The 57,671-nt window shown below is 71.1% G+C and carries 48 protein-coding genes and 1 pseudogene (2 of these 49 cut by a window edge); 22 read left to right on the plus strand and 27 right to left on the minus strand.

Annotation, left to right across the window (positions count from 1 at the left end; genetic code table 11):
- Positions 1-485: pseudogene (locus MQN93_RS03410) on the plus strand (lipase family protein) (its annotated part extends 49 nt beyond the left edge of the window); the annotation flags it as partial.
- Between the two features lie 184 nt (positions 486-669).
- On the opposite strand, the gene MQN93_RS03415 reads toward MQN93_RS03410, so the two are convergent.
- From MQN93_RS03415 to tkt, 7 genes are read right to left on the minus strand one after another with little or no spacing between them, the layout of a single operon-like run.
- Positions 670-1,251 carry a histidine phosphatase family protein gene (locus MQN93_RS03415; RefSeq protein ID WP_242708213.1) on the minus strand — a complete coding sequence of 194 codons (582 nt, stop codon included), beginning with the start codon at positions 1,249-1,251 and terminating at the stop codon, positions 670-672.
- Between the two features lie 7 nt (positions 1,252-1,258).
- Positions 1,259-2,137 carry a phosphogluconate dehydrogenase (NAD(+)-dependent, decarboxylating) gene (gene gnd / locus MQN93_RS03420; RefSeq protein WP_016431561.1) on the minus strand — a complete coding sequence of 293 codons (879 nt, stop codon included), beginning with the start codon at positions 2,135-2,137 and terminating at the stop codon, positions 1,259-1,261.
- Positions 2,138-2,139: 2 nt separating this feature from the next.
- On the minus strand, positions 2,140-3,810 hold the full coding sequence (gene pgi / locus MQN93_RS03425; RefSeq protein WP_242708214.1) for a glucose-6-phosphate isomerase: 1,671 nt from the start codon (positions 3,808-3,810) through the stop codon (positions 2,140-2,142).
- 1 nt (position 3,811) lies between these two features.
- Complete coding sequence (gene opcA / locus MQN93_RS03430; protein WP_016431559.1) at positions 3,812-4,738, minus strand: glucose-6-phosphate dehydrogenase assembly protein OpcA; 927 nt, start codon at positions 4,736-4,738, stop codon at positions 3,812-3,814.
- Entirely contained in the window at positions 4,735-6,288 is a 1,554-nt protein-coding gene (zwf, locus tag MQN93_RS03435; RefSeq protein ID WP_242708215.1) for a glucose-6-phosphate dehydrogenase, read from the minus strand. Before zwf ends, opcA begins: the two co-directional genes overlap by 4 nt.
- A complete protein-coding gene (tal, locus tag MQN93_RS03440) occupies positions 6,285-7,454 on the minus strand; it encodes a transaldolase (RefSeq protein WP_242708216.1) in 1,170 nt (389 codons plus the stop codon). Before tal ends, zwf begins: the two co-directional genes overlap by 4 nt.
- A gap of 19 nt (positions 7,455-7,473) precedes the next feature.
- Positions 7,474-9,549 (minus strand): transketolase, encoded by a 2,076-nt coding sequence (tkt, locus tag MQN93_RS03445; protein ID WP_242708217.1) that lies wholly within the window; start codon positions 9,547-9,549, stop codon positions 7,474-7,476.
- A 146-nt stretch (positions 9,550-9,695) separates the two neighbouring features.
- Between tkt and MQN93_RS03450 the strand changes: the two genes are divergently transcribed.
- On the plus strand, positions 9,696-10,601 hold the full coding sequence (locus tag MQN93_RS03450; RefSeq protein WP_242708218.1) for a helix-turn-helix domain-containing protein: 906 nt from the start codon (positions 9,696-9,698) through the stop codon (positions 10,599-10,601).
- Between the two features lie 94 nt (positions 10,602-10,695).
- Here the strand turns inward: MQN93_RS03450 and MQN93_RS03455 are convergent, their stop codons facing one another.
- Entirely contained in the window at positions 10,696-12,090 is a 1,395-nt protein-coding gene (locus MQN93_RS03455; protein WP_242708219.1) for a glycoside hydrolase family 16 protein, read from the minus strand.
- Between the two features lie 174 nt (positions 12,091-12,264).
- The gene (locus tag MQN93_RS03460; protein ID WP_242708220.1) at positions 12,265-13,503 is read right to left on the minus strand and encodes a L,D-transpeptidase; all 1,239 of its coding nucleotides are present in this window, start codon (positions 13,501-13,503) and stop codon (positions 12,265-12,267) included.
- 284 nt (positions 13,504-13,787) lie between these two features.
- On the opposite strand from MQN93_RS03460, the gene MQN93_RS03465 reads away from it, so the two are divergent.
- Positions 13,788-16,469 (plus strand): FAD/NAD(P)-binding protein, encoded by a 2,682-nt coding sequence (locus tag MQN93_RS03465; protein ID WP_242708221.1) that lies wholly within the window; start codon positions 13,788-13,790, stop codon positions 16,467-16,469.
- A gap of 67 nt (positions 16,470-16,536) precedes the next feature.
- On the opposite strand, the gene MQN93_RS03470 is transcribed toward MQN93_RS03465, so the two are convergent.
- Complete coding sequence (locus MQN93_RS03470) at positions 16,537-18,639, minus strand: MMPL family transporter (protein ID WP_242708222.1); 2,103 nt, start codon at positions 18,637-18,639, stop codon at positions 16,537-16,539.
- A gap of 266 nt (positions 18,640-18,905) precedes the next feature.
- Between MQN93_RS03470 and MQN93_RS03475 the strand changes: the two genes are divergently transcribed.
- Complete coding sequence (locus tag MQN93_RS03475) at positions 18,906-19,319, plus strand: VOC family protein (RefSeq protein WP_242708223.1); 414 nt, start codon at positions 18,906-18,908, stop codon at positions 19,317-19,319.
- Here the strand turns inward: MQN93_RS03475 and MQN93_RS03480 are convergent.
- The 4 genes from MQN93_RS03480 to MQN93_RS03495 all read right to left on the minus strand — a co-directional run bounded on the left by MQN93_RS03480 (position 19,316) and on the right by MQN93_RS03495 (position 22,639).
- The gene (locus tag MQN93_RS03480) at positions 19,316-19,984 is read right to left on the minus strand and encodes a response regulator (protein ID WP_242708224.1); all 669 of its coding nucleotides are present in this window, start codon (positions 19,982-19,984) and stop codon (positions 19,316-19,318) included. The two genes, MQN93_RS03475 and MQN93_RS03480, sit on opposite strands and share 4 nt — an antisense overlap.
- Positions 19,981-21,165 (minus strand): sensor histidine kinase, encoded by a 1,185-nt coding sequence (locus tag MQN93_RS03485; RefSeq protein WP_242708225.1) that lies wholly within the window; start codon positions 21,163-21,165, stop codon positions 19,981-19,983. The genes MQN93_RS03480 and MQN93_RS03485 overlap by 4 nt, the downstream gene beginning before the upstream one ends.
- A gap of 222 nt (positions 21,166-21,387) precedes the next feature.
- Positions 21,388-22,143: an IclR family transcriptional regulator gene (locus MQN93_RS03490; RefSeq protein ID WP_242708226.1), complete on the minus strand. Its 756-nt coding sequence runs from the start codon at positions 22,141-22,143 to the stop codon at positions 21,388-21,390.
- Positions 22,144-22,213: 70 nt separating this feature from the next.
- Positions 22,214-22,639, minus strand: coding sequence for a MarR family winged helix-turn-helix transcriptional regulator (locus MQN93_RS03495; protein ID WP_037780902.1), 426 nt, complete (start codon positions 22,637-22,639; stop codon positions 22,214-22,216).
- 217 nt (positions 22,640-22,856) lie between these two features.
- Between MQN93_RS03495 and MQN93_RS03500 the strand changes: the two genes are divergently transcribed.
- Genes MQN93_RS03500 through MQN93_RS03515 form a run of 4 tightly spaced genes read left to right on the plus strand, consistent with a single transcriptional unit; the run spans position 22,857 to position 26,647 of the window.
- Positions 22,857-23,777, plus strand: coding sequence for an SDR family NAD(P)-dependent oxidoreductase (locus MQN93_RS03500; protein ID WP_308404240.1), 921 nt, complete (start codon positions 22,857-22,859; stop codon positions 23,775-23,777).
- Positions 23,774-24,649, plus strand: a complete 876-nt coding sequence (locus MQN93_RS03505; RefSeq protein WP_242708227.1) for an amidohydrolase family protein — start codon at positions 23,774-23,776, stop codon at positions 24,647-24,649. The genes MQN93_RS03500 and MQN93_RS03505 overlap by 4 nt, the downstream gene beginning before the upstream one ends.
- 10 nt (positions 24,650-24,659) lie before the next feature.
- Positions 24,660-26,195, plus strand: a complete 1,536-nt coding sequence (locus tag MQN93_RS03510; RefSeq protein ID WP_242708228.1) for an acyl-CoA synthetase — start codon at positions 24,660-24,662, stop codon at positions 26,193-26,195.
- Positions 26,192-26,647 carry a MaoC family dehydratase gene (locus MQN93_RS03515; protein ID WP_242708229.1) on the plus strand — a complete coding sequence of 152 codons (456 nt, stop codon included), beginning with the start codon at positions 26,192-26,194 and terminating at the stop codon, positions 26,645-26,647. The genes MQN93_RS03510 and MQN93_RS03515 overlap by 4 nt, the downstream gene beginning before the upstream one ends.
- On the opposite strand, the gene MQN93_RS03520 is transcribed toward MQN93_RS03515, so the two are convergent.
- From MQN93_RS03520 to MQN93_RS03545, 6 genes are all read right to left on the minus strand, one after another.
- The gene (locus MQN93_RS03520) at positions 26,638-27,483 is read right to left on the minus strand and encodes a hypothetical protein (protein ID WP_242708230.1); all 846 of its coding nucleotides are present in this window, start codon (positions 27,481-27,483) and stop codon (positions 26,638-26,640) included. The two genes, MQN93_RS03515 and MQN93_RS03520, sit on opposite strands and share 10 nt — an antisense overlap.
- A gap of 133 nt (positions 27,484-27,616) precedes the next feature.
- Positions 27,617-30,541, minus strand: a complete 2,925-nt coding sequence (locus tag MQN93_RS03525; protein ID WP_242708231.1) for a glycoside hydrolase family 2 TIM barrel-domain containing protein — start codon at positions 30,539-30,541, stop codon at positions 27,617-27,619.
- Entirely contained in the window at positions 30,538-31,374 is an 837-nt protein-coding gene (locus MQN93_RS03530) for a carbohydrate ABC transporter permease (protein WP_016431536.1), read from the minus strand. The genes MQN93_RS03525 and MQN93_RS03530 overlap by 4 nt, the downstream gene beginning before the upstream one ends.
- A 14-nt stretch (positions 31,375-31,388) precedes the next feature.
- Positions 31,389-32,345 carry a carbohydrate ABC transporter permease gene (locus MQN93_RS03535; RefSeq protein WP_242708232.1) on the minus strand — a complete coding sequence of 319 codons (957 nt, stop codon included), beginning with the start codon at positions 32,343-32,345 and terminating at the stop codon, positions 31,389-31,391.
- Positions 32,345-33,631 carry an ABC transporter substrate-binding protein gene (locus MQN93_RS03540; RefSeq protein ID WP_016431534.1) on the minus strand — a complete coding sequence of 429 codons (1,287 nt, stop codon included), beginning with the start codon at positions 33,629-33,631 and terminating at the stop codon, positions 32,345-32,347. The genes MQN93_RS03535 and MQN93_RS03540 overlap by 1 nt, the downstream gene beginning before the upstream one ends.
- A 59-nt stretch (positions 33,632-33,690) precedes the next feature.
- Positions 33,691-34,710, minus strand: a complete 1,020-nt coding sequence (locus MQN93_RS03545; protein ID WP_242708233.1) for a carbohydrate kinase family protein — start codon at positions 34,708-34,710, stop codon at positions 33,691-33,693.
- Positions 34,711-34,838: 128 nt separating this feature from the next.
- Between MQN93_RS03545 and MQN93_RS03550 the strand changes: the two genes are divergently transcribed.
- The 5 genes from MQN93_RS03550 (at position 34,839) to MQN93_RS03570 (ending at position 42,340) form a co-directional block, all read left to right on the plus strand.
- On the plus strand, positions 34,839-35,603 hold the full coding sequence (locus MQN93_RS03550; protein WP_242708513.1) for a DeoR/GlpR family DNA-binding transcription regulator: 765 nt from the start codon (positions 34,839-34,841) through the stop codon (positions 35,601-35,603).
- Positions 35,600-36,937 (plus strand): 6-phospho-beta-glucosidase, encoded by a 1,338-nt coding sequence (locus MQN93_RS03555; RefSeq protein WP_242708234.1) that lies wholly within the window; start codon positions 35,600-35,602, stop codon positions 36,935-36,937. The genes MQN93_RS03550 and MQN93_RS03555 overlap by 4 nt, the downstream gene beginning before the upstream one ends.
- 68 nt (positions 36,938-37,005) lie before the next feature.
- On the plus strand, positions 37,006-40,050 hold the full coding sequence (locus MQN93_RS03560) for an alpha-mannosidase (protein ID WP_242708235.1): 3,045 nt from the start codon (positions 37,006-37,008) through the stop codon (positions 40,048-40,050).
- A 4-nt stretch (positions 40,051-40,054) separates the two neighbouring features.
- Positions 40,055-41,305, plus strand: a complete 1,251-nt coding sequence (locus tag MQN93_RS03565) for an alpha-L-fucosidase (RefSeq protein ID WP_242708236.1) — start codon at positions 40,055-40,057, stop codon at positions 41,303-41,305.
- Positions 41,306-41,509: 204 nt separating this feature from the next.
- Complete coding sequence (locus MQN93_RS03570; protein WP_242708237.1) at positions 41,510-42,340, plus strand: sulfotransferase family protein; 831 nt, start codon at positions 41,510-41,512, stop codon at positions 42,338-42,340.
- Positions 42,341-42,379: 39 nt separating this feature from the next.
- On the opposite strand, the gene MQN93_RS03575 is transcribed toward MQN93_RS03570, so the two are convergent.
- Together MQN93_RS03575 and MQN93_RS03580 are read right to left on the minus strand one after the other, a co-directional pair.
- On the minus strand, positions 42,380-44,065 hold the full coding sequence (locus tag MQN93_RS03575) for a carbohydrate binding domain-containing protein (protein ID WP_242708238.1): 1,686 nt from the start codon (positions 44,063-44,065) through the stop codon (positions 42,380-42,382).
- Between the two features lie 151 nt (positions 44,066-44,216).
- Positions 44,217-45,371 carry an ATP-grasp domain-containing protein gene (locus MQN93_RS03580; protein ID WP_242708239.1) on the minus strand — a complete coding sequence of 385 codons (1,155 nt, stop codon included), beginning with the start codon at positions 45,369-45,371 and terminating at the stop codon, positions 44,217-44,219.
- 281 nt (positions 45,372-45,652) lie between these two features.
- Between MQN93_RS03580 and MQN93_RS03585 the strand changes: the two genes are divergently transcribed.
- On the plus strand, positions 45,653-46,513 hold the full coding sequence (locus MQN93_RS03585) for a metallophosphoesterase family protein (protein ID WP_242708240.1): 861 nt from the start codon (positions 45,653-45,655) through the stop codon (positions 46,511-46,513).
- Positions 46,510-47,199: a 4'-phosphopantetheinyl transferase family protein gene (locus MQN93_RS03590; RefSeq protein WP_242708241.1), complete on the plus strand. Its 690-nt coding sequence runs from the start codon at positions 46,510-46,512 to the stop codon at positions 47,197-47,199. The genes MQN93_RS03585 and MQN93_RS03590 overlap by 4 nt, the downstream gene beginning before the upstream one ends.
- 246 nt (positions 47,200-47,445) lie before the next feature.
- Here the strand turns inward: MQN93_RS03590 and MQN93_RS03600 are convergent, their stop codons facing one another.
- On the minus strand, positions 47,446-47,673 hold the full coding sequence (locus MQN93_RS03600; protein WP_016431523.1) for a hypothetical protein: 228 nt from the start codon (positions 47,671-47,673) through the stop codon (positions 47,446-47,448).
- 255 nt (positions 47,674-47,928) lie between these two features.
- Between MQN93_RS03600 and MQN93_RS03605 the strand changes: the two genes are divergently transcribed.
- On the plus strand, positions 47,929-48,972 hold the full coding sequence (locus tag MQN93_RS03605) for an alpha/beta fold hydrolase (protein ID WP_242708242.1): 1,044 nt from the start codon (positions 47,929-47,931) through the stop codon (positions 48,970-48,972).
- A gap of 6 nt (positions 48,973-48,978) precedes the next feature.
- Here the strand turns inward: MQN93_RS03605 and MQN93_RS03610 are convergent, their stop codons facing one another.
- Both MQN93_RS03610 and MQN93_RS03615 read right to left on the minus strand, forming a co-directional pair.
- Positions 48,979-49,527 (minus strand): toxin-antitoxin system, toxin component, encoded by a 549-nt coding sequence (locus MQN93_RS03610; RefSeq protein ID WP_242708243.1) that lies wholly within the window; start codon positions 49,525-49,527, stop codon positions 48,979-48,981.
- A gap of 14 nt (positions 49,528-49,541) precedes the next feature.
- Positions 49,542-50,192 (minus strand): helix-turn-helix domain-containing protein, encoded by a 651-nt coding sequence (locus MQN93_RS03615; protein ID WP_242708244.1) that lies wholly within the window; start codon positions 50,190-50,192, stop codon positions 49,542-49,544.
- A 223-nt stretch (positions 50,193-50,415) separates the two neighbouring features.
- Between MQN93_RS03615 and MQN93_RS03620 the strand changes: the two genes are divergently transcribed.
- The gene (locus MQN93_RS03620; protein ID WP_016431519.1) at positions 50,416-51,078 is read left to right on the plus strand and encodes an MmyB family transcriptional regulator; all 663 of its coding nucleotides are present in this window, start codon (positions 50,416-50,418) and stop codon (positions 51,076-51,078) included.
- Between the two features lie 56 nt (positions 51,079-51,134).
- Here MQN93_RS03620 and MQN93_RS03625 read toward each other — a convergent pair whose 3' ends face one another.
- Positions 51,135-51,902 (minus strand): cache domain-containing protein, encoded by a 768-nt coding sequence (locus tag MQN93_RS03625; RefSeq protein WP_016431518.1) that lies wholly within the window; start codon positions 51,900-51,902, stop codon positions 51,135-51,137.
- A 52-nt stretch (positions 51,903-51,954) separates the two neighbouring features.
- Positions 51,955-52,680, minus strand: a complete 726-nt coding sequence (locus MQN93_RS03630) for a FadR/GntR family transcriptional regulator (RefSeq protein ID WP_078516531.1) — start codon at positions 52,678-52,680, stop codon at positions 51,955-51,957.
- Between the two features lie 127 nt (positions 52,681-52,807).
- Here MQN93_RS03630 and MQN93_RS03635 point away from each other — a divergent pair, with 127 nt between their 5' ends.
- The 5 genes from MQN93_RS03635 to MQN93_RS03655 all read left to right on the plus strand — a co-directional run.
- Positions 52,808-53,845, plus strand: coding sequence for an ABC transporter ATP-binding protein (locus MQN93_RS03635; protein WP_242708245.1), 1,038 nt, complete (start codon positions 52,808-52,810; stop codon positions 53,843-53,845).
- 47 nt (positions 53,846-53,892) lie between these two features.
- Positions 53,893-55,095: an ABC transporter substrate-binding protein gene (locus MQN93_RS03640; protein WP_242708246.1), complete on the plus strand. Its 1,203-nt coding sequence runs from the start codon at positions 53,893-53,895 to the stop codon at positions 55,093-55,095.
- 4 nt (positions 55,096-55,099) lie between these two features.
- Complete coding sequence (locus MQN93_RS03645) at positions 55,100-55,993, plus strand: ABC transporter permease (RefSeq protein ID WP_016431514.1); 894 nt, start codon at positions 55,100-55,102, stop codon at positions 55,991-55,993.
- A 17-nt stretch (positions 55,994-56,010) separates the two neighbouring features.
- Positions 56,011-56,826, plus strand: coding sequence for an ABC transporter permease (locus tag MQN93_RS03650; RefSeq protein WP_016431513.1), 816 nt, complete (start codon positions 56,011-56,013; stop codon positions 56,824-56,826).
- Between the two features lie 118 nt (positions 56,827-56,944).
- Positions 56,945-57,671 carry the 5' portion of an NAD(P)/FAD-dependent oxidoreductase gene (locus MQN93_RS03655; RefSeq protein WP_242708247.1) on the plus strand. The gene runs 425 nt beyond the window's last position, so the window shows 727 of its 1,152 coding nt (coding positions 1-727); it begins with the start codon at positions 56,945-56,947; its stop codon lies off the right edge, out of view.

Below are 57,671 nucleotides of genomic sequence, written 5' to 3' on the forward strand. Positions count from 1 at the left end.
TCGCGATCCTGTGCTACCGCGGCACCCAGCCCGAGGACATCATCAGCATCCTCACCGACGCCGACGTACGGCCGGAAATGCTGGCCGTCGAACTGGAGGGCAGGCGGTACGAGGTCCACGCCGGCTTCTACCGCAACGTCCGCGCCACCCGCCATCTGATCGTCGAGGCCCTGGAACGCGCCGTGCGCGGCCACTCCCTGGACCCGACGGAGCAGGGCACGCGCGGCGGCGGCCTGGAGGCGCTGTACATCACCGGGCACAGCCTCGGCGCGGCCATGGCCGCGATCATGGCGATCACGCTGGTGCACGAGCCGCGCTACCGGCACATCGCCGAACGCCTCAAGGGCGTCTACACCTTCGGCCAGCCCATGGTCGGCGGCCCCGACCTGGCCCGCGCCTGCGAGGAGACCCCCGGCCCGCTCGACACGCATCTGCTGCGCGACCGGCTGATCCGCTACATCTTCGACCGGGACATCGTCCCCGCCCTGCCGCCGCGGCCCGTCGGCCCCTACGCCCCCTTCGGCCGGGAGTTCCACTACCGCAGGCGGCACGGGTCCCTCGACGCGGCGCTCGGCTTCGCCGCCGACTCGGCGATTCAGGCGCTGACCCTGCCGGGCGACGTCCTGCGCACGCTCGGCGACCGCGACTGGGGCGGCCTGCTGCTGCGGGTCACCGAAGGGGTACGGCGCTCCGCGCGGCCCCTGCTGCGCGCCGGTGACGGCGGCAGCTGGCCGTGGCCAGCTGGAAGAGCCGGCCGTCCGACGCGGGCAGGCCGAGGTACCGGGCCGTCAGCACCCGCAGGAAGTGGCCGTGCGCCACCAGGATCACGTCGCCGTCGGGCAGGACCCCGGCCACGCGGGACAGCACGCGGTCGGCGCGCCGGCCGATCTCGTCCGGCGACTCGCCCGGGTGCCCGTCGGGACCGGGCGGCACCCCGTCGGTCCACAGGTCCCAGCCGGGGCGGCTGCGGTGGATCTCGACGGAGGTGATGCCCTCGTAGCCGCCGTAGTCCCATTCATGCAGATCGGGGTCGGCGGTGGTGCCCGCCAGGCCCGCGAGTTCGGCGGTGCGTACGGCGCGGCCGAGCGGGCTGGTCAGGGCGAGTGCGTAGGTCCGCTGCGAGAGGAGGGGAGCGAGCGACTTGGCCTGCTGCTCACCGCGCTCGGTCAGGGGCAGGTCGGTGAAGCTGGTGTGCTGTCCCGACACGCTCCACTCCGTCTCGCCGTGGCGGACCAGGAGAAGGTCCCCCACGGTGTGCCTACTTCTTCGACTCGACGGCGTGCCCGCCGAACTGGTTGCGCAGTGCCGCGATCATCTTCATCTGCGGGGAGTCGTCCTGCCGGGAGGAGAACCGCGCGAAGAGGGAGGCGGTGATCGTGGGCAGCGGGACGGCGTTGTCGATGGCCGCCTCGACCGTCCAGCGGCCCTCGCCGGAGTCCTGTGCGAAGCCCTTCAGCTTGTCCAGGTGCTCGTCCTCGTCCAGGGCGTTGACCGCGAGGTCCAGCAGCCAGGAGCGGATGACCGTGCCGTCCTGCCAGGAGCGGAAGACCTCGCGGACGCTGTCCACCGAGTCGATCTTCTCCAGCAGCTCCCAGCCCTCGGCGTAGGCCTGCATCATGGCGTACTCGATGCCGTTGTGGACCATCTTGGAGAAGTGCCCGGCGCCGACCTTGCCCGCGTGGACATAGCCGTACGGGCCCTCCGGCTTGAGCGCCTCGAAGATCGGCTGGAGCCGCTCGACGTGCTGCTTGTCGCCGCCGACCATGAGCGCGTAGCCGTTCTGCAGACCCCACACACCGCCGGAGACACCGGCGTCGACGAAGCCGATGTCCTTGGCGCCCAGCTCCGAGGCGTGCTTCTCGTCGTCCGTCCAGCGGGAGTTGCCGCCGTCGACGACCGTGTCGCCGGGGGACAGCAGGGTGCCAAGCTCGTCGACGACCGACTGGGTGGCGGCGCCCGCCGGCACCATCACCCAGACCACGCGCGGGGCTTCGAGCTTGTCGACCAGGTCGGCCAGGCTCTCCGCGTCGGAGAGGTCGGGGTTGCGGTCGTAGCCGATGACGGTGTGGCCGGCGCGGCGGATCCGCTCGCGCATGTTGCCGCCCATCTTGCCGAGCCCGATGAGTCCGATCTGCATGGTCAGTTCACTTCCTTGAGCTCGCGGTACGCGGCCACGAGAGCGCTGGTGGAGGGGTCGAGACCGGGGACGTCGGCGCCCTCGGTCAGGGCGGGTTCGACGCGCTTGGCGAGCACCTTGCCGAGCTCGACGCCCCACTGGTCGAAGGAGTCGATGTTCCAGACGGCGCCCTGGACGAACACCTTGTGCTCGTAGAGGGCGATCAGCTGGCCGAGGACCGACGGGGTCAGCTCGCGCGCCAGGATCGTCGTCGTCGGGTGGTTGCCCAGGAAGGTGCGGTGCGGCACCTGCTCCTCGGGGACGCCCTCCGCGCGCACCTCCTCGGCGGTCTTGCCGAAGGCGAGCGCCTGGCCCTGGGCGAACAGGTTCGCCATCAACAGGTCGTGCTGCGCCTTGAGTTCACCGCTCAGCTCGTCCGCCGGACGGGCGAAGCCGATCAGGTCGGCGGGGATCAGCCGGGTGCCCTGGTGGATCAGCTGGTAGTAGGCGTGCTGGCCGTTGGTGCCGGGCGTGCCCCACACCACCGGGCCGGTCTCCCAGCCCACGGCCTGGCCGTCGCGGTCGACCGACTTGCCGTTGGACTCCATGTCCAGCTGCTGCAGATAGGCGGTGAACTTCGACAGATAGTGGCTGTACGGCAGCACGGCATGCGTCTCGGCGCCGAGGAAGTTGCCGTACCAGATGCCCAACAGGCCCAGGATCAGCGGGGCGTTGGCCTCGGCGGGCGCGTTCTTGAAGTGCTCGTCGACGATGCGGAACCCGTCGAGCATCTCGCGGAAGCGGTCCGGGCCGATGGCGATCATCAGGGACAGGCCGATCGCCGAGTCGTAGGAGTAGCGGCCGCCGACCCAGTCCCAGAACTCGAACATGTTGTCCGGGTCGATACCGAACTCGGCGACCTTCCCGGCGTTCGTCGACAGCGCCACGAAGTGCTTGGCGACCGCCTTCTCCTCGCCGAGCCCGCCGGGGCCGTTCAGCAGCCAGGAGCGGGCCGAGGTGGCGTTGGTGATGGTCTCGATCGTGGTGAAGGTCTTGGAGGCGACGATGAACAGCGTCTCGGCCGGGTCCAGGTCGCGGACCGCCTCGTGCAGATCGGCGCCGTCGACGTTGGAGACGAAGCGGAACGTCAACTCCCGTGCCGTGAAGGTGCGCAGGGCCTCGTACGCCATCGCGGGGCCGAGGTCGGAGCCGCCGATGCCGATGTTGACGACGTTCTTGATGCGCTTGCCGGTGTGCCCAGTCCACGCGCCGGAGCGGACCCGGTCGGCGAAGCCGGCCATCTTGTCGAGCACGGCGTGCACACCCGGCACGACGTTCTCCCCGTCGACCTCGATCACCGCGTCCCGGGGGGCGCGCAGCGCGGTGTGCAGCACGGCGCGGTCCTCGGTGACGTTGATCTTCTCGCCGCGGAACATGGCGTCGCGCAGGGCGAACACATCGGTGGCGGCGGCCAGTTCCTGCAGCAGGGCGAGGGTCTCGTCGTTGATCAGATGCTTGGAGTAGTCGATGCGCAGATCGCCGACGCGCACCACATACCGCTCGGCGCGCGAGGGGTCCGCCTCGAACAGCTCACGCAGCCGCGGGCGTTGCAGCGCCTCCTGGCGGTGGTTCTGCAGGGCCGTCCACTGGGGGCGCCGGGTGAGCCGGGGGGAGTCGGCCGAAGAGTCGGGCATGTCAGACGGTCTCCTTGGTGGCCTCGCCGCGCAGGGCGACGGCGTACATCTCGTCGGCGTCGAGGCGGCGGAGCTCCTCGGCGATGAGTTCGGACATGGTGCGCACCTTCAGCGCGAGGGTGCGCGAGGGCTGGTCCGGGAGGGTCAGCGTGGCCAGCGGGCCCTCGGGCCGGTCGATGACGATCTCGCCCTGCTCGGTGCCCAGGCGGACGGCGGTCACCACCGGGCCTGCCGTGACGACACGGTCGATCCGCACGTTCAGCCGGGCCTCCAGCCAGCGCGCCAGCAGCTCGGCGGCCGGGTTCTCGGCCTCGGCCTCCACGGCCCCCGACACGATCCTCGTCCGGGCCTGGTCCAGGGCCGCTGCCAGCATCGAGCGCCACGGCGTCAGCCGGGTCCAGGCGAGGTCGGTGTCACCGGGGGCGTAGGAACGGGCCCGCTGCTCCAAGGACTCCAGCGGGTTCGCGACGGCGTAGAGATCGGTGATCCTGCGTTGCGCGAGGGCGCCGAGCGGGTCCTTGGCGGGCACGTCGGGGGCGTCCACCGGCCACCACACGACGACCGGCGCGTCCGGCAGCAGCAGCGGCAGCACCACCGAGTCGGCGTGGTCGGACACCTCGCCGTAGGTGCGCAGCACGACCGTCTCGCCGGTGCCCGCGTCGGAGCCGACGCGCACCTCGGCGTCCAGTTTGGAGGCGACGCGGTCGCGCGGGGTGCGGGCCTGGCGCCGGATGACGACCAGGGTGCGCGAGGGATGCTCGTGCGAGGCCTCCTCCGCGGCCTTGATCGCGTCGTAGGCGTTCTCCTCGTCCGTGACGATCACCATCGTCAGGACCATGCCCACGGCGGGGGTGCCGAGCGCCCGGCGCCCCTGCACCAGCGCCTTGTTGATCTTGCTTGCCGTGGTGTCGGTCAGGTCGATCTTCATGGCCTGCGCCAGCTCCGTCCGTCTCGTGCGAGCATCTCGTCGGCTTCCTCGGGTCCCCAGGAACCCGATGCGTACTGCGCGGGCCTGCCGTGGTCCGCCCAGTACCTCTCGATCGGGTCGAGGATCTTCCAGGACTCTTCCACTTCCTGGTGACGGGGGAACAGGTTGGCGTCACCGAGCAGCACGTCCAGGATGAGCCGTTCGTAGGCCTCCGGGGACGACTCGGTGAAGGACTCGCCGTAGGCGAAGTCCATCGTGACGTCCCGGATCTCCATCGAGGTGCCCGGCACCTTCGAGCCGAAGCGGACCGTCATGCCCTCGTCCGGCTGGACACGGATGACGATCGCGTTCTCGCCGAGCTCCTCGGTGGCGGTGGAGTCGAAGGGGGAGTGCGGCGCCCGCTTGAAGACGACCGCGATCTCGGTGACCCGGCGGCCGAGCCGCTTGCCCGTGCGCAGGTAGAAAGGGATGCCCGCCCAGCGGCGGTTGTCGATCTGCAGCTTGATGGCCGCGTAGGTGTCGGTCTTCGACTCGGGGTCGATGCCCTCCTCCTGGAGGTAACCGGCCACCTTCGCACCGCCCTGCCAGCCCTTGGCGTACTGCGCGAGCACCGTGTGCGCGCCCAGGTCCTCGGGCAGCCGCACCGACTTGAGCACCTTCAGCTTCTCGGTGAGCAGCGCCTCCGGGTCGAACGCGATGGGCTCCTCCATCGCGGTGAGCGCCATCAGCTGCAGCAGGTGGTTCTGGATGACGTCACGGGCGGCCCCGATGCCGTCGTAGTAGCCCGCACGGCCGCCGATGCCGATGTCCTCGGCCATCGTGATCTGCACGTGGTCGACGTAGGAGCGGTTCCAGATGGGCTCGTACATCTGGTTCGCGAAGCGCAGCGCCAGGATGTTCTGGACGGTCTCCTTGCCCAGGTAGTGGTCGATGCGGAAGACCTCTTCCGGCTCGAACACGTCGTGCAGAAGCGTGTTCAGCTTGCGGGCGCTCGCCAGGTCGTGCCCGAACGGCTTCTCGATGACCGCGCGCCGCCAGGCGTCCCCCGGCGCCTTCGCCAGACCGTGCTTCTTCAGCTGCTGGACGACCTTGGGGAAGAACTTCGGCGGTACGGAGAGATAGAAGGCGTAGTTGCCGTTGGTGCCGCGGGCCTTGTCGAGCTCGTCGACGGTGCTGCGCAGCTGGTCGAACGCCGCGTCGTCGTCGAAGTCGCCCGGGATGAACCGCATGCCCTCGGCGAGCTGCTGCCAGACCTCCTCCCGGAACTCGGTCCGGGCGTGCTCGCGCACGGCGTCGTGGACCACCTGCGCGAAGTCCTGGTCCTCCCAGTCCCGGCGGGCGAAGCCGACGAGCGAGAAGCCCGGCGGCAGCAGCCCGCGGTTGGCGAGGTCGTACACGGCCGGCATCAGCTTCTTGCGGGACAGGTCCCCGGTGACGCCGAAGATGACGAGACCGGAGGGACCCGCGATACGGGGCAGCCGGCGGTCCTGCTCGTCGCGCAGCGGGTTGGTCCACTCGAGATCCGGCTCGGCCACGGCTTGCTCGGTCATTCTGTCTCGACCCCCTTGCTGTCCAGGGACTTCGTCACGGCGTTCAGCAGGTCCTGCCACGCCGACTCGAACTTGGCCACGCCCTCGTCCTCCAGCTGCTGCACGACCTCGTCGTAGGAGATCCCGAGCGCCTCCACGGCGGCCAGGTCCGCGCGGGCCTCGCCGTAGCCGCCGGTCACCGTGTCGCCGGTGATCCGGCCGTGGTCGGCGGTGGCGTTCAGCGTGCCCTCCGGCATCGTGTTGACGGTGCCGGGGGCGACCAGCTCGTCGACGTACAGCGTGTCCTTGTACGCCGGGTCCTTCACACCGGTGGAGGCCCACAGCGGGCGCTGCCGGTTGGCCTGCACGGCGGCCAGAGCGGTCCAGCGGTCCGAGGACCGGGTCGAGCCGTCGGCGGAGCCGAACACCTCCTCATAAGCCTCGTACGCGAGCCGCGCGTTCGCCAGCGCGGCCCTGCCCTTGAGCGCGAGCGCCTCGTCGGTGCCGAGCACGGTGAGCCGCTTGTCGATCTCGGAGTCGACGCGGGAGACGAAGAAGGAGGCCACGGAGTGGATGACGGAGAGGTCCAGGCCCTTCGCGGCGGCCTTCTCCAGCCCGGCCAGGTAGGCGTCCATGACCTCGCGGTAGCGCTCCAGCGAGAAGATCAGCGTGACATTGACGCTGATGCCGAGGCCGATGACCTCGGTGATCGCCGGGAGGCCGGCCTTCGTCGCCGGGATCTTGATCATGACGTTGGGGCGGTCGACCAGCCAGGCGAGCTGCTTGGCCTCGGCGACGGTGGCCACCGTGTGGTGCGCGAGCCGCGGGTCGACCTCGATGGAGACCCGGCCGTCACGGCCGCCGGTGGCGTCGTACACGGGCCGCAGGATGTCGGCGGCGGCGCGTACGTCGGCGGTGGTCGCCATCCGTACGGCCTCGTCGACCGTGACGCCCCGCACCGCCAGATCGGCGAGCTGCTCCTCGTAGCCCTCACCCGAGCCGATGGCGGCCTGGAAGATGGAGGGGTTGGTGGTCACGCCCACCACATTGCCGTGCTCGACGAGCTCGGCGAGGTTGCCGGACTCGATCCGGCTGCGCGACAGGTCGTCCAGCCAGATGGAGACACCCTGGTCGGACAGTCGCTGCAGTGCTCCCGCGGTCGCGGTCGCTTCGGTCACTTTGATCATCTTCTTTCTGGCGATCGGATCAACCGCGGGCGGCGGTCAGGGATTCCCGGGCCGCGGCGGCCACGTTCTCGGGGGTGAAGCCGAACTCGGCGAACAGAGTCTTTGCGTCGGCGGAGGCGCCGAAGTGTTCGAGGGAGACGATGCGACCTGCGTCACCCGTGAACCGGTACCACGTCAGACCGATGCCGGCCTCGACGGCCACGCGGGCGCGCACGGACGGCGGAAGGACACTCTCGCGGTACTCGCGCGGCTGCTCCTCGAACCACTCCACGGACGGCATCGACACCACGCGCGTGCCGACCCCCTCGGCCTCCAGCCGCTCGCGCGCGGCGACCGCGAGCTGCACCTCGGAGCCGGTGGCGATCAGGATCACGTCCGGGGTCGGCGTCGAGGACTCCGCGAGGACGTAACCGCCCTTCGCCGCATCTGGGTTGGGCGCGTACGTCGGCACGCCCTGCCGGGTGAGCGCGAGGCCGTGCGGGGCCGGCCGGGTGGAGTGGCGGCGCAGGATCTCGGCCCAGGCGATCGCCGTCTCGTTGGCGTCGGCCGGGCGGACCACGTTCAGGCCCGGGATGGCGCGCAGGGCGGCCAGGTGCTCGACCGGCTGGTGGGTGGGGCCGTCCTCGCCCAGACCGATGGAGTCATGGGTCCAGACGTACGTCACCGGCAGCTGCATCAGGGCCGACATCCTGACGGCGTTGCGCATGTAGTCGGAGAAGACCAGGAAGGTGCCGCCGTAGATGCGGGTGTTGCCGTGCAGCGCGATGCCGTTCATCTCCGCGGCCATGGAGAACTCGCGGATGCCGAAGTGGACGGTACGGCCGTACGGGTCGGCCTCCGGCAGTGCGTTGCCCTTCGGCAGGAAGGACGACGTCTTGTCGATGGTGGTGTTGTTGGAGCCGGCGAGGTCGGCGGAGCCGCCCCACAGCTCGGGCAGCACCGGGCCGAGCGCCTGCAGCACCTTGCCGGAGGCGGCGCGGGTGGCGAGCGACTTGCCCTCCTCGAAGACCGGGACGGCGTCCTCCCAGCCCTCGGGCAGCCGTCCGGCCACGACCCGGTCGAACAGCTCGGCACGCTCGGGGTTGGCGCCGCGCCACTTGTCGAGCTGCTTGTCCCAGGCGGCGTGCGCCTCGGCGCCGCGGTCCAGGGCCTGCTGGGCGTGGGCGAGGACATCGGCGTCGACCTGGAAGGACTGCTCGGGGTCGAAGCCGAGGATGCGCTTGGTGGCCGCCACCTCGTCGTCGCCGAGCGCCGAGCCGTGCGCGGCCTCGGTGTTCTGCGCGTTCGGGGCGGGCCAGGCGATGATCGTGCGCATCGCGATGATCGAGGGGCGGTCGGTCTCGGCCTGGGCCGCCTTCAGCGCCGCGTACAGCGCGGGCACGTCGATGTCACCGCCGAGCGAGGGCTCGACGCGCTGCACGTGCCAGCCGTAGGCCTCGTAGCGCTTCAGGACGTCCTCGGAGAACGCGGTCGCGGTGTCGCCCTCGATGGAGATGTGGTTGTCGTCGTAGAGGAAGACCAGGTTGCCGAGCTTCTGGTGGCCGGCCATCGAGGAGGCCTCGGCGGAGACGCCCTCCTCCAGGTCGCCGTCGGAGACGATCGCCCAGACGGTGTGGTCGAAGGGGGAGGTGCCCTCGGGGGCCTCCGGGTCGAACAGGCCGCGCTCGTAGCGGGCGGCCATCGCCATGCCCACCGCGTTGGCGACGCCCTGGCCGAGGGGTCCCGTGGTGGTCTCGACGCCGGCGGTGTGCCCGTACTCGGGGTGGCCCGGGGCCTTCGAGCCGTGCGTCCGGAATGCCTTGAGGTCGTCCAGGGTGACCTCGTACCCGGCGAGGTACAGCTGGGTGTAGAGCGTCAGCGAGGTGTGGCCGGGGGACAGCACGAAACGGTCGCGGCCCGTCCACTCGGGGTCGGCGGGGTCGTGACGCATCACCTTCTGAAAGATCGTGTACGCGGCCGGGGCGAGGCTCATGGCCGTGCCCGGGTGGCCGTTGCCGACCTTCTGTACCGCGTCAGCCGCGAGAATGCGGGCGGTGTCGACCGCCCGCCGGTCGAGCTCGGTCCATTCGAAGCTGTCCGGTGTCTGCGTGCTCATCTTCAAGAAGTCCTCGATCGAAGCGGCGATCCTGCTCGGATGTCTTCAAACTTAAAAGTCTGACTTTTGAAGGGGAAGGTCGCCGTGTGTCAGCCTGTGGTGAAAGTGGGACACCGGCGGCGCGACCGAGGCGGCACGAGACGGACATGGCGGACAGAACCACGCAACACGGGGACAGTGGCCAAGCGGTGGACGGCATCCGAACGTTCCCCTTCCCGGTCGAGCTGAGCGTGGGCGGAGTGGGCATGCAGACCGGCCCGATGGAGGCCGGGCGCACCTGGCACGCAGAGGCCCCCCTGGAGCGTGTCCATCGCATCGACTTCCATGTCGTGATGCTCTTCGACGACGGCCCCGTCCGCCACATGATCGACTTCGCCGAGTACGAGGCGTCGGCCGGCGACCTGCTGTGGATCCGCCCGGGCCAGGTCCACCGCTTCTCGCGGACCGACGGGTACCGCGGAACCGTCCTGACCATGCAGCCCGGCTTTCTGCCCCGCGCCACCGTGGAGGCGACCGGCCTCTACCGCTACGACCTGCCGCCGCTGCTCCGCCCGGACGCGCCCCGGCTCGCCGCCCTGCGCGCGTCCCTGGCCCAGCTGCGGCGCGAGTACGAGGACACGGCGACCCTGCCGCTGAGCCTGCACACGGCGGTGCTGCGGCACTCCCTCACGGCGTTCCTGCTGCGGCTCGCGCACCTCGCGGCCAGCTCCGCGGAGGCGGCACGCGGCCCGTCGGACACGACGTTCACCCTCTTCAGGGACGCCGTCGAGCGGGACTTCGCCACCAACCACAGCGTCAGCGCCTACGCCGACTCCCTCGGCTACTCGCGCCGCACCCTCGTCCGCGCGGTCCGCGCGGCCACCGGTGAGACCCCCAAGAGCTTCATCGACAAACGGGTCGTCCTGGAGGCGAAACGCCTCCTGGCCCACACGGACCTGCCGATCGGCCGCGTCGGAGCGGCGGTCGGCTTCCCCGACGCGGCGAACTTCTCGAAGTTCTTCCACCAGCACACGGACCAGACGCCGGCGGCGTTCCGGGCGGAATTGCGGTGAACCGTTCTGCACCCGGCTGAGGTGGGCCGACCGCCCTTGAGCAGGAGAGATGCCCCGCGAGGCGTGGCCTCGCGGGGCATCTGTGGGGGGTGGGTCAGTGGCCGAAGTCGAACCAGTTCACGTTCACGAAGTCGGCCGGCTGGCCGCTGGTGAAGGTCAGGTAGACGTCGTGCGTGCCCGTCACCCTGCCGATGTTGGCCGGTACGGTTCTCCACGACTGCCAGCCACCGGTGTTGGCCAGCGCGAAGCTGCCGATGGGTGTGGCGGTGCGGCTGTCCAGGCGCACCTCGACCAGACCGCTGACGCCACTGGCCGCGCCGCTCGCCACGCGGGCGTTGAACTGCGTGGCCCCGGTGGAGCCGAAGTTGACGCCCTTGTACAGGGCCCAGTCGCCGTTGGCGAGGTAGCCCATGTCCTGTCCGCCGCCGGAGTCCGTGGTGGCCTCGGTGGTGACGCCGGACTGGCTGTCGTAGGACTCGGCCTGGATCGGACTGTAGGCGTCGCGGTTGCCGGACGGCGGGGGCGTGGTGCCGCTCCCGTCGGCCGACAGGACCTGGACGTAGTCCACGACCATCGGGTGTCCTGACTCGGTGGCACTGGTCGGGCCGCCGCCGAAGGCGTCCGGGAAGCCGCCGCCCATCGCCACGTTCAGGATCACGAAGAACCCGTGGTTGGTGGCGTTGGCCCAGGTGGTGGCGTCCATCTGACTGGCCGTCACCGTGTGGTAGTTGACGCCGTCGACGTAGAAGCGGATCGCCTCGGGGCTGACCGAGCGGTCCCACTCCATGGAGTAGGTGTGGAAGCCCGACTGGCAGGTGCTGTTCGGGCAGGCGATCGAATTGCCGATGCCGGTCGTCTCGTTGCAGGGGCCGCCCGGGTTGGTGCCGCAGTGCAGGGTCGCCCAGACCTTGTTCATGCCCTGGACGTTCTCCATGATGTCCAGCTCACCGACGCTGGGCCAGTTCTGGTAGTTGCCGCGGTAGGGCGCGCCCAGCGCCCAGAACGCCGGCCAGTAGCCCGCAGCGGCGTTGCCGGTGACATTGGGCATCTGGATCCGCGCCTCGACGCGCAGCTTGCCGCCGGACGGGGGCTGGAAGTCGGTGCGCTTGGTCTCGATCCGGCCGGAGGTCCAGTGGCCGGAGGAGTCGCGCACCGGCGTGATGCGCAGATTGCCGTTGCCGTCGAGCGCGACGTTGCTGGTGCTGTTGGTCATCGTCTCGACCTCGCCGGTGCCCCAGTTGGCGGCGCCGCCGGGATACGAAGTCCCGATGTCGTACTGCCAGTTGGAGGTGTTGACCCCGGTGCCCGCGGAGCCTTCGAAGTCGTCGAGGAAGACCTGGTTCCAGCCCGCGGGGGGAGTTGGGGCCGATGCGCTGGCGGACTGGGTGGTCAGGGCGGCTGCCGCGACCAGACCGAGGGTGCCGACCGCCGCGACGAGGGCCCGCCGGAGCGGGTGCCGTCTGCGATGTGTGCCGGATCTGTCACTCATGCGGGGTGCCTCCCGGGAACGGAGTGAGATGCGCGGGGACGTCATGGACTCCGAGACTTTTGAGAGCGCTCTCAGAGTGGCCCCAATGTGCTCCCGGTCACTCCGGTCGTCAAGAGTTGAAGCAGGTAAAGTCCATTCGCGGCGGGTGAGTTCATCCCATGAAGGGCATTTGTGCTACAGGGCGCTGCCCTTGCGCCACTCGTCCCACGACAGGTTCCAGCCGTTGAGCCCGTTGTCGGGATCGACGGTGCGCTCGCCGGAGTTCCTGACGATCACCACGTCGCCGAGCATCGAGCTGTCGTAGAACTTGTAGCCCGGCACGGACGGGTCGTTCGCGCCCTTGGTGTCGTGCAGGCCGATGCAGCCGTGGCTGGTGTTCTCGTGCCCGAACACCCCTGTGGACGCCCAGTAGTTGCCGTGCACGAAGGTGCCGGAGGTGGTCAGGCGCTGGGCGTGCGGCACGTCGGGGATGTCGTACTCGTCGCCGAGCCCGACCGTCGAGGACTCCATGCGGGTCTGCCTGAACCGCTCGCTGATCACCATGATCCCGGACCAGGTGGTGTGCTCGGGGTCACCGCCGGAGACCGGATAGGTGGCGTACGTCGCGCCGTCGCGCTTCACCACCATCTCCTTGGCGGCCAGGTCGACCGTGCTGATCTGCTCGCGGCCGATGTGGAAGGTGACGGTCTTGTGCTGCACGCCGTAGACGCCGTCCGCGCCCTCGACATCCTTGAGCCGCAGGTCGAGAGTGATCTTCGTGCCGGCCGCCCAGTAGGTCTCGGGGCGGAAGTCGAGCCGGGTGTCACCGAACCAGTGGCCGACCACCTCGACGGCTGGCTCGGCGGTGACGGTGATGGCCTTCTGGACCGCGGCCCGGTCCGTCACGGCGTGCGAGAAGTTGATCGACACGGGCATTCCGACGCCGGAGGTGGAGTCCGCCTCGGGCGTGAAGTAGCCGACGAAGGTCTCGCCGGGCGCCCTGGTGGTGAAGGTCGCGGTCTGCGCGGACGCGCCCTCGGGCGTCGCCGAGACCGTGTACTTCGTGCCCGAGTACGGGTTCTTCGCCGACGTCCACCGGGTCCTCGCGGCGTTGAACGTGCCCGCCAGCGTGGAGCCGTCATTGCCGGTGACCTTCACCGAGGCCAGGGTGCCGTCGGCCACGGTGACCTCGACGGGCTCGGTGAACGCGGCCTTCCTGGTGCCGTCGGCTGGGCTGACCGAGACGACCGGCTTCTTCGCCGCCGCCTTGGTGGACGCGGTGGTCCTCGCCGTCCCCTCCGACGCGTCCGCCGAGCCGCTGCACCCGGACAGGACGGCGGCGGCCGGTGCGATGCCGAGCGCCGTGAGCAGCCCGCGCCGCGACCACCTCCGCGACGGCTGCTCGGACCGGTTCGATATGTGCGCAGCGCCCACGGCAGGCCTTTCTGGATGTCCACCTTTTCCGGGTGCATCCTGCGCCGCGTAGATTTGTTGATCCTTTGAATCCAGCGGCCGTTTCCTGAGATTCCTGTGAGGAGTTGCCGTGAGAAGGCCTGAAACCACGGTTGTGGCGGCCCCGGGGTTTGTGAACAGAGTATGAACGGCCCGACCGGGGCCCTGAGTATCCGATGAGATCCCCGTCATGGCATGGCTTCCCCACCCTCCCGGTCGGAATAGTTCGGAAGCAGGAACGACCGACCATTGCACGGAGGTACTACGTGACCGAAGTCCGCGAGCCGCACACCGTGGCCGTCGTCGGAGCGGGCGCGGCGGGCACGCTGACCGCGATCCAGCTCTGCGAGACGGCGACACGCCGCCGGACACCGCTCGCCCTGGTCCTGCTCGACCCCTCTCCGGAGGCGGGCCGGGGCACCGCGTACGCCACCCGTGACCCGCGCCACCGGCTCAACGTGCCCGCGGGCGGCATGAGTTGCTACCCCGACGAACCGGACCACTTCACCCGCTGGCTGTGCCGGCACGGCGAACCGACCGTCACCGGCGCCGACTTCGCCACCCGCTACCGCTACGGCGCCTATCTCGCCGACACCCTCGCACAGGCCATCGTCCGGGCCCAGGGGACGGTCGCGGTACGACGGCTGCGGACCCGTGTGGAGAGCTGTACCGACGCCCCGGGCGGCCGGGTGCGCCTGCACCTCGCCGACGGGGGTGAGTTGACCGCCGACAGCGTGGTGCTGGCCACCGGTCCCGCGGCCCCCTCCGCCGGCTGGGCGCCGTCCGCGCTGCGCGCCTCGACGCGCTTCGTCGCCGAACCCTGGAGCACCGGCGCCCTGGACGGCCCGGGCTCCGACACCGCCGACGTGCTCCTCGTCGGCACCGGGCTGACGGCGGTGGACCTCGCCCTCACCCTCGACCGCCCCGGCCGCACGGTTCACGCACTCTCCCGCAGCGGGCTGCTGCCCCAGCCGCACGCGCTCACCCCGGCCGGTCCGATGCCGGCGCCGGACCTCGACGACACGTCCCTGAACCGGCTGCGCCGGGCCGTCTACCGCCACATCAGCCGCTCGGTGCGCACCCACGGCGACTGGCGTCCGGCCCTCGACAGCCTGCGCCCGCACACCGCACGGCTGTGGCACAGCCTGACCCCCGAGGAGCGCGCCGAGTTCGTCGCGCACGAAGGCTCCTTGTGGAACACCCACCGCCACCGGATGCCGCCCGCCACCGCCGAGTCCGTCTCCCGGGTCCGTACCGCCCGACGGCTCGCGGTGCACACCGGCGCCGTGACGGACGCGGTCGAGCGCGACGGTTCGCTCCTCGTCACCCTCTCCAACGGCCTTACGCTGCACGTCGGTTGGGTCATCGACTGCACCGGGCCCGGCCGTCGCTTCGACGACCCCCTGTGGAACTCCCTGCTCGCGTCGGGCGCCGCCGTCCCCGGCCCGCTCGGCATGGGCGTGGCCACGCGCGAGGGACGTCTGCTGGACGCGGACGGGTGTGCTGAGCGCCCGCTGTTCACGCTGGGTGCCCCGCGGCGCGGCGAGCTGTGGGAGACGACGGCGATTCCCGAAATCCGTGTCCAGGCCGCGGAGCTGGCAGGCCAGTTGCTCGCCCCGCTGTCCCGGACGACCTCCCGTCCGTCCCGTCACTCCCGTCGTCCCGTCGACGGCCACGGCCTCCCGCTGAGCACCCACGCCGACGCGGCCGCCGCCTACCGCAGCGGTCTCGACCGGGTCCTCAAGGTGCGGGCCGGCGCCGAGGACGCCTTCGCCCGCGCCGTCGCCCTCGACCCCGGGTTCGCCCTCGGCCACGCCGCCCTCGCGCTGCTCGGCCACGAGTGCGGCGCCGACGTGGATGTACCGCGCGCCCTCGCCGAGGCCCGGCGCTCCGCCCGCGAACGGTCCGACGAACGCGAGCGCTCCTTCGTCGAGGTGGTCACGCGCCGGGTGCACGGCGACCAGGGGGACACCGCTCTCGTACGGCATCTCGACGCCCACCCCGCGGACGCGCTCGCGCTGGCCGCCGCCGTGCCCACCATCGCCTTCTCCGGGGTGACGGACCTCGACGACGAGCAGGCGCTGCGGCTGGTGGAGCGGACGTCCGCCGTGCACGACGGCCACTGGTTCCACACCTCGCTGCTGGCGTTCCTGCGCCAGGAGCAGGGCCGGCTGCACGAGGCCGGCGAACTCGCCCGGCGCGCCCTGGCCGCCGAACCCGCCTCCGGGCACGCCGTGCACGCACTCGCGCACGTCCACTACGAGTCCGGGGCGCACGAGGCGGGGCGCGACTGGCTCGACGGGTGGGTGTCGGGGCAGGGCCGGGGAGCGGTCCACCGGGCGCACTTCTCCTGGCACGTCGCCCTGCACGAACTGGCCCTCGACGACCCGGCGGCGGTGCGCAGGCGGTGGTTCGCACAGCTCGCGCCGGGGCGGGTGGTGACCGGAGTGCGGGCCCTGGTCGACTCTGGCTCACTGCTGTGGCGGGCCCGGCTGAGCGACAGCTGGAGGGGTCAACTGCCGCCCGCCGAAGACATATTGGCGTCCGTCGAGCGGGACGTCCTGGAGCGTCCGGCGACCGCCTTCACCGCGCTGCACGCGGCCGTCGCCCTGACCGCCGCGGGCGACCTGCCGGCCCTGCACCGCCTGCGCGACCACGCCCTCGGCGCCGACGACGTCCAGCGCGAGGTCGTCGCCCCTCTGTGCGAGGCGTTCGCCGCCCTCGTCGAGGAACGCTTCCACGACGCCGCCCGCGGCCTAGACGCCCTCCTCCCGGTCCTGCGCCGCGTCGGCGGGAGCGCGGCCCAACGCGAGGTCGTCGAGGAGACGTTGCTGTACGCCCTGGTCTCGGCGGGCCGGTGCGACGCGGCCCGGCGGCTCCTGGACGGGCGCCTGGAACGCAAGCACGCTCCTCGGGATCGGAGGTTGCGGGCGGGGTTGCCTGTCTGAGGCGGGGACTGCACCGGTGTGCCTGTGCCGGGAACCTCCGGCACAGGCACACCGGTGTCCGCAGGCGTCAGACGCTCGTCGTCGCGCGCGCCGGGGGTGCCGCCTCCTCGCTCAGCCCGATCCGGCGATGCACCCGCCGCAGCGGCTTCGGCGCCCACCACGCCCGGCTGCCCAGCAGGGTCATCGTGGCCGGGACCAGCAGCATCCGGACGACGGTCGCGTCGATGAGGACCGCGAGGGTGAGGCCGAGGCCGATCTGGAGGATGGGGGAGAAGCCGCCCGTCATGAAGGCGCCGAAGACGACGGCGAGGAGCAGGGCGGCGCAGGTGACCACCCGTCCCGAGCGGCGCAGACCGGTCACCACGGCCTCCTGGTCGTCGCCCGTCGCGCGCCGTGCCTCCCGCATCCGGGCCAGGATGAACAGCTCGTAGTCCATGGCCAGGCCGAAGGCGATCGCGACGATCAGCGGGGGTGCCGTCAGGCTGAGCGCGCCCAGGCCCTCCGCGCCCAGCGCACCGGCCAGATGGCCGTCCTGGAAGACCCACACCACCACGCCGAGGGCGGCGCCCAGGCTGAGCAGGGTGGTCAGGATCGTGCGCAGCGGGATCAGCACCGAGCCGGTGAAGGCGAACAGCAGGACGAAGATTCCGGCCAGCACGGTCACCGCCGCCCACGGCGCGCGCTCGGAGAGCATGGCGCGGAAGTCGACCAGGCGGGCGGCCGGCCCGGTCACCTGCACGGGTGCGTCGCCGCGCACCTCGCGCACCTCCTTGGCCAGGTCGGTGGCCTCCTTGCCGTCGACCCGTCCGGACGGCTGCAGCTCCACGACCGTTGCGCCGCCCGGCAGTTCACGCGCGTGCGCGGTCGGGGAGAGGGCGCGGATCCGGTCGGCCGTCGCCGCGTCGGTGCCCGGTTCGAGCACGACGGTGACCGGCGAGACCCCGGTACCGGGCGGGAAGTGCGCGTCGACGGTGTCGTACAACTGCCGTGCCTCGGTGCTCGTCGGGAGCTGTGTGGCGTCCCCGATCTCGATCTTCATGCCGGTGACCGGCAGGGCGAGGACCAGCAGGGCCGGTACGACGGTGGCGAGCACGGCGAGGCGGCGGCGGGCCGCGAAGCGGGCGACGCGGGCGAAGAAGCGGCCCTCCTCGCCCTCCGGGCGGGCCTTCGCCGGAGCGATCTTCCCGCCGAACTTCGTGAGCAGCGCGGGCAGAAGCGTCACCGCGGCGAGCATGTCGACCACCACGACCGCCGCCACCGCAAGTCCCATGCTGCGCAGGAACACACTGGGGAACACCAGCAGCCCGGTCAGACTGACGGCCACCGTGAGCCCGGAGAACAGCACGGTGCGGCCGGCCGCGGCGACCGTGCGGTGCACCGCCTCCACGACGTCCTCGGTGTGCCGGCGTTCCTCGCGGAAGCGGACCAGCATCAACAGGGCGTAGTCCACGGCCAGTCCGAGACCGAGCATGGTCGTCACCTGGATCGCGTACACCGAGATGTCGGTGACCTGGCTGAAGCCGAACAGGGCGAGGAAGGCGCCCGCGATCCCGCTCACCGCAATCACCAGCGGCAGCGCCGCGGCGCGCAGCCCGCCGAACACGACGAGCAGCAGGGCCAGTACGACGGGCAGCGAGATCAACTCGGCGTTCTTCACGTCCTCCTGGGCCCGCTCACCGAGCTGCGTGCCCAGCAACGGCCCACCGCTGACATGGACTTCGGGCGCGTCGATCTGCCTGATGCGGTCGGCCGCCGCGTCCACGGCATGCTCCTCGGCGTCGTCGTCGAGACCGCCCTGCAGGGTGACGGGAAGGATCAGCGCCCGCCCGTCCTCGGCGGTCAGACCGCGCGTCGTGTACGGGTCCGGCACCGCGGCGACCCCCGCGATGTCACGTACGTCGGCGACGGCCCGCTCGACCTGCTCGCGCAGCGCGGGACTCGAGACCGAGACGCCCTCGACGACACCGGTGATCGACTCACCGGTCGGGTCGGTACGGTCCAGATACTGGGCGGCCCGTTCCGACTCGGTGCCGGGCACCTCGGGCACGTTGTCGGAGAGCCGTCCGAAGACGCCCGTTCCCAGCCCGAAGCCGAGCAGCAGGAAGAGCACCCACAGAAGGATGACGGTGAGCGGGCGGCGGGTCGCCGCCCGGGCAAGGCTGGAGAGCACGGTCCCTCCCGAAAAGGGCGGTGAGTCGTCACAGGTCGGTCGACCTCGCCCCAGGCTCGTGCCGCGAGGGGTGTGGCCGGATCGCCGGAGGGAGCGGTTTCCGGGCCTCCGTCGTACGGGGGAGAGGGGGGCGCGGCTCACTCGTACGGGGGAGGGCGGGGGAGCGCGGAGGGATACGGGGGAGTACGGGCGAGAGGGCTCCGGGAATCGCCGGGGCCGGCCGGAGGTTGACCGCCTCACGGCCCGCGATCGTCGAGGAGCGTCCGATGCCCGAGGAACCCGCAGTGCGTGAACTCCGCCTCGTCGTCACGGCGCCCGACTACGACGAGGCGCTCCGCTTCTACCGCGACGTCCTCGGCCTGCCCGAGCGTGCCGCGTACTCCTCTCCCGACGGCCGGGTCACCATCCTGGAGGCGGGCCGGGCCACCCTGGAGCTGACGGACCTGAACCACGCGGCGTTCATCGACGACGTGGAGGTGGGCCAGCGCGTGGCCGGGCATGTCCGGGTGGCCTTCGAGGTCGGTGACGCCACCGCCGTCACGGCACGCCTCGCCGCGGCCGGGGCGCAGGTGCTCGCCGAGCCGACCCGCACCCCGTGGAACTCCCTCAACTCCCGTCTGGAGGCGCCGGGAGCCCTGCAGCTCACGCTCTTCGAGGAACTGGGCGACGCCGATGCCTAGGAGCCTCCCGGCGTCACCAAGCCCGTCTCGTACGCGCAGATCACGGCCTGCACCCGGTCCCTGAGACCGAGCTTGCTCAGCACGTTGCTGACATGGGTCTTGACGGTGTGCTCGCTCACGAAGAGCGTCGAGGCGATCTCGGCGTTGGACAGGCCGCGGGCCAGCATGCGCAGGGTCTCCACCTCGCGCGCGGTCAGCGCGTCCAGCCGCTGCGGGGTCACCTCGGCGGTGGCCTCCTCCCGGCGGCGCCGCACGATGTCCGCGACCAGCCGCCGGGTCACCGTGGGCGCGAGCAGCGAGTCGCCGGCCGCGACGACGCGTACGGCGTGCACGAGGTCGTCGCGGCGCACGTCCTTGAGCAGAAAGCCGCTGGCGCCCGCGTACAGCGTCTCGTACACGTACTCGTCCAGGTCGAAGGTGGTCAGCATGACGACCTTGCAGCCGGACTGCGCACACACCAGCCGGGCCGCCTCCAGCCCGTCCATCACCGGCATCCGGATGTCGAGCAGCAGCACGTCCGGCGCGTGCCGCTGCACCGCCGCGACCGCCTCCGCGCCGTCACCGGCCTCGGCGACCACCTCGATGTCCTGCTGCGCCTCCAGGATCATGGTGAAGCCGCTGCGGACCAGTTCCTGGTCGTCGGCGACGACCACCCGGATGCTCACTCCAGCGCCGCCTGGAGGTCCGCGGCGGCCGGCAGGCGTACGGCGACCCGGAAGCCGCCGTCCGGGCCGCGTCCGGTCTCGGCGCTGCCGCCGCACGCCGCGGCACGCTCCCGGATGCCGATCAGCCCGTGTCCACGGCCCGGGGCCGCCGGGCCCCGTCCGTCGTCCGTCACGGTCAGCGTCAAGTGGTCCTCCCCCCAGTCGAGTTCGACGGTCGCGCAGGAAGCGTACGCGTGCTTCACGGTGTTGGTCAGGGCCTCCTGGACCACTCGGTAGGCGGCGACCTCGGCGTCCGGCGCCATGGCGTGCGGCTCGCCCCTCGTGTGCAACTCGGTCCGCAGCCCGGTCGATTCGGCGACCCGGCGGACCAGCGCGGGCAGGGCCGCCACCCCCGGCTGCGGTGAAGTGCCGCCTTTCTGCTCGGCCTTGAGGACACCGAGGATGCGCCGCAGCTGCCCCATGGCGTCGCGGCCGGCCGCCGCGATCGCGTCGAAGGAGGCCTCCGCGCGTTCGGGGTCCGTGCGGAGCACCACGGGTCCGGCCTCCGCCTGGACTACCATGAGGCTCACCGCGTGGGCGAGGACGTCGTGCATGTCGCGGGCGATCCGGGAGCGTTCCTGGGCGATGGCGCGCGCGGTGTCCGCGGCCCGTTCCCGCTCCAGGCGCCGGGCCCGGTCCTCCAGTTCCGCGGTGTAGGCGCGCTGTACCCGGGCGACCGATCCGAGCGCGTACGCGCAGGCCATGCAGAGCAGATGGAAGGCGTACTCGAACGGCCTGGCGTCCTCCTTGTGGTGCATCGTGACGGCGACGCCGATCGTCCAGCCCACCAGCATCACGCGCCGCTGCCAGGGCAGGCCGCGGGCGGCCATCGTGTACAGGACGACCAGCCCGCCGTACATCACGTCGGGCGGGGGCGCGTGGTAGACGGCCATCGCGGGCGTGGCCGCCGAGACGGCGCACGCGGTCGCGAACGGCGCCCGCCTCCGCCACACCAGCGGGACCGCCGTGGCGGCACCCAGCAGCCACCCCTGCCACGACAGCGGATCGTCCCCCTCGTCGGGGAAGAGCCACTGCAACGAGACCGCGAACAGCACCAGCGCGGCCAGAGCGGCGTCGACGGCATACGGATTGGCAGTACGCAGCCGGGCGGCGGCCTGCGCGAAAACGGTGTGCGGGGACATGGGCGGCTCCTCGGGGCAAGGGCCGTTCCAGTATCACGACGCCGACGGGGGCGGGCCTCGCCGAGAAGAGGGATATCCGACGCCGATCGGCGGGTCACAGCGGACGGTTCCGGTCCGCGCTGAGCGGGGCTACGGCTCCCTCGGCGGGTGTCGGGGCGCCTACGAGGCCCGGCCCCGCGGTGCTGCCGGCGTCACGTTCGTGCGGCTGCGGCTGAGCGGGGCTCACGGATCCTTCGGTGGGCGCCAGCCTGTGGCGCGGGAGATGCCGAGGGCTGCCAGTCGTACCGCGGGCACCAGGACCGGTACCTGGGCGTCGGACTGGGGCACCACCACCGATACCGCGGCCAGCACCGCCCCGTCCGGGCCGCGGACCGGGGCCGCCACCGACAGGGCGTCGTCGGTGATCTGACGGGTGCTCACCGCGACCCCGGTGCGGCGCACCTCGGCCAGCATCCGGCGCAGGCGTGCCGGGTCGGTGACCGTGTACGGCGTGAAGGAGGCGAGCGGACCGGCGCAGTACCGCTGCTGGAACTCCGGGTCGCCGTGCGCCAGCAGCACCAGGCCGACCCCGGTGGCGTGCAGCGGCCAGCGCGCCCCGACGCGGATGTGCACGCCGACCGCGGAACGGCCGGAGATCCACTCGATGTAGACGACCTCACCGCCGTCCTGCACGGCCAGCTGCACGTTCTCGTGCGTCGCCTCGTACAGGTCCTCCAGATACGGCAGGGCCAGCTGCCGCAGCGCCAGCCCGCGCGGGGCCAGCGCCGCTAGCTCCCACAGCCTGAGCCCGACGTGGTAGACCCCCGACTCGTCCCGCTCCAGGGCGCCCCACTCGGTGAGCGCGGCCACCAGCCGGTGAGCGGTGGTCAGGGTCAGCCCGGCCCGCCGGCTGATGTCCGTCAGGGACAGCGCCGGATGCTCGTGGTCGAACGCGGCGAGCACGGACAGCAGCCGGTCGGGGGCGGAGCGGGCGGTCATGGGCGGGCGCCTTCCGGGTGCGTGTCAACTCCCGTTGCGGTGCGTGTCCTTGACGGTTTCCCTCGCCGCATCAGGCCAGCCCGTCCTCCGCGATCCGCAGCAGCAGCGCGTGCAGCGCCTCGCGCTCGGCCGGATCCAGCGGGCCGAGCAGCTCGTTCGTCACACGCAGTCCCGCCTCGTCGGTGTCGCGCAGGAAGGCGCGGCCCTCGCCGGTCAGGGCGACGATACGGCTGCGGCGGTCGTCGGGGGAGGGGCGGCGCTCGGCGAAGCCCAGCTTCTCCAGGTCGTCGACCAGGCCGACGATCGCACTCGGGTCGTAGCCAAGCCGGGTGCTCAGCTCGCGCTGCAGCGCGCCCTCGGTCGTGGCCAGGAAGCGCAGGACGGCGTAGTGGCGCAGACGCAGCCCGGACTCCTGCAGGAACGTGTTGAACAGCTGCCCCGAGCGCAGGCCCAGGCGGTACAGGAGGTAGCCCGTGTCCGCGTGGAGCCCGCGCATCCACGGCTCGTCCGCGTCGATGGGCTGCGGGGTGGCGTGCTGGCGTGTGATGGCGGGCTCCCTGGGTTCGGTGCGTGCTGGAGATTCCAGCATGTCGCACCCATGGGTCGCCAACAACTATTGACGTCAACAATTATTGCTCTTAGCTTCGATCTCGACAGCGCAGCTCGCTTCTCGACGCCGCAGCACCCGTACCAGCTCGTGGAGGGACCCACCCGTGCCCAGCATCGATCTCACCGGCAAGGCCGCCGTCGTCACCGGCAGCGGCCGGGGCCTCGGCCTCGCCTACGCCCACGCCCTGGCCGCCCATGGCGCGTCCGTGGTCGTCAACGACGTCGACGAGGCGGTGGCAGGAGCGGCCGTGAAGTCCCTCACCGAGGCGGGCGGCAGGGCCGTCGCCGAGGTCGTCCCGGTCGGCACGGCCGAGGCCGCGGAGCGCCTGGTGAACCGCGCGGTGGAGGAGTTCGGACGCCTTGACATCCTGGTCACCAACGCCGGCATCCTGCGCGACAAGGTCCTGTGGAAGATGACCGACGAGGACTTCGACGCGGTGATCACCACCCACCTCAGGGGCACGTTCACCTGCGCCCGCGCCGCCGCCGTCCGGATGCGCGAGCAGGGCGGGGGCGGCACGCTGATCCTGGTCGGCTCCCCGGCCGGGCAGCGCGGCAACTTCGGACAGACGAACTACGCCGCCGCCAAGGCCGGCATCGCCGCCATGGCCCGCACCTGGTCGATGGAGCTGGGCCGGGCGAACATCACCGTCAACGCGATCGTGCCGGTCGCCGCGACCGCGATGACCGAGACCATCCCCGCCTTCGCCCCGTACATCGAGGCCATGCGCGGCGGCGAGCCGCTGCCGGACTTCCTGCGCAAGGGCGAGGGCTTCGGCACGCCCGAGGACTGCGCGGCCCTCGTCCCCTTCCTCGCCTCCGACGCGGCCCGCGGCATCACCGGCCAGGCCATCGGCATCGGCGGCGACAAGGTGGCACTCTGGTCGCACCCGCAGGAGATCAGGGCGGCGTACGCCGACGGCGGCTGGACCCCGGACAGCCTGGCCGACGCCTTCCCCACCTCGGTCGGCGCGGAACTGCAGACCGTCGGCATCCCCGCCCCGAAGGCCCCGGAGGCGTCGTGAACATCGAGGAACTCACCGCGATCGACGTCCACACCCACGCGGAGGTCTCCTCCAAGGGCCACTCCTCCCTGGACGACGACCTGCACGACGCCTCCTCCGCCTACTTCAAGGTCGAGGGCAAGCGGAAGCCGACCCTGGAGGAGACGGCCGCCTACTACCGCGAGCGGAACATGGCCGCCGTGATCTTCACGGTCGACGCCGAGTCCGCGACCGGCACCGCGCCCGTCCCGAACGAGGAGGTCGCCGAGGCCGCCGCCGCCAACCCCGACGTCCTCATCCCCTTCGCCTCCGTCGACCCCTTCCGCGGCAAGGCGGGCGTCAAGCAGGCCCGCCGGCTGGTCGAGGAGTACGGGGTGAAGGGATTCAAGTTCCACCCCAGCATCCAGGGCTTCTTCCCCGACGACCGCTCGGTGGCGTACGGCCTCTACGAGGTGATCGAGGAGACCGGCACCATCGCCCTGTTCCACACCGGCCAGACCGGGATCGGTGCCGGGGTCCCGGGCGGGGGCGGCATCCGCCTGAAGTACTCCAACCCGCTCCACGTCGACGACGTGGCCGCCGACTTCCCGCATCTGAAGATCATCCTGGCGCACCCGTCCTTCCCCTGGCAGGACGAGGCCCTCGCCGTCGCCACGCACAAGCCGGGCGTGCACATCGACCTGTCCGGCTGGTCGCCGAAGTACTTCCCGCCGCAGCTCGTGCAGTACGCCAACACGCTGCTCAAGGACAAGGTCCTCTTCGGCTCCGACTTCCCCGTCCTCACCCCCGACCGCTGGCTCGCCGACTTCGCGAAGCTCGGCATCAAGGACGAGGTCAGGCCGAAGATCCTCAAGGAGAACGCCGCCCGTCTGCTCGGGCTGACCACGCCGTAAGGGGCCGTAGATGCGCAATGAGGGACTGGGGTCGTGGCCCGCACGCCGGGCCCGCAAGACTCCGCACCGCACCGCCCTGATCCACGGCGACACCTCGCTCACCTATGCGCAGCTGTACGACCGCGCCACCCGCCTCGCCCACGCCCTGCGCGAGCGCGGGGTGCGGCGCGGCGACCGCATCGCCCACCTCGGCCCCAACCATCCCTCCTATCTGGAGACCCTGTTCGCGGCGGGCACGCTCGGCGCGGTCTTCGTCCCGCTCAACACCCGTCTCGCGGGACCGGAGATCGCCTTCCAGCTCGCCGACTCAGGGGCCAGGGCCCTGGTCCACGGCGTCTCCCACGCGGAGCTCGTCGCCGGGCTGCCGGGCGACACCGACGTCCGTTCGTACGTCCAAGTGGGCGCCGAATACGAGGAGTTGGTGGCCGGAGCCGACAGCGAGCCGATCGACGAACCGGTCACCCCCGACGACACCTGCATCATCATGTACACCTCGGGGACCACCGGCCGTCCCAAGGGCGCGATGCTCACCCACGCCAATCTCACCTGGAACGCCGTCAACGTCCTCGTCGACACCGACCTGATCGCCGACGAACGCGCCCTGGTCTCCGCGCCGTTGTTCCACACCGCGGGCCTGAACATGCTGACGCTGCCGGTGCTGCTGAAGGGCGGAACCTGCGTCCTGGTGGAGTCCTTCGACCCGGCCGCCACCCTCGACCTGATCGAACAGCACCGGATCACCTTCATGTTCGGGGTGCCGACGATGTTCGAGCAGGTGGCCCGGCATCCGCGCTGGCCGGACGCGGACCTGTCGTCGCTGCGCATCCTCACCTGCGGCGGCTCACCCGTGCCGACGCCCCTGATCGCCGCCTACCAGGAGCGCGGCCTGACCTTCCTCCAGGGCTACGGCATGACGGAGGCCTCGCCCGGCACGCTGTTCCTGGACGCGGAACACGCGGTCACCAAGGCGGGTTCGGCGGGCGTGCCGCACTTCTTCAGCGACGTCCGTGTCGTACGGCCGGACTTCACACCCGTCGACACCGGTGAGACCGGCGAGGTCGTCGTCCGGGGACCGCACGTCATGCCCGGCTACTGGGGACTGCCCGAGGAGACGGCCGCCGTCCTCGTCGACGGCTGGTTCCGCAGCGGGGACGCGGCCCGGGTCGACGAGGACGGATACGTCCACATCGTCGACCGCATCAAGGACATGATCATCTCCGGTGGCGAGAACATCTACCCCGCCGAGATCGAGGACCTGCTGCTCGCCCACCCCGACATCGTCGAGTGCGCGGTCATCGGCGTGCCCGACGACAAGTGGGGCGAAGTGCCGCGCGCGGTCGTGGTGCCCCGCGAGGGTGTTCCGCTCGACCCCGACGAGGTACTGGCCTCCCTCTCCGGCCGCCTCGCCAAGTACAAGATCCCGAAGTCGCTGGTGCTCGCGGACGCACTCCCGCGCACCGCCTCCGGGAAGCTCCTCAAGTCCCGTGTGCGCCAGCACTACGGCAACCGACCGCCCCTCAAGGAACAAGGAACAGGCCCCTCATGAGCGTCACCGTCAACGGCATCGACGAACTGAAGAAGCTCGCCGGCAGCGAACTCGGCACCAGCGCATGGATCGACGTCACCCAGGAGCGCATCAACACCTTCGCCGACGCCACCGGCGACCACCAGTGGATCCACGTGGACCCCGAGCGCGCCGCCGACGGCCCCTTCGGCGCGCCGATCGCCCACGGCTGTCTGACCCTCTCCCTCTTCATCCCGCTCTTCACCGAACTCCTCGACGTCCAGGGCGTCACCACGAAGGTCAACTACGGCCTGAACAAGGTCCGTTTCCCCGCCCCGGTGAAGGCCGGCTCCCGGATCCGCCTCGTCGGCAGGCTCGCCGAGGTCGAGGACGTGCCCGGCGGTGTCCAGATCACCGTCGACGGAACGATCGAGATCGAGGGCGGCACCAAACCGGCCGCGGTCCTGCAGAGCCTGTCCCGCTTCTACGCCTGACGGTAGGAGTAGACGGTCGTCGCCAGCGCGCACACCCCCGGCGGGATGACCTCCGCCCGCAGGGTGCCGCTGTTCACGTCGTAGTCGACGCCCTCCGCCTCGAAGGTGCCGCCCGTGCAGATGCTGCGCTGCGGCAGGCCGAACAGGCTGGTCACCGCGCCGGTGACGGGCTGCCCGTCGAGCTTGTGCGGCAGGTCGACCTGGAGGAGCGGGCGGCTGACGGGGAAGAGCGTGCCGCTCGCGTCGTCCGAGGCGCACACCAGGCGTGTGTCGGTCACGAAGTCGCAGCCCTGGATGTTACGCACCGGCTTGTCCAGGGTGATCTGCCACGCCTCCTCGAGGTCACCGCCCTTGGACGGCGTGGACGGGTTGAGCAGCGGAGCGGGGAAGACCTGGAGCCGGTTCTGGTCGCCCCACTCGCCCGACACCATCCACTGCCCGTCGGGCGAGACGGTGGCGAAGGAGTTGTTGACCTTCTCGCCCGGGTTGAGCCGGTGGACGTACTCGTAACGCTGCCCGGCCGGTGTGGTGACCGCGTACATCTTCGACGTGGCCGTGTCGGCGCCCTGATAGGCGTCGAAGGTGTAGCCGCGCGCGACGTCCGGGTCGCCGACGTGGTTCCAGCCCTTGATTCTCAAATCCAGCGGAATGTCCGCGAGGCCGCGGTACAGCAACGAGCCGTCCGCGCGGCTCGCCAGGCCCTGCCCGCCGCCCAGACTGTCCGTGTACGACGTACCGGTCTGCACCCAGTGCGGTTCACCGGACGCGAGGGCGCTCGGCGCACCGAGGGCGAGAGCACCGGCCAGAGCGGACAGCAGAACGAGATGACGCTTCATCAGGCACCTGCCACGTCTATGGAGATGGGGTTGGCATCGAACCACGTATCGGCCTGCGGGTCACCGTGCGGTGTCACATGTGACATGTCACATGTGACACCGCACGGGATGGCCGCCGGTTCACGCCGCCGGTTCACAGAACGCGCAACGTCCAGCTCCAGCGATGGACCCCCGCAGGGATGCGGTACGGCAGCGAGGTGTCCGGACCGCACGACGCCGTCCCCAACCCCCGGTGCACCGCGTCGAGATGGACCACGCAGCCGGGGCGCGGTACCAGTTCGTCGTGGTGTGCGGCCGCGGTCAGGTCCTCGGCGCGGAACCGGGTCACCGAGACCTGCCGGGGCTCGTCCAGCTCGACCGTGAGACCGGTCGCGTCCGGCGCGGACAGGGTGAAGCGCCGCACACCGTGCCGGCCGCCGCTCTCCTGCGGCCGTAGATAGGGGGTGAACAACTCGTCGACGGGCAGGGCGTGATGGCCGACGGGCGCGCCCGCGCTCCGGTCGGGATACGACTCCCACGGCCCCTGCCCGAACCACTCCAGCAGGTCCGGGCCCGGCACCGTCTCGAAGACCGTGCCGACCCGCGCCACGTCGTGGAAATCCTCCGGCAGCTCGGCCTCCTCGTCGACGCGGATGCCGCCCTCGACCGGGGTGAACGTCTGCCGGTGCCGTACGACGCCGGCCGCGCCCGCGTACTGCGCGTCCACGGTCGTACGGCCGCCGTCCTGCCGTACCGCCACGACCTTGCGCACGAGCGTGTCGAGGCCCCAGTCACGCCAGCGCGCAGCGATGCCGCCGAGTTCGTCGTTGTCGGTGGGCGCCCGCCACAGCGAGAGCGTGGGCGCGGCCGTCAGCAGCGGATGGACCAGCAGGCCGTCGTCGTCGACCCGCACCACGCCGTCCACGGGGACGTCCCAGGAGACGGAGGGCCCGCGCAGCCGCACCTGCGGCACGCACACCTCGGTGCCGCGAGGCGCCCAGGGCTGGTCCTCGGCCACCCTCACCCGCAGCGTCAGCCAGGTCTCGCCGCCGGTGCGCGGCACCTCGAAGGGCAGCGGCACCGCCGCCGTCTCGCCGGGCCTGAGGTCGGGCAGTTCGGCCGGGGCGGTCAGGACGCGGCCGTCGGCGAGGGACAGCTCCCACTCGCCGGCCAGCCAGTCGAGGCCGCGGAAGTGCTGGTGGTTGCCGAGCACGATGCCCTCGTGGCGGTGGCACTCGATGCGGACCGGCGCCGCGATCTCACGGTGCTCGTACAGCACCGGCTTCGGGGTGCGGTCGGGAAAGACCACTCCGTCGGCGATGAACGCCCCGTCGTGGATCGTCTCGCCGAAGTCGCCGCCGTAGGCCCAGCGGTGGCCGGGCGCGGTGACACCGTTGCCGTACAGCCCGGCGCCCGCGCGACCGGCGGGTCTGCCGTCGCTCACGCGCTGCAGGATCCCGTGGTCCCGGAACTCCCAGATGAACCCGCCCTGAAGACCCGGCGTGGACTCGACGGCCGCCCAGTGGTCCGCCAGCGTGCCGTTGCTGTTGCCCATGGCGTGGGAGTACTCGCACTGGATCAGGGGCCGGGTCTGCCGTCCCGACAGGGCGTGCGCGACGCAGTCCTCGATCGGCGCGTACATCGGGCAGGCGATGTCGGAGGCGTCGTCGGTCGCCGCCCAGTCGAGCTTCGCGGCCCCCTCGTACTGGACGGGTCGCGTCGGGTCGTGCCGGCGCACCCAGCCCGCGGCCGCGTCGTGGTGGGCGCCGTAGTCGGACTCGTTGCCCAGCGACCAGATGACGACCGAGGGGTGGTTCCTGTCCCGCAGCACCATGCGCGAGACCCGGTCCACGAAGGCGTTCAGGTAGCGCGGGTCGTCGGCGATCTCGTGCGCGTGGTCGTGGGACTCGATGTCCGCCTCGTCGACGACGTAGAGGCCGAGTTCGTCGGCGAGGTCGTACAGCGCCGGGTCGTTCGGGTAGTGCGCGGTGCGGATCGCGTTGAAGCCGAACCGCTTGAGCAGGACCAGGTCCGCGCGCATGTCCTCGTACGACACCGTGCGGCCGGTCAGCGGGTGGAAGTCGTGCCGGTTGACGCCCCGGACGAACACGCGCTCGCCGTTGAGCAGCAGGTCGCGTCCCACGATCTCGACGTCGCGGAAGCCGACGCGGTGGCGGGAGGTGTCGGCGACCGTCCCGTCGGGGCGGTGCAGGCGGACGGTGAGGTCGTACAGCTCGGGTGTCTCGGCGCTCCAGGTGCGCACCTCGGGGACGGTCGTGCGGATGCGGGCCTCGCCGAGGAAGTCGGAGACCCGCTCGTCCTCGGCGTTGACCCGGTCGAACTCCCGGTCCTGCGTGAGGAGTTCGCCCTCCAGCTCGGCGCTGACGCACCACCCGTCCGGCAGCGCCCCGCGTGCGTCGCGCACCCGGCAGTCGATGCGCAGCCCGCCGTCCCGGCCCGCCCGTACGTCCACGTCGGCGAGGTGCAGCGGGTCGGTGGCGTACAGCAGCACCGGGCGGGTGAGCCCCGCGTGCCACCACTGGTCCTGGTCCTCGATGTGCGAGGCGTCGGACCACTTCACGACCGTCAGCCTGAGCACCGACCGCTCACCGGCGCGCACCACACTGGACAGGTCGAACTCGGCGGCCAGATGCGAGTCCTTGGAGATCCCGACCGGCCGCCCGTCCACGTGCACGAGGAGCACGCTCTCGGCGGCGCCGACCTGGAGCACGATCCGGCGCCCCGACCAGTCGGCAGGGATGTCCACCTCGCGCTCGTACACACCCGTCGGGTTGGCGGCGGGGGAGCGGGGCGGGAACTCGGCGAACGGCATGCGGACGTTGGTGTACTGCGGCGGGTCGTCGGCGCCGGCGCTCTGCATGGTCCAGGCGCCCGGCACGTACGCGGACGACCAGACACCGCCGACCGGCGCGTCCGGAACGGGCAGCAGCTGGAACCTCCAGTCGCCGTCCAGGGAGAGTGCTCCCGCGCGCCGGTCGACGGCGTTCATCGCGAGCCGCCCCCAGGAGGTCACCTCCGGTGCCTCCCAGGGACGGAGCGCGAGCAGGGGGTCCGTCAACGGATGGCTCCCTTGCCGAGGTCGCCGATGATCTGCTTGGCGCCGATCGCGAAGACGATCAGCAGCGGGACGAGGGCGAGCAGCGCGCCGGTCATGACCATTCCGTAGTCGGTGGTGCCGTGGGTGCCGTTGAGCTGGGAGAGCGCGACCTGGAGGGTCACGTTGTCCGGGTTGGTGAGGGAGATCAGGGGCCAGGCGTAGTCGTTCCACTGGCCCATGAAGGTGAAGATGCCGAGGAAGGCCAGGCCCGGCCGGACCACCGGCAGGGCCACATGCCAGTACTGGCGCAGGAAGTGCGCCCCGTCGATCCGGGACGCGTCCAGCAGTTCGTCGTGGATGGCGCTGCGCATGTACTGGCGCATCCAGAAGATGCCGAAGGCGTTGGCCGCCGCGGGCACGATCAGCGCCGTCATCGAGCCGATCCAGCCGATCTTCGCCATCATCACGAACTGCGGGATGATCGCCAGCTGCGTCGGCACCATGAAGATCAGCATCAGCAGCCCGAACAGCAGCCTGCGGCCCGGGAACCGGAACTTGGCGAAGACGAACGCGGCCAGCGAGTCGAAGAGCAGGACCAGGAAGGTCACCGAGCCTGCCACCAGCAGCGAGTTGAGCATCGAGCCGAAGAAGTCGATGTTGTCGAAGAGGCTGCGGACGTTCTCGGCGAAGTGCGAGCCGGGCAGCAGCTTCGGCGGGTAGGAGAAGATCTCGCTCGACGTGTGGGTCGACATGATGACGGCCCAGTAGAACGGGAAGGCCGACAACAGCAGTCCGGCGACGAGCACGGCGTGCAGGGCGATGCCCCGCCCGCGGGTTCCCTTGATGGATGCCATGGCGTTCAGGCCTCCTAGTCTTCGCCCCGGCGCTGCACAAGGCGCCAGTTGATGATCGAGAAGATGACGACGACGAGGAAGATCCCCCAGGCCACGGCGGCGCCGTAGCCGAAGTCGTTGTTGTCGAAGGTCTGCTGGAAGAAGTAGAGGACCATCGTCCGGCCCGCGTGGCCCGGGCCGCCGGAGAACGTCGAGTCGTTCGAGGTGTTCTGCAGCAGCACCTGTGCCTCGGTGAAGCTCTGCAGACCGGTGACCGTGGAGACCACGAGCACGAACAGCAGGGTCGGCCGCAGCATCGGCAGCGTGATCCGGAAGAACGTCTGCACGGGATTGGCGCCGTCCACCCGCGCGGCCTCGTACAGCTCGCTCGGGACGGTCTGCAGACCGGCCAGGAAGATGATCGCGTTGTAGCCGGTCCACTGCCAGGTCATCAGCGTCGCGATGGCGATCTTGATGCCCCACGGCGTGTTCAGCCACGCCACCTGGTCCAGGCCGACCGCCTGCAACAGGGCGTTGACGAGGCCGAAGTTGGTGGAGAAGACCGAGCCGAAGACGATGGCGATCGCGACGACCGAGGTGACGTTCGGCAGGAAGTAGGCGAAGCGGTAGACGTTCTTGAAGCGGACCGCGGAGTTGAGCATCACGGCCGTCACCATCGCCAGGAAGATCATGGGGAAGGTGGCCAGCGCCCAGATGAGGATCGTGTTCCCGATCGAGCTCCAGAAGTCGCTGTCGCCCAGCAGGTACTGGTACTGCGACAGACCCGCCCACTCCATCGTGCCGAGGCCGTCCCAGCGGTGGAACGACAGATAGAGCGAGAAGCCGACGGGGACCAGACCGAAGGCGAGGAAGAGCAGATAGAACGGGGAGATCGCGGCGTACAGATGCCAGTACTTGCGCAGGGCCGAGCGGGGCCGGGCGGCCGGGGTCCGCTGCGCGACGACGGGGGGCTTGTCCAGGGCGGTGGCCATCAGTAGTCCACCCCCAGGTGCTTCGCGATGCGCCGGCACTTGCTCATGGCGTCACTCCAGGCCTGGTCCGGGTCCTTGCCGAGGACGCCGACGTTCTTGATCTCGTCCTTGATGGGCTGTCCGAGCGCCACGTCGTAGGGGCTGTTGTAGGCGATCGCGATCTTCTGCGCCGCCGGACCGAAGACGTCCGTCGTCACCTGGCCGCCGAAGAAGGGGTCGGGCGCGCGCAGTTGCTTCAGCTCGTAGGAGGCGGGCGTGGAGGGGAAGAGGCCCGCGTCGACGTAACCCGAGGCCTGGTTGGCCGCGTTGAGCATCCACGCGACGATCTCGAAGGCCTGCTCGGGCTCCCGGCATGCCTTGGTGATCGACAGGAACGAGCCGCCGTTGTTGGCCGGGCGCACCGGCATGTCGGCGATCCGCCACCTGCCCTTGGTCCTCGGGTTGCCGTTCTTGATGTCGTACGACGCCCAGGAGGCGCCGAGTTGGCTGGGCAGCTTGCCGCTGTCGACCGCGGAGATCTGGTCCGGGGTGCCGGTGACGAGGTCGGAGACGATGCCGCGCCGCTTGGCCTGGACGGCGAGGTCCCAGGCGTGCCGCACATGCTCCTGGTCGCCGATGAAGTGGCGGTCCTTGTCGACGTAGCGCTTGGCGCCCTGCTGCACGATGTTCTCGAAGACGCTGTTGACGTCGGTGAGCAGCGAGGTCCCGGGGATCCGCTTCTTCAGCTGCTCACCGGCCGCGAAGAACTTCTCCCAGGTGTTCAACTCTGCGGAGACGTCGGCCGGTTCGTAGGGCAGTCCGGCCCTGCGGAACACCTGGTACTGGTAGTAGTGCGCCACCGGTCCGCAGTCGATGGGGAAGCCGACCATCGTGCCGTCGTCGGCGATGCCCTGCTCCCACTTCCACGGCAGGTACTGGTCCTGGTACTTCCCGGCGCCGAGCGTGCGCAGATCCACGAACTGGTCGGCGTCGGGCAGATAGGACGCCATGTCCTCGCCCTTGAGCCCCGCGATGTCGGGGATGTGGGCACGGCCGGTCATCGTCGTGATCAGCTTGGAGCGGTAGTAGCCGCCGATCTTGATGGCCTGCAGGTCGACCGTGGAGTCGTAACGGGCCCTGGCCTTCTTGAGGACGGTGTCGCCGAGACCGCCGTCCCAGTACCACAGGACCATGTTCCGGCCGGTGGAACCGGTCGGAACGGCACAGCCGGACGCCAGGCCGCCGAGCGCCGTGGCGGCCGTACCGGCCAGGCCTGCGCGGAGCAGACCTCTTCGTGAGAGCCGCACAGCTCCCACCGCCTTTCGGATCTTTACGGGACTTCGCATGAGAGGGGCAATGCGGGGGGTCAGTGCGGTGGTGCGGGCGGGGTCACCGGGGCGTGGCGCACCGGCGGTCCGACGTCCGCCGGCAGCCGCTCGGCGAGGAAGCCGTACGCCGCCTTCAGGCCGGGGTCGGTCAGGGAGCGCCACCAGCGGTCGACGCCGTACCAGCCGGGGGCGGCGAGCGCCCCGCCGTGATGGCCGACGGACAGCCCGGCCGCGAGGACGGCGAACAGCAGCCGCTCCCGCAGCGGCCAGCCGCCGAGCGAGGCGGCGACGAAGCTCGCGCCGAACACGTCGCCCGCGCCGGTGGCGTCCAGGACGGCGACGTCCAGGGCCGGGACCTCGGCGTACTCGCCCGTCGTCTGGTCGACGGCCACCGCGCCGTCGCCGCCGCGCGTGACGACGGCGACCGGCACCAGTTCGGAGAGGGTGCCGAGGGCGGCGAGGGCGCTGTCGGTGCGGGTGTAGGCCATCGCCTCGGTCTCGTTGGGGAGGAAGGCGTGGCACAGGGGGAGCTGGTCCAGCAGCTGCGACGACCACTGCTGGGTGGGGTCCCAGCCGACGTCGGCGTAGATCTGCGTGCCGTTCGCGGCGGCCTTGGCGAGCCAGCCGCGCGGCTCCGCCTCCAGGTGCACGAGCGCGGTGCGCGCCTCGGGCGGGTCACCCACCAGCCTGTCCTGCGAGAACGGCGGCTCCTGGCCGTGGGTGACCAGGGCCCGGTCGTGGCCCGCGGCCAGCGAGACGGTGACGGGGGTGGGCCAGCCGTCCGCGGTGCGTGAGAGCGAGAGGTCGACGCCTTCCTGGTCGCCCAGGACGCCTTGGCAGTACGCGCCGTAGAAGTCGTCGCCGAAGACGGTCGCCAGCGAGGTGCGCAGGCCGAACCGGGACGCGGCCACCGCGAGGTTCGCGATGCCGCCGGGGCCGCAGCCCATGCCGCCGGTCCAGATCTCCTCGCCCGGCGTCGGCGGCTTGCCGAGTCCGGTGAGGACGAGGTCGTAGAAGAGCAGCCCGGTCAGGAGCACGTCGGGCCTGTCGTCGTCCACGCGCCCAGCCTCTCGCCAAAACACGTCAATTTCGATGACCGGAATCGTGCGCCGCCGCGAGAGATTGGTCAATACCCGAGCAGAAGTGCGCATGGAAATGATTGAAGATGACGAGTAGTGTTCGCGATGTGCTGGCAGAACGACGACACCAACTCATCCTGCGGGCCCTGCGCTCAGGTGGCCCCGCGTCCGTGACCGACCTCTCCGAGCAGCTGGACGTGAGCCCCGCCACGGTCAGGCGCGACCTGGTCAAGCTGGAGGAGGACGGGCTGCTCACCCGCGTGCACGGCGGCGCCGTCGTGGAGGAGGGCGACCAGCCCTTCGCCGAGGTCGCCGAGGTGCGCGTCACCGAGAAGGACGCCATAGCCGCGCGCGCCGCGGCGATGGTCGCCGACGGCCAGTCCGTCCTGCTCGACATCGGCACCACCGCCTACCGCCTCGCCCGGCAGCTGCACGGCCGCCGCCTCACCGTGATCACCAGCAACCTGGTGGTCTACGAGGAGCTCGCCGACGACGAGGGCATCGAGCTGGTGCTGCTCGGCGGCATGGTGCGCCGCGAGTACCGCTCCCTGGTCGGCTTCCTCACCGAGGACAATCTGCGCCAGCTGCACGCCGACTGGCTCTTCCTCGGCACCAGTGGAGTGCGCCCCGGCGGGCAGGTGATGGACACGACGGTCGTGGAGGTGCCGGTCAAGCGCGCCATGATCAAGGCGAGCGACAAGGTGGTGCTGCTGGCGGACACGGCGAAGTTCCCGGGTACGGGGATGGCGAAGGTCTGCGGTCCCGAGGACCTGGACGTGGTGGTGACGAACGCGCCGGTCGACCCGGCGACCCGCTCCTCCCTGGAGGAGGCCGGCGTCGAGGTCGTGGCGGCAGGAGAGGTGCAGGCGTGAGGCTGACGATTCTGGGCGGCGGCGGGTTCCGGGTGCCGCTGGTGTACGGGGCACTGCTGACGGACCACGCCGAGGGACGGGTCACCGACGTCGTCCTGCACGACCTGGACGCCGGCCGGCTGGACGCGGTCGCCCGGGTCCTGGCCGAGCAGGCCGCCGGGGTGCCCGACGCCCCCGCGGTGACCACCACGACCGACCTCGACGAGGCCCTGCGCGGCGCCGACTTCGTCTTCTCCGCGATCCGCGTCGGGGGCCTGGAAGGCAGGGCGAACGACGAGCGGGTGGCGCTCGCCGAGGGCGTCCTCGGCCAGGAGACGGTCGGCGCGGGCGGCATCGCCTACGGCCTGCGCACCGTCCCCGTCGCCGTCGACATCGCCCGGCGGGTGGCCCGGCTCGCGCCCGACGCCTGGGTCATCAACTTCACCAACCCGGCCGGCCTGGTCACCGAGGCCATGTCCCGCCACCTCGGCGACCGCGTCATCGGCATCTGCGACTCCCCGGTCGGCCTCGGCCGCCGTATCGCCCGCGTTCTCGGCGGCGACCCGAAGCAGGCCTGGATCGACTACGTCGGCCTCAACCACCTCGGCTGGGTGCGCGGCCTGCACATCGCCGGACGCGACGAACTCCCGCGGCTGCTCGCCGACCCCGACCTGCTCGGCTCCTTCGAGGAGGGCAAGCTCTTCGGCGTCGACTGGCTGCAGTCCCTCGGCGCGATCCCCAACGAGTACCTGCACTACTACTACTTCAACCGCGAGGCCGTACGCGCCTACCAGCAGGCCGAGAAGACCCGCGGCGCCTTCCTGCGCGACCAGCAGGAGCGCTTCTACGAGGAGATGCGCGACCCCGGCGCCCGAGCGCTCACCGCCTGGGACCGCACCCGCGCCGAGCGCGAGGCGACGTACATGGCGGAGAACCGCGAGAGCGCGGGCGCCGGCGAGCGCGACGCCGACGACCTCTCCGGCGGCTACGAGAAGGTCGCCCTCGCCCTGATGCGGGCCATCGCCCGCGACGAGCGCACCACCCTGATCCTCAACGTCCGCAACCGCACCACCCTGTCGGTGCTCGACACCGAGGCCGTCATCGAGGTCCCGTGCCTGGTCGACGCGGGCGGCGCGCACCCGGTCACCGTCGCCCCGCTGCCCGACCACGCCACCGGCCTGGTCTGTGCGGTCAAGGCGGTCGAGCGCGAGGTGCTCGCCGCCGCCGAGTCCGGCTCCCGTACGACGGCCGTGAAGGCCTTCGCCCTGCATCCGCTGGTCGACTCCGTGAACGTGGCCCGGCGGCTCGTCGAGGGCTACACGGCCGTTCACCCCGGCCTCTCCTACCTGAAGTAAGCTCCCGGCCGAACCGGCCGAAAGCGCTTTCCCCTCCACGTGCCCGCCGCCCTCTCTGGAGACCTCTCATGCACGACGAACGCCGTCGGATCGAGGAGCGCGCCGAGCGCCTCCACAACCAGCGCATCAAGCCCGCGCTCTACGCCGCCACCGTCCCCCTCACGGTCGAGGCCTGGCAGGCGCCGGGCGAGCCGGTCCCCTTCGAGGAGGCGGCCGCCGCCCCCTACGAGCCGTTCGCGATGGACACCCCCTGGGGCCCGCCCTGGGGCACCACCTGGTTCCGCATGCGGGGAAGCGTGCCCGCCGAGTGGGCCGGCCGGCGCGTCGAGACGGTCATCGACCTCGGCTTCGTCGGCGACTGGCCGGGCAACCAGGCCGAGGCGCTGGTCCACCTCGCCGACGGGACACCGCTGAAGGCGGTCAACCCGCTCAACCAGTACGTCCCGATCGCCAACCCGGCGGCCGGCGGCGAGGAGATCCACTACCTGGTCGAGGCCGCCTCCAACCCCGACATCCTCGCAGGCGACTTCGCCGCGCCCACCCCGCTCGGCGACGTGCTCACGGCCGGCGACAAGCCGCTCTACACCTTCAAGCGCGCCGACCTCGCCGTCCTCGACGAGCAGGTCTTCCACCTCGACCTGGACCTGCAGGTGCTGCGCGAACTCATGGTCCACCTCGGTGAGCACGAGCCGCGCCGCCACGAGATCCTGCACGCCCTGGACCGCGCCATGGACGCCCTCGACCTCGACGACATCTCCGGCAGTGCCGCCGCCGTCCGCGAGGTGCTCGCGCCCGTCCTGGCCAAGCCCGCCCACGCCAGCGCACACACCGTCTCCGGCGTCGGCCACGCGCACATCGACTCCGCGTGGCTGTGGCCCATCCGCGAGACCAAGCGCAAGACGTCCCGCACCTTCTCCAACGTCACCGCGCTCGCCGACGAGTACGAGGAGTTCATCTTCGCCTGCTCGCAGGCCCAGCAGTACGAGTGGGTGCGCGACCACTACCCGCAGGTGTGGGAGCGGATCAAGAAGTCCGTCGCCAAGGGCCAGTGGGCGCCGGTCGGCGGCATGTGGGTGGAGTCCGACGGCAACCTGCCCGGCGGTGAGGCGATCGCCCGCCAGCTGATCCACGGCAAGCGGTTCTTCATCGAGCACTTCGGCATCGAGACCAAGGGCGTCTGGCTGCCGGACTCCTTCGGCTACAACGCCGCCTACCCGCAGCTCGCCAAGCTCGCCGGCAACGAGTGGTTCCTCACCCAGAAGATCTCCTGGAACCAGACCAACACCTTCCCCCACCACACCTTCTGGTGGGAGGGCATCGACGGCACCCGCATCTTCACCCACTTCCCGCCCGTCGACACCTACAACGCCCGCTTCAGCGGCGAGGAGATGGCCCGCGCGGTCCGCAACTACGCGGAGAAGGGCGCCGGTACACGCTCGCTCGCACCGTTCGGCTGGGGCGACGGCGGTGGCGGCCCCACCCGCGAGATCATGGAACGGGCCCGCCGGCTCGCCGACCTGGAGGGCTCGCCCAAGGTCGTCGTCGAGCACCCCGACGCCTTCTTCGCCAAGGCCCGCGAGGAGTACCCGGACGCCCCCGTCTGGAACGGCGAGCTCTACCTGGAGCTGCACCGCGCCACCTACACCTCCCAGGCCCGCACCAAGCAGGGCAACCGCCGCAGCGAACACCTGCTGCGCGAGGCCGAGTTGTGGGCGACGACGGCCGCACTGCACGCGGACGGCTACGCCTACCCGTACGAGAAGCTGGACCGGCTGTGGAAGACGGTGCTGCTGCACCAGTTCCACGACATCCTGCCGGGCTCCTCCATCGCCTGGGTGCACCGCGAGGCGGAGGCCGAATACGCCCGTGTCGCAAAGGAGTTGGAGGCGCTGACGGCCGAGGCGATCGCGGCGCTCGGCGGCGGCGAGGCCCGGGTGTTCAACACCAGCCCGTACGCACGCGCCGAGGTGGTCCGCACCCCCGAAGGCGCACCCGCGTACGTGCGCGTGCCCGCGAGCGGCAGCGCGCCGCTGACCGCCGCCGAGCAGCCGCCGCAGCCGGTGACCGTCGACGGCCGCGTCCTCGACAACGGCCTGGTCCGCGTCGAGGTGGGCGAGGACGGCACGCTCGCGTCCGTACGGGACCTGCGCGCGAACCGTGAGGTCCTCGCCGACCGGGGCAACCTGCTGCGCCTGCACACCGACCTGCCCAACTACTGGGACGCCTGGGACATCGACAAGCACTACCGCAACCGCTACACGGACCTGCTGGAGGCCGAGTCGGTCACCGTCGTCGAGACGGACCCGCTGATCGGCGCGATCCGCGTCGAGCGCTCCTTCGGCAAGGGCTCGACGATCACCCAGACGATCACGCTGCGGGCGGGCAGCCCCGGGATCGACTTCGAGACCGACATCGACTGGCACGAGGCCGAGAAGATCCTCAAGGCGGGCTTCCCGGTGGACATCCGGGCCCCGCACTCCTCCGCCGAGATCCAGTTCGGCCACATCCAGCGGCCCACGCACACCAACACCAGCTGGGAGGCGGCCCGGTTTGAGGTCTCCGGCCACCGCTGGGTGCACATCGCCGAGCCCGGCTACGGCGTCGCGGTCATCAACGACTCGACCTACGGCCACGACGTCACCCGTACCGTCCGCGAGGACGGCGGCACCACGACCCGCATCAGCCTCAGCCTGGTCCGCGCCCCGCGCGTCCCGGACCCGGAGGCCGACCAGGGCCGCCACCGCTTCGCCTACGCGCTGCTGCCCGGCGCGAGCATCGACGACGCCGTCGCCGAGGGCTACGCCCTCAACCTCCCGCTGCGCGTGGCGGATGCGGCGGGCGCGCCGGAGCCGGTCGTCTCCGTGGCCGGGGAGGGCGTGACCGTCGAGGCCGTGAAGCTCGCCGACGACGCCTCGGGCGACGTCGTGGTCCGGCTCTACGAGTCCCGCGGCGGCCGGGCCCAGGGCGTGCTGCGCACCGGGTTCCCGGTGGCCGGCGCCCAGATCACCGACCTCCTGGAACGGCCCCTCGAAGACGCCGAGGTCGTCGACGGCGGTGTCCCCGTCACTCTGCGGCCCTTCCAGATCCTGACGCTCCGGCTGCGCAGGAGCTGACCGGATGACCATGCAACCCTGGTTCACCGACGCCAAGTTGGGGATCTTCGTGCACTGGGGCATCTACGCCGTCGACGGCGTCCAGGAGTCCTGGTCGTTCTACGACGGCGTCGTGCCGCACGAGCAGTACATGTCCCAGCTGGAGCGCTTCACCGGCGCGCACTACGACCCGCGCCGGTGGGCCGGCCTGTTCGCCCGCGCGGGCGCCCGCTACGCCGTCCTGACGAGCCGTCACCACGACGGCGTGGCCCTGTGGGACACCCAGTACGGCGACCTCAGCCTCGGCAAGGACTACCTCGGCCCCTACGCCGACGCCCTGCGGGAGGAGGGGCTCAAGGTCGGCCTCTACTACTCCCACTCCGACTGGAACCACCCGGACTACGCCTCCACCCGCAAGCCGGGCCGCCCGCCGGAGCAGGAGGACAACCCCTACTCGGAGTGCGCGGCCGAGGACGAGGACCTGGCCGCCTGGGAGCGGTACCTCGCCTACCGGGACGGCCAGATACGGGAGCTGGCCTCCCGCTACCGGCCCGACCTGATGTGGTTCGACGGCGAGTGGGAGCGCAGCGAGGAGCAGTGGCGCATCCGAGAACTCGCCGCGCTCGTCCGCTCGTACGTACCCGACGTGGTCTTCAACGCCCGCATGCTCGGCGAGGGCGACTACGCCACCCCCGAGCAGGGCGCCCCCATCGTGCCGCCCGAGGGCCCCTGGGAGCTGTGCCTGACGATCAACGACTCGTGGGGCCACCAGCACCACGACCACCACCACAAGTCGCTCGCGCAGCTGATCCGCTACTTCACCGAGACCATCGGAGGCGGGGGCAATCTGCTCCTCGACGTCGGCCCGACCGAGGACGGCACCATCCCGCAGCCGCAGGTCGAACGCCTGGAAGGGCTGGGGGAGTGGATCCGCGGGCACGAGCCGGCGGTGTACGGCACGGTGCGCGGGCTGCCGGCCGGGCACCACTACGGGCCCAGCACCCTGTCGGCCGATCGCCGCACCCTCTACCTCGTCCTGTTCGACGCGCCTCGCGCCGAGATCGGCGTGCGCGGGCTCGCCACCAAGGTCCGCAGGGTCACCGTCCTCGGCACCGGCACCGAACTCGGCCACCAGGTCGTCGGCGGGCTGCACGAGGCGGTCGGCGTGCTGTGGATCGACCGGCCGTCCGCGGCCGACCTCGACCCGTACGCCACCGTCCTCGCCCTCGAACTGAGCGGCGAGCTGGAGCTGTACCGGGGAGCGGGCCGGTCCTGATTTCCATCGAATCTTAAGAAAGCGGTAAGTCACCTGGTCACGGACCCTTCGACGGGGTCCGTGACCGGCTCCGTTCCCCTGCTCGACACCCGGAGTTCGCCTGCTCCCACTGGGATGCGGGCCACAGGGCAAGAGGAAGGTGTCAGCGTGAGTGACCGCCGTATGACCGCGATACGAAAGGGGCTCAGGCGTCGAGGGAGGCTCATGGCGCAGGCGGTGAGCCCGCCCCGCAGACACCTCGACGCCGTGCCGTCCCCGCGCGGCGGCGACGCCTCCTACACCGCTCCGCCCGCCCCGCGTCTGGTGGACTCCCCGGTCTTCGTGCTGTCCTCGGTGCGCTCCGGCTCCACCCTGCTGCGGGTCCTGCTGAACAGCCACAGCCGCATCCGCGCCCCGCACGAGATGCATCTGCGGACGCTGCACGTCCACCTCTCGCGCGAGTTCACCGCGGACGCCATGCGGGAGCTGCAGCTCGACAAGGACGAGCTGGAGCACCTGCTGTGGGACCGGGTGCTGCATCTGGAGCTGACCCGCAGCGGCAAGGACGTCATCGTCGACAAGACGCCGCCCAACACGCTCATCTGGCCGCGCCTGCACCGATGTTGGCCGAACGCCCGCTACATCCTGCTGCTGCGCCACCCGGGTGCGGTCATCGCCTCGCTGACCGACCGCCGTACCGACCCGGACCGCGAGGCCATCGAGGCCGAGGTGCTCGACTACAGCGAGAAGCTGGAGGCCGCACGGCAGAGCCTGGACGCCCATGTGGTGACGTACGAGGACCTCACCGCCGAGCCGGAGCGGGTCACCCGCTCTCTGTGCGACTACCTCGGCGTCGCGTGGGAGAGCGGCATGCTCGACTACGGCACCAAGGACCACGGCACCTTCCGCCCGCAGCTCGGCGACTGGTCGAGCACCATCAGGTCGGGCCGGATCCAGCCCGCCCGCCCCGCCGACGGGACGGCCGCGCTGCCGCCGCGGCTCGCGGAGCTCGCGCGGGCGTGGGGGTACCCGGTCGGGGCACCCCCACGCCGCTGACGGGGCGAGCGCGAGCGCACGCCGCTGAAGGGACGAGCGCTAGCCGGTGAAGCCGGCCGTGATCGAGGTGAACTGCCAGGTGCTCTGGCTGATGCCGGAGCAGTTGCTCACCACGCCGCCGCCCGGGCAGGGCCGGTCGCGGTTGACCGCCCAGAAGGCGAGCCGGGCGATGTGGTGGCTGTTCGCCCAGTCACGGATCTGGGTCCAGATCGCCGGGGTGGTGTTCTCCTGCTGGTCGGACAGACCGTTCATGCCGGAGATGCCCATGTGGGCGTAGGCGGTGGCGTCGTCCCAGCCGAAGGTCGACTTCAGCTTGGCCTTCAGGCCCTCTGCGGCGTTCACGGTGTTGCCGTACATGTCGGAGCCGCCGCCGAAGTCGAACGGCATGATCGTGAAGACGTCGATGCCGGCGTTCAGCGACTGCGCCTGCTCGATGAGCCGGTTGCCGTAGTACGTCGGGCCGGTGGTCGACGTGCCGAAGGTGACGATGGTCTTCAGACCGGGGTTGTTGGCCTTGACCGTCTTCAGGGCGGTGAGGATCTTCGCCTGGACGGCCTCGTTCTCGAACTCGTCGGTGTTCTCGATGTCCATGTCGATCGCCTTGAGCGAGTAGGCGTCGATCACCTTCTGCAGGGCGCCCGCGAGCGCGCTCGCCGAGGAGCAGTTGGCGCCGAGCTTGCTGCCCTGCCAGCCGCCGAACGACGGCACGACGTCCCCGCCGCCGGACCGGATGGCGTTGATGGCGCTCTGGTCGGCGCCGCCGGTCAGCGGACGGCTGCCGTCCCAGGCCGGGTTGCAGCCGCCGGAGTCGAGCATGAAGGCCATCGTGAACCACTTGACGCCGGTCGCGCTCATCACCGTCGACGGGCTCGGCGGGTCGCCCCAGCCCTCGTAGAGATAGGGCGCGGCCTGCTTGAAGCCGGTGCCGCCGCCACCGCCCGCGTCCGTCGTCACGCTCACGGAGTTGGAGGCGCCGGAGGTGTTGCCGGCCGCGTCGCGCGCCTTGACGGTGAAGGTGTATGCCGTGCTGGGCGAGAGCCCGCCGACCGTGGCGCTGGTGCCGGACACGCTGAGGACCTGGTTGGCGCCGCTGTAGACGTCGTACCCGGTCACGCCCACGTTGTCCGTGGACGCGTTCCACTTCAGCGACACGCTGGTGGAGGTCTTGCCGGTCGAGGTCAGCCCGCCGGGCGCGCTCGGGGCCTGGGTGTCGCCCCCGCCTCCGCCGCCGGGGCCGTCGAGGCTGATGTCGTCGGCCCAGTAGGTGCCCTGGGCGTACCAGCCGTGGACGTAGATCTTCGCGCTGGTCTGCGAGGCGCCGGTGGTGAAGGAGACGGTGAGCCGGCTGTACGCCGAGGGGGAGGTGGTCCAGGTGGAGGCGCCGCCGTCGACGCCGAGGTACACGTAGGAGCCGCGGACCCAGCCGCTGAGCGAGTAGGTGGTGTTCGGCTGGACCGCCACGGTCTGGCTGCACTGGGCGTTGTCGCTCGAACTCACCGCGCCCTGAAGGGCCTTGGACCCGCCGTGCACGGGGGAGGAGACGACGGAGCCGAGGTTGCCGGAGCAGCTCCACGGGGAGAGGCTGCCCGACTCGAAGCCGGGGTTGGACAGGATGTTGGCCGCCTGGGCCGTGCCGGGAAGCGCGATGGCTCCGGCGAGTGCGAGGGCGGCGGAGCCGATCAGTGCGAGGAAGCGACGTCTGTGTCGTCCGAATGAGCTGCGCATGCGATCTCCCAGGAGAAATGGGGGTGTTCGGGAGTGCAGGAAGGTGCGCAACCAAGTTGGTATGGACCAATCACGGTGTCAAGGTGCTGCGCCATGATTGGTCCAGACCGGTTGGAGCTCAGGGGTGCGGGGGTGCCCGTGCCGGTCGGTCCTAGGCCGGTGTGGCGGCCCGGGCGCCGGACTTGGAAGCGGTGGCCCGGTCGGGCTCCGACGCATCCGCCGTCTGCGCGGGCACCGCCGGCAGCAGGGGCTCCGACTCCTGGGGGCGCTGCTGCGGCAGCGTCACCGGACGCAGCGGCCGCGGACCCGTCACCACCGTGTAGTCCTGGCCCAGGAACGGCGGGACGATCTCACCCGGGTCCTCGCCGAGCGCCAACTGCACTGCCGCCCAAGGAGCGTTGACGCCGCACAGCGACAGCTGGTGCAGCCCGCCGGCCGGTCGCGTGTTGACATCCATCAGGACCGGGCGGTCGCCGAACATCCGGAACTGGATGTTCGTCAGATAGTGCAGCCCGAACCGCTCCGCGATCCGCCGCGCCGGCTCCAGCCACTGCTCGTGCAGCGTGAACCCGCGGCGCCGCCCGTCCTTGGTGCGGCCGACGGCCAGCCGGACCCGGTCGTCCGGGCCGGTCAGACAGTCCACCGACACCTCCGGCTGCTCCAGGCGCGGCATCACCAGCCAGTCGACCGGCTCCTCGGACTGCTGCAGCGCCGACACCACCAGGTCCAGCGGGACGTACGGCGTCGGGAAGCCGCTCAGCTGCACCATCGAGAAGGGGGAACGCGTGATCACCCGGAAGCCCACGCCGCCAGCGCCGGACGCCGGCTTGAAGCACGCCTTGTGCCCGTCCGCCTCCAACTCCTCGACGGCGGCCACGAGTTCGTCCGCCGACCGGACCCGCCACCAGGGCGGCACGGGCGCCCCGACCGCCTGTACGGCCTCGTAGGCGACGACCTTGTCCTCGAAGACGGCCACGGCCTCGGGCGGCGGCGCGAGCAGCGCCGTGCCCACGGCCTCGAACTCCGCGCGGTGCGCCACGATCGCCGACTGGTGCAGCCGGGGCACGAACACGTCGATGCCGCGCCGCTGGCACTGGTCGAGCGCGAACTCCACGTACGCGGCCGGGGACAGACCCTCCGGCTCCAGTTCGGCGGTGTCGGCGGCGGCCAGCACGGGGGAGTCCACGTCCCCGTGCGTCGCATGGATCTCCACGGCCCGATCGCTCGGATTTCTGCGCAGCTGATCCATGAAGAACACGTTCTCCGCGTACGTGCGGTTGAGCCAGACGCGTACGCGGTAGACCATGCAGGCCGCCTTTCACGGTTCGCGGGCAGGGCCGAGCGGCCCGCACCCGGGCAGGGAGAATGGAGGGTCACCAAACCGCCCCTGTCTGAAGGGAGTTCGAGGCGTTGGTGTCGGGGCGATCATACGGCCTCCCGGGCGTCGCGCGTGCAACGTACGTGTTACGGATTCCCGGACCCTCGGCACCCGGCCGGTGCCCCGGGGGCCGCCTTGTCGGGGAGCGGCGGGATGTGTTCTCGTGGTGCCGTTCGTGAGTGCGCAGGGTTGCACGGAGGGGGCGAGAGGTGACGTCGACGGCCGGTGGTGCCGGACAGCTGCTGGCCATCAGCGATCTGCACATCGGATACGCCGAGAACCGCGCCCTCGTCGAGGCGATGCGGCCGGAGACGGACGAGGACTGGCTGCTGGTCGCCGGCGACGTCTCGGAGACCGTGTCCGACATCCGCTGGGCGCTGAAGACCCTCGCGAGCCGCTTCGCCAAGGTCGTCTGGGTGCCCGGCAACCACGAACTGTGGACCCACCCGAAGGACCCCGTCACCCTGCGCGGCGTCGCCCGCTACGACCACCTCGTCGAGATGTGCCGCGACCTCGGCGTCACCACCCCCGAGGACCCCTACCCGCTCTGGCAGGGCCCGGACGGCCCCGTCGCCGTCGCCCCGCTCTTCCTCCTCTACGACTACTCGTTCCTGCCGGCCGGCTGCACCACCAAGGCGCAGGGGCTGGAGTACGCGCACGGAACCGGCATCGTGTGCAACGACGAGTATCTGCTCCACCCCGACCCCTACCCGAGCCGTGAGGCCTGGTGCCGGGCCCGGGTCGCCGAGACCGAACGCCGGCTCGCCGCGCTGCCCGAGGACCTGCCCACCGTCCTCGTCAACCACTACCCCCTCGACCGGCACCCCTGCGACGTCCTGTGGCACCCCGAGTTCGCCATGTGGTGCGGCACGGAACTGACCGCCGACTGGCACCGGCGCTTCCGCGTGGCGACCATGGTCTACGGGCATCTGCACATCCCGCGGACCACCGTCCACGAGGACGTCCGCTTCGAGGAGGTGTCCGTCGGCTACCCCCGCGAGTGGCGCAAGCGGCCGCAGCCGCCGGGGAGACTGCGCCGGGTGCTGCCGGAGGAGGTGGGCGTCGGGTGATCGAGGAGCTGCTGCCGGACGAGGTGGTCGCCGTGGAGGTGTTCGGCGACGACGGGAGCGAACCCGCGCCGCTGTACCCCGAGGAGGCCGAGGTGGTGGCGCAGGCCGTGCCCAAGCGCCGCCGCGAGTTCGCCCTCGTGCGCGCCTGTGCGCGCCGCGCGATGGACAAGCTCGGTGTGCCGCCGCAGCCCGTCCTGCCCGGCGAGCGGGGCGCCCCCGGCTGGCCGGCCGGGCTCGCCGGCACCATGACGCACTGCGACGGCTACTGCGCCGCCGCCCTGGTCCGCGCCGCCGACCTGGCCTCCCTCGGCATCGACGCCGAACCCCATCAGCCGCTTCCCGACGGCGTCCTGGAAGCCGTGTCGCTGCCCGCCGAGGAGGCACGGCTGCGCCGCCTCGCCCAGCAGCACCCCGCGATCCACTGGGACCGACTGCTGTTCAGCGCCAAGGAGTCCGTCTACAAGGCGTGGTTCCCCCTCACCCGGCAGTGGCTGGAGTTCACCGAGGCCGACATCGAGGTCTCCGTGACCCCCGCCCCCGGCACACCGCTGCACGGCACCTTCCAAGCCGAACTCCTCGTCCCGGGCCCACTGCTCGGCGGCTCGCGGCTCGACCGCTTCGAGGGCCGGTGGACCGTGCAGCGGGGGCTGGTGGCGAGCGCGGTCGCGGTCGCGCACGCCTCTTGAAACCCTGGCCGGGCGTCCGTCCTGGCGTGGCTCGGGTCCCGGCTCACCGCTGCACGCGGTCTCCGGGCCGAACTCCTGGCCCCCGGCCCGCTGGTCGGCGGCTCGCGGCTCGGCCGCTTCGGGGGCCGGTGGACCGTGCAGCGGGGGCTGGTGGCGAGTGCGGTCTCGGTCGCGCACGTCTCCTGAGCCCCCGCACGGCGCTCGTCGCGGCTGACTTGTCGTGGCTCAGTCGTCAGGGCTCGCCCGTCATGGCTCGGGGCACCAGGTTTGCAGCAGTCGGAAGAACTCCTCCTCGTTCCCCGTCAGCCCCGCGGCGGCCAGCGCCTGTTCCGCCTCCTGGAGCACGGAGGGCGGCACGACGGGTGGTCGCGGATCGCCGGGGGGACCGTCGAAGGCGGCTCGCACCGTGTGCAACAGGCGCAGATAGGCCTGAACGGCGGTGCGCTCACGGTCGGTCAGGACGGCAGTGGGCATCGTCGGCTCTCCCCTGTCGGCGTCATCGGTCCACGCCCGCACAAAGGGGCGCGAGTCCAGCTTGCCTGCCACCACTGACAATGGGGCGTCTGCCCTGCTCAGCGGGCCGCCGGGGCGGCTGCGCCCGCCCGCACCGGCGACCCGGCTCAACGGAGGCGAAACGTCCGCGAAATCCCTTGTGGAAAAGCGGTCCTACCCTGGACACCATGGCATGACGGCCGCTTCGGGGCGGCCATGGCACGGGGAGGCGAGTGCATGGCCGACATCCCGGAGCGGGGTCCGGTGCGCTCCGTACGGCTGCGTCCGGTGGCCGACGGGGAATTGGAGCTGAAGTACCGCGTGGTGCACGGCTACCGGCGTGCCTACCGCATGGCGGGCGAGGGCCCGGCGCTGGTGCTCATCCACGGCATCGGGGATTCCTCCGCGACCTGGGCGGAGCTGATCCCCCGTCTCGCCCGCACGCACACCGTGATCGCCCCCGACCTGCTCGGGCACGGCGCCTCCGACAAGCCGCGCGCCGACTACTCGGTGGCCGCGTACGCCAACGGCGTGCGCGACCTGCTCACCACCCTCGGCATCGAGTCGGCGACCCTGCTCGGCCACTCGCTGGGCGGGGGCGTCGCCATGCAGTTCGCCTACCAGTTCCCCGAGCGCACCGAGCGGCTCGTCCTGGTCGGCTCGGGCGGTGTCGGCCGCGAGGTCAACCCCGTCCTGCGCCTGGTCTCCCTGCCCGGCGCCCATCTGCTGCTGTCCGCCCTGCGGCTGCCGGGCATGCGGTTGCAGGTGAGCCTTACGGTCCTGCTGATGCGGCTGCTGGACACCGACCTCGGCCAGGACGCCCGCGAACTGCTCACCCTCGTCGACGCGTTGCCGGACGCGACCTCCCGCAACGCCTTCATCCGCACCCTGCGCGCGGTCGTCGACTGGCGCGGCCAGGTCGTCACCATGCTCGACCGGTGCTATCTGACCGAGGGCATGCCGACCATGCTGGTGTGGGGCGACCGCGACAGCGTGGTGCCCGTGCGGCACGCCTACGGCGCCCACGCGGCGATGCCGGGCAGCCGCCTGGAGATATTCGAGCAGGCCGGCCACTTCCCGTTCCACAGCGACCCCGCGCGTTTCGTCGCGCTGGTCGAGGACTTCACCGCGAGCACGGTCGCGGCCGACTGGAGCCGCGAGCGCTGGCGCGAACTCCTGATCGAGGGCTGCCCCGGCACCGGCACGGGCCGCCCGGACACCGCGCGCGTCCGTGAGGAGGAGAACCCGTTCAAGGAGGTGAGCGAACGCAGCGCGACGTGACCACGCTCAGCCCTGCGACCCCAGATACCCCAGCGACGCCTCGATCCGTCCCGCCAGCCGATCCCGCTGCACCGGCGCCCGGTGACCCGAACCGGCCAGCCACGTACGGCACTTGCTGGCCAGCAGCAGCCCGAAGCTCTCGGCCTCCTGTTCCTCGGCGAGGTCGAAGCGACTGCGGGCGACCACCTTGCGGACCGTGGCGCGCAGATCGGCGTCGTCGCTCATCAGCCGGGCCGCCACCTTCGTGCCCTCCACGTGATGGCCGCAGTGACCGGCCTTCATGTGCCACAGCTCGTGGCCGAGGATCACCAACTGGTGGTCCGGCGCCGTGCGTTCCTCGATCACGACGAGATCCTGGTCGGTCATGTCCAGCCACAACCCGCTCGCCGTCCCGGTCGGGAAGGGGACGGTGCGGAAGTGGACCGGCCGGCCGCGGCGTCTGCTCATCGACGAGCACAGCGCGCCGTAGAGGTCATCGGGGCGCGCGGGCGCTGCGAGCGTGAGCTCTCCGAGCAACTCCCCGCACAGGCGGCGCATTTCCTTTCCGATGCCCACAGCTCTCCCCAGGCTCACGACTCGGGCCGCTTGACGCTCTCCAGGAGCATGTCCAGCCACTCCGCCACCTTGTCGCGGTGCTGGTCGGTGGGCAACTGCGCGGCCCGCCAGGCGATCCCGCGGACCCCGTGGTCCTGCAGCAGCCGCTCCAGCGGGTCGGCGGCGGCAGCGGCCTCCCGCTCGGCGAGCTTGTGCAGGAGTTCCTGCTCGGTGCTCTGCAGGGCGCCCGTGAGGGCCTCGGGATCCTCGGCCGTGAGGAAGCCGGCGTGCACCCTGAAGAAGCGCTGGATGGCGTCGCAGTGCTCCATGGTGGGGCGCCGGTCGCCGTTGATGAGCGCGCCCGCCTGCTGGCGGGACATGCCCGCGCCGTCGGCGATCTCCTGCTGGGTGTACTTGCGCCCGTTGGGCTTGAGCCGGGTGCGGCGCAGCAGGTCCAGACGCTGCAGAAACCGTGCCTGCACATCGGGTTCGCCCGCCGGACGGCCGCTCAGCAGGGCTTGCACCACGGGCTCGGGGACACCCGAGGCGGCGGACAGCCGGGCGGTGTCGAAGACCTCCGAGTGGGAGACGCCGAGCCGGTCGGCGAGCGCGGTGACGCGAGCGACGACGGCCGGCAGCGCAGCGCTCGCCGCCGTGGTGCCCGGACCCTCGAGGCCTTCCGTCACCGGCAGATCTCCTACGTTTCGCACAGGCTTCTCACAAGCGGTCGCCGTGAACTCGACGGAGATTACCGGGTAGTTCGAACTCCCATCCAGGTGTCGCCACAACTGTGGCCAATTTCGGCCGTGAACCACCACGAAATGCCACGATAGTTGACACGAGTCGAGTCCGGGCCGCAGGATCAAGGCGCCGCGTGAAGGCCGCAGAGGCAAGAGGGGTGACCTCCCGATGGCATATCAGGCAGGTGGGCAGCGGTCGGCACCGCGGCCCGTCCCCGAGAGTCTCGACGCCCAGGCGTATCTGGAGGACTACGCGGTCCTCCTGGAGGCCGTCCCCTTTCCGTCCGTGGTCCTTGACCACCGCTGGGACGTCGTCCTGGCCAACAGTGCTTTCGCGTCACTTTTCCGCGAAATGGGGCAGCATCCCACGGCCATGCCGGGTGACAACTTCCTCAGGTTCGTGCTGTTCCACCCCGACGCGGCCACGGTCCTCGGCGAGCACGAGTCGAGCTGGTGCCTGCCCATGCTGGCGCACTTCGCGGCCGCCGTCGAGCGCTACGCCCACGACCACGGACTGCAGTCCATCCGCCGTGACATCGCCCAGGACCCGATCATGGAGGCCGCCTACCGCCAGGGCCTGCCGCACTGGATCCGCGCGGTGGGCGAACAGGCCGTGGTGCACGACGGCGCCGTACGCCCGCTGACCCACCCCGACCCGCGGTGGGGCGCCACCGACTGCCGCGTGGTGGACGAGACGCCGGGCACGCTGCGGGAGATGGGCTACACACGGCTCACCCTGATCCTGCGGGAGACCCGCCGCGAGCGGCCCCGGGCCCGCAGGGCGCGGCGCACGGCCGCGCATCTGACGGTGGTGCCGGCCACCGGAGTCTGAGCGGGGCGGCAGGCGCGGACCGGGGGAGCAGGGCCGCAGACACAGGGACGGCGCGCTCAGCCCTGCGAGGGCGAGATCACCAGCACGAGCGGGACATCCGGGCACGGGATCAGCCGCAGCCCGCGGAAGCGCACGGGCCGCGCCCGCTCCAGCACGGCCGCGAAGTCGGGCCCCTTGGTGAGGGATCCGGCGAGATGGGCGGGGTCGGCGGACGCCGTCACCCGGCCGCGCGCGTTCACCAGATGGGCCGGCCCCGGCAGCCCGCGCAGCATCGGCAGCACGGCCGCCTCGAAGTGCCGTAGATACACGTCGGCCGCGGCCACCCCGGCGAACCGGCCCTCCATCTGCACCGGCGCGGACAGCGTGAGGCTGTACTCGTCGGAGCAGAGGTAGTCGACGTACGGCCCGGCCACCGCGCGCTCGCCGGTGTCGCGGGGCAGGGCGAACCAGTCCCAGTGCGTGTAGTCCGCGTACGCCGACTGCGCGGGGTCCAGATCGAGCAGCAGCGGCCGTACGCCGCCGTCCGCGTCGCTCTGCCACCACTCCAGCCAGGCGGGTACGTCGCCGAGGAGCCCCGGTGCGGCCACGAAGCCGACGCCGGAGACCAACGCGTGGCGGGCCAGGCGCAGATGGAGTCCCGGTCGCAGGGCGGCGAGGTCCACGGTCGCGGGACGGCGGCCCTCGGCGGCCACCCGGGCCAGCAGCTGCGCGGTGTCCGCGCGGGTGGCGGCCACGGCGTCGAACACGCTCTCCAGAGCGGAGCGGACGCCCGCCGTGACCGACTTCTCCGGTGCCGTGCCGACGGCTGCCGTCGCGAGGCTCATCCGTGCCCTCCAACGGACGGGGACCGGGCACGGTGCGGCGCAGGGCCCGCGTCTAGAGCGTCAGGCGCAGCGCGACGAGCCGCGCCGTGGACTCCTGGACGCACCGCTCGGCCAGGTGCCTGGCCGTTTCCTGGATTCCATCCTGCACGGCCGAGATTACGGACCGGTGACGGTCTGCCACCTCTTCACGATATTCGTCGTCCCCGAGCACAAGACAGAGCACGGCGCCGATCTCGGTCTGCAGCGCGACCTGTTCCCGGGTCAGCCGGGCCGACTGTGCGGCGGCGGCCAGCTCCACATGGAAGCGGCCGTAGACCCGGCTGCGCGCCGCCGTGTCCGCCGCGAGGGTCAACTCCTCGGCCGTACGCCGCAGTTGGACGAGATCGTCGGGTTCCGTGCGCTCGGCGGCGAGGCGGGCCGCCGTGCCCGACAGGGCGGCCCAGTGATCGCCGAGGTCGCGCAGCTCCTCGGTGCTCCAGCCGCGCAGCCGGACCCTGAGGCGCTCCGCGCCGGGAACCTCGGGCGAGGAGACGAAGGAGCCGCCGCCGCGGCCCCGGCGGGTGGTGACCAGGCCCTGCTGGCGCAGCGCCATCAGCGCCTCCCGCAGCGTCACGGTGGACACGCCGAGCTGCCCGGCCAGCTCGCTCTCGCCGGGCAGTTGCTCCCCCTCGGCCAGCAGGCCGAGTTCGATGGCGTCGCCGATCCGGCGCACGACCGCGTCGACGCGCGCCCGGTTGTCCACCGGCGTGAAGACGGCTCTGCGGGCGCCACCGTTCATCTGCTGCTGCTTCACGGCCACCACCTTGTGCGTTGACTCAAGCTTTACCTTGAGGGGGACTTGAGCTTTGAACTATGACTTCATATCTTTCCGTGCAACGTACGAGAGCGCCAGAAAGGTTCCCTGCATGGAGGGAATTGCGATCCGGCTGCAGGATCTGCGGAAGTCGTTCGGCGAGACGACCGCCGTGGCCGGGGTCGACCTGGAGATCAGGGACGGGGAGTTCTTCTCGATGCTCGGACCCTCGGGCTCCGGCAAGACCACGGTCCTGCGGCTGATCGCCGGGTTCGAGACACCGACCGCGGGCGGCATCGAACTCGCCGGACAGGAGGTCACCGGCCTCGCACCCTTCGAGCGGGACGTGCACACCGTCTTCCAGGACTACGCCCTCTTCCCGCACATGACGGTCGAACAGAACGTCGCCTACGGCCTGAAGATCCGCAAGGTGCCCAAGGCCGAACGCCTGGTCCGCGCCCGCAAGGCCCTCGCCGAGGTACGCCTCGAAGGATTCGGCGCCCGGCGCCCCGCCCAGCTCTCCGGCGGCCAGCGCCAGCGCGTCGCCCTCGCCCGCGCCCTCGTCGGCCGCCCCCGCGTGCTGCTCCTCGACGAACCGCTCGGCGCCCTCGACCTCAAACTGCGCGAGCAGATGCAGGTCGAACTCAAGGAACTCCAACGCGAGGTCGGCATCACCTTCGTCTTCGTCACCCACGACCAGCAGGAAGCCCTGACGATGAGCGACCGCATCGCCGTCTTCGACCAGGGCCGCATCCAGCAGGTCGGCACCCCCGCCGAGATCTACGAACGCCCCGCCACCCCCTTCGTCGCCTCCTTCGTCGGCACCTCCAACCTGATCGAGGGCGAGTCCGCCCAACGCGTCGTCGGCGCCCCGGGCGTCTACAGCATCAGGCCCGAGAAGATCCGCGTACTGAAGGAGTCCGCGGAGTCCGACGAACCCGAACACGCCACCGCCACCGGCACCGTCGCCGAGGTCGTCTACCTGGGGGACACCACCCGATTCCTGGTCGACCTCGACGCCGGCGGCCGGCTCACCGCACTGCAGCAGAACCTCGAGACCTCCGCCGAGGACGTGGCCGCCTACCGCGGCACCAGGGTGCGCCTGCAATGGCACCACCGCCACACCGTCCGGGTCCCGGACACCCGCTGAACCCCCCACGTCAGCCGCCGAAGCCCCCACAGCCCAGGGAGAACGTCGTGCGTCTCACCCGAACCCTCAAGGCCGCCGCCTGCGCGGCCACGCTCGTCCTCGCCGCCGGTGCGTGCGGCTCCTCCGACTCCGGCGGCGGCTCGTCGTCCACCGGCCTCAACCCCCCCGATCTCAAGGCGCCCACGAAACTCGGCAAGACCGAGGGCCAGGTCAATCTGATCGCCTGGGCCGGCTATGTCGAGGACGGCTCCAACGACCCCAAGGTCGACTGGGTCAGCGACTTCGAGAAGCAGACCGGCTGCCAGGTCAACTCCAAGGTCGCGGCCAGCTCCGACGAGATGGTCAAGCTGATGAAGACCGGCGAGTACGACGCCGTCTCCGCCTCCGGCGACGCCTCCCTGCGCCTCATCGCCTCCGGCGACGCAACCCCCGTCAACACCAAGCTCGTGCCCAACTACAAGGACATCTTCGCCGGGTTGAAGAACGGCGACTGGAACTCCGTCGACGGCCAGATGTACGGCATCCCGCACGGCCGCGGCGCCAACCTGCTGATGTACAACACCCAGAAGGTCACCCCCGCCCCCACCTCCTGGGCGGCCGTCTTCGACGACGCCGCCAAGTACAAGGGCCACGTCACCGCGTACGACTCCCCGATCTACATCGCCGACGCCGCGCTGTATCTCAAGGCCACCAAGCCCGAGTTGAAGATCAAGGACCCCTACGCGCTCGACCAGAAGCAGTTCGACGCCGCCGTCGCCCTGCTGAAGAAGCAGAACGCGGACATCGGCGAGTACTGGAGCGACTACCTCAAGGAGGTCTCCGCCTTCAAGAGCGGCGACTCCGTGGTCGGCACCACCTGGCAGGTCATCGCCAACCTCACCGCCGACGAGGGTGCCAAGGTCAAGGCCTTCGTGCCCAAGGAGGGTTCGACCGGCTGGTCCGACACCTGGATGGTCTCCGCCAAGGCCAAGCACCCCAACTGCGCCTACAAATGGCTGGACTGGATCGTCTCGCCGAAGGTCAACGCCCAGGTCGCCGAGTACTTCGGCGAGGCGCCCGCCAACTCCAAGGCGTGCGACCTGACCAGCGACAAGAACTTCTGCACCACCTACCACGCCGCCGACGAGAACTACTGGAAGAACATCGCCTTCTGGAACACCCCCATCGAGCAGTGCCTCGACGGCCGCACGGACGTCAAGTGCGTCCCGTACGCCAAGTGGGTGCAGGCCTGGACCGAGATCAAGGGCTGAACACATGACCGTGGTTGCTGAGCGAGCCGGCGGACAGGGCACCGTCCGCCGGCTCGCCGGGGCGCTGCACCGCCGCCCCCGGCTCCGGCTGGCCCTGCTGCTGACCGCCCCGCTGCTGTGGCTGACCGTGCTCTACCTCGGCTCGCTGGCCGTCCTGTTCGTCTCCGCGTTCTGGACGACCAACTCCTTCACCTCCCAGGTGGTGAAGGTCTGGTCGACCGACAACTTCCACGAGCTGCTGACCACCCCCGTCTACCGGCAGGTGATCCTGCGCAGCATCGGCGTCGCGCTCGCGGTCACCGTCCTGTGCGCGGTCATCGCCTTCCCGCTCGCCTTCTACACCGCCCGCGTGGCCCGCCCGAAGTGGCGGCCCCTGCTCGTGGTCGCCATCCTCACGCCGTTGTGGGCCAGTTACCTGGTCAAGGTGTACGCCTGGCGGCTGATCCTCTCCGAGGGCGGACTCGCCGACTGGATGCTGAAGCCGTTCGGCGCGGGCGGACCCGGGTTCGGACTGCCGGCCACCGTGCTGACCCTGACGTACCTCTGGCTGCCGTACATGATCCTGCCGATCCACACGGCGCTGGAGCAGCTGCCCGCGAACCTCCTCGACGCCTCCGCGGACCTGGGCGCGCGCAGCTGGCGCACCTTCCGGTCGGTGGTGGTGCCGATGGTGCTGCCGTCCGTCGCCGCCGGATCGATCTTCACTTTCTCGCTCAGCCTCGGCGACTACATCACCGTGCAGATCGTCGGCGGCAAGACCCAGCTGATCGGCAACGTCGTCTACTCCAACATCGAACTCAACCTGCCCATGGCGGCGGCGCTCGGCACGGTGCCGGTCGTGGTCATCGTGGTGTATCTGCTGGCGATGCGCCGAACGGGCGCGCTCAGCAGTCTGTGAAGCGGGTGGTATGTCACATGGCACTCTCCCGATGGGCCCGCACAGCGCTCCGCCTCGCCGCCGCCCTCGGCTTCGCGGTGATCTACGTCCCGCTGCTGCTCGTCCTCGTCAACTCCCTGAACCCGGACCGCAGCGCGAGCTGGCCGCCGCCCGGCCTCACCCTGCACTGGTGGCACGTCGCCTGGCAGAACGCCGGCGCGCGCGAGGCGCTGTGGGTCTCGGTCAAGGCAGGCCTCGGCGCCACCGCCATCGCCCTGGTCCTCGGCACCCTCATCGCCTTCGCGGTCGCCCGGCATCGCTTCTTCGGCCGCGACACCATCTCCTTCGTGGTCGTCCTGCCGATCGCCCTGCCCGGCATCGTCACGGGCATCGCCCTCAACTCGGCCTTCGGGACAGTGCTGGAGCCGCTGGGCGTGGGCCTTGGCCTCTTCACCGTGATCGTCGGCCACGCCACCTTCTGCATCGTCGTCGTCTTCAACAACGTCGTGGCCCGGCTGCGCCGCACCGCCGGTTCCTATGAGGAAGCGGCGATGGACCTGGGCGCCGACACCTTCCGCGCCTTCGTGGACATCACCTTCCCGCTGGTGCGCTCGGCACTGTTCGCAGGCGGACTGCTCGCCTTCGCGCTCTCCTTCGACGAGATCGTGGTGACGACGTTCACGGCCGGTCCCGGCATCGAGACGCTGCCCATCTGGATCTTCAACAACATGACCAGACCGCAGCAGGCCCCGGTGGTGAACGTGGTGGCAGCCGTCCTCGTCCTGCTCTCCGTCATCCCGATCTACGTCGCCCAGAGGATGTCCTCGGATACGGCTACGGGGGGTCGGGTGTAGGGATCTGGGGGGAGTGTTCCGAGCTCTGTGGGCACCCGTTCCCGGGCCCTGTGGGCACCGTTCCCAAGTCCTGTGGGCACCGTTCCCATGCCCTGTGGTATGTGACATAGTACTGACCGTGACCCACCCACTGACCTGCGACGCCGTGGTCATCGGCGCCGGCATGACCGGCGCCGCCTGCGCCCTGTTCGCGGCCCGCGCCGGTCTGGACGTGACCGTCGTGGACCGCGGCCCGGTCGGCGGCGGTACGACCGGCGCCGGGGAGGGCAACATCCTCGTCTCCGACAAGGAACCGGGCCCCGAGCTGGACCTCGCGCTCCTCTCCACCCGCCTGTGGGGTGAACTGGCCGAGGAGTTCGGCCAGTTCATCCAGTACGAGGCCAAGGGCGGCGTCGTGGTGGCCACTTCACCGGGCGGCCTGACCGCACTCGAGCGCCTCGCCGTCGAGCAGCGTGCCGCCGGAGTCGTCGCCGAACCCGTCGACGGGGACGCCCTGTACGGCCTCGAACCCCACCTCGCACCCGGTCTGCCCGGAGCCGTGCACTATCCGCAGGACAGCCAGGTCATGCCCGCCCTCGCCGCCGCCCATCTGCTGCGGGCCGCGGGCGCGCGCCTGCTCACCGACCGCACCGTGACGGACGTCCTGCGCACCCCCGACGGGTCCGTGCTCGGCGTCCGTACCGACCGCGGCGACATCCACGCCCCGGCCCTCGTCAACGCGGCCGGAACCTGGGGCGGCGAGATCGCCGCCCTTGCCGAGGCGCACCTCCCCGTGCTGCCGCGCCGCGGCTTCGTCCTGGTCACCGAACCGCTGCCGCGCATGGTCCACCACAAGGTGTACGCCG

Origin of the sequence: Streptomyces spinosisporus, assembly GCF_022698145.1 — a bacterium.
GTDB lineage: Bacteria > Actinomycetota > Actinomycetes > Streptomycetales > Streptomycetaceae > Streptomyces > Streptomyces spinosisporus.

Excerpts from the sequence above, each read along its gene's own strand:
- pgi (WP_242708214.1), bottom strand. The coding sequence starts at position 3,810 with ATGCCCGACTCTTCGGCCGACTCCCCCCGGCTCACCCGGCGCCCCCAG.
- MQN93_RS03645 (WP_016431514.1), top strand. The coding sequence starts at position 55,100 with ATGACCGTGGTTGCTGAGCGAGCCGGCGGACAGGGCACCGTCCGCCGG.
- zwf (WP_242708215.1), bottom strand. The coding sequence starts at position 6,288 with ATGACCGAGCAAGCCGTGGCCGAGCCGGATCTCGAGTGGACCAACCCG.
- tal (WP_242708216.1), bottom strand. The coding sequence starts at position 7,454 with ATGATCAAAGTGACCGAAGCGACCGCGACCGCGGGAGCACTGCAGCGA.
- MQN93_RS03490 (WP_242708226.1), bottom strand. The coding sequence starts at position 22,143 with ATGACCGCCCGCTCCGCCCCCGACCGGCTGCTGTCCGTGCTCGCCGCG.
- MQN93_RS03625 (WP_016431518.1), bottom strand. The coding sequence starts at position 51,902 with ATGAGCCTCGCGACGGCAGCCGTCGGCACGGCACCGGAGAAGTCGGTC.
- MQN93_RS03515 (WP_242708229.1), top strand. The coding sequence starts at position 26,192 with ATGAGCGTCACCGTCAACGGCATCGACGAACTGAAGAAGCTCGCCGGC.
- MQN93_RS03450 (WP_242708218.1), top strand. The coding sequence starts at position 9,696 with ATGGCGGACAGAACCACGCAACACGGGGACAGTGGCCAAGCGGTGGAC.
- MQN93_RS03570 (WP_242708237.1), top strand. The coding sequence starts at position 41,510 with ATGGCGCAGGCGGTGAGCCCGCCCCGCAGACACCTCGACGCCGTGCCG.
- MQN93_RS03495 (WP_037780902.1), bottom strand. The coding sequence starts at position 22,639 with ATGCGCGGGCTCCACGCGGACACGGGCTACCTCCTGTACCGCCTGGGC.
- MQN93_RS03510 (WP_242708228.1), top strand. The coding sequence starts at position 24,660 with ATGCGCAATGAGGGACTGGGGTCGTGGCCCGCACGCCGGGCCCGCAAG.
- MQN93_RS03530 (WP_016431536.1), bottom strand. The coding sequence starts at position 31,374 with ATGGCATCCATCAAGGGAACCCGCGGGCGGGGCATCGCCCTGCACGCC.
- MQN93_RS03605 (WP_242708242.1), top strand. The coding sequence starts at position 47,929 with ATGGCCGACATCCCGGAGCGGGGTCCGGTGCGCTCCGTACGGCTGCGT.
- MQN93_RS03535 (WP_242708232.1), bottom strand. The coding sequence starts at position 32,345 with ATGGCCACCGCCCTGGACAAGCCCCCCGTCGTCGCGCAGCGGACCCCG.
- MQN93_RS03455 (WP_242708219.1), bottom strand. The coding sequence starts at position 12,090 with ATGAGTGACAGATCCGGCACACATCGCAGACGGCACCCGCTCCGGCGG.
- MQN93_RS03565 (WP_242708236.1), top strand. The coding sequence starts at position 40,055 with ATGACCATGCAACCCTGGTTCACCGACGCCAAGTTGGGGATCTTCGTG.
- MQN93_RS03630 (WP_078516531.1), bottom strand. The coding sequence starts at position 52,680 with ATGAACGGTGGCGCCCGCAGAGCCGTCTTCACGCCGGTGGACAACCGG.
- MQN93_RS03560 (WP_242708235.1), top strand. The coding sequence starts at position 37,006 with ATGCACGACGAACGCCGTCGGATCGAGGAGCGCGCCGAGCGCCTCCAC.
- MQN93_RS03580 (WP_242708239.1), bottom strand. The coding sequence starts at position 45,371 with ATGGTCTACCGCGTACGCGTCTGGCTCAACCGCACGTACGCGGAGAAC.
- MQN93_RS03620 (WP_016431519.1), top strand. The coding sequence starts at position 50,416 with ATGGCATATCAGGCAGGTGGGCAGCGGTCGGCACCGCGGCCCGTCCCC.
- MQN93_RS03575 (WP_242708238.1), bottom strand. The coding sequence starts at position 44,065 with ATGCGCAGCTCATTCGGACGACACAGACGTCGCTTCCTCGCACTGATC.
- gnd (WP_016431561.1), bottom strand. The coding sequence starts at position 2,137 with ATGCAGATCGGACTCATCGGGCTCGGCAAGATGGGCGGCAACATGCGC.
- MQN93_RS03635 (WP_242708245.1), top strand. The coding sequence starts at position 52,808 with ATGGAGGGAATTGCGATCCGGCTGCAGGATCTGCGGAAGTCGTTCGGC.
- opcA (WP_016431559.1), bottom strand. The coding sequence starts at position 4,738 with ATGAAGATCGACCTGACCGACACCACGGCAAGCAAGATCAACAAGGCG.
- MQN93_RS03600 (WP_016431523.1), bottom strand. The coding sequence starts at position 47,673 with ATGCCCACTGCCGTCCTGACCGACCGTGAGCGCACCGCCGTTCAGGCC.
- MQN93_RS03520 (WP_242708230.1), bottom strand. The coding sequence starts at position 27,483 with ATGAAGCGTCATCTCGTTCTGCTGTCCGCTCTGGCCGGTGCTCTCGCC.
- MQN93_RS03485 (WP_242708225.1), bottom strand. The coding sequence starts at position 21,165 with ATGTCCCCGCACACCGTTTTCGCGCAGGCCGCCGCCCGGCTGCGTACT.
- MQN93_RS03650 (WP_016431513.1), top strand. The coding sequence starts at position 56,011 with ATGGCACTCTCCCGATGGGCCCGCACAGCGCTCCGCCTCGCCGCCGCC.
- MQN93_RS03475 (WP_242708223.1), top strand. The coding sequence starts at position 18,906 with ATGCCCGAGGAACCCGCAGTGCGTGAACTCCGCCTCGTCGTCACGGCG.
- tkt (WP_242708217.1), bottom strand. The coding sequence starts at position 9,549 with ATGAGCACGCAGACACCGGACAGCTTCGAATGGACCGAGCTCGACCGG.